The 57,671-nt window shown below is 41.1% G+C and carries 52 protein-coding genes (2 of these 52 only partly in view); 40 read left to right on the top strand and 12 right to left on the bottom strand.

The features are described from left to right. Nucleotides 1–743, bottom strand: partial view of a hypothetical protein gene (locus ACAY00_RS12610; protein ID WP_371374291.1) — the 5' portion only. 427 nt of this gene lie to the left of the window's left edge; the window shows 743 of its 1,170 coding nt (coding positions 1–743); the start codon lies at nucleotides 741–743; its stop codon lies off the left edge, out of view. A gap of 199 nt (nucleotides 744–942) precedes the next feature. On the opposite strand from ACAY00_RS12610, the gene ACAY00_RS12605 reads away from it, so the two are divergent. The 21 genes from ACAY00_RS12605 to ACAY00_RS12505 all read left to right on the top strand — a co-directional run bounded on the left by ACAY00_RS12605 (nucleotide 943) and on the right by ACAY00_RS12505 (nucleotide 24,437). Then, a complete protein-coding gene (locus ACAY00_RS12605) occupies nucleotides 943–2,205 on the top strand; it encodes a cytochrome c (RefSeq protein ID WP_371374289.1) in 1,263 nt (420 codons plus the stop codon). A 2-nt stretch (nucleotides 2,206–2,207) separates the two neighbouring features. Beyond that, the gene (locus ACAY00_RS12600) at nucleotides 2,208–3,242 is read left to right on the top strand and encodes a c-type cytochrome (protein ID WP_371374286.1); all 1,035 of its coding nucleotides are present in this window, start codon (nucleotides 2,208–2,210) and stop codon (nucleotides 3,240–3,242) included. A gap of 18 nt (nucleotides 3,243–3,260) precedes the next feature. Then, nucleotides 3,261–3,833 (top strand): TlpA family protein disulfide reductase, encoded by a 573-nt coding sequence (locus ACAY00_RS12595; protein WP_371374283.1) that lies wholly within the window; start codon nucleotides 3,261–3,263, stop codon nucleotides 3,831–3,833. Continuing rightward, nucleotides 3,820–5,322, top strand: coding sequence for a sensor histidine kinase (locus ACAY00_RS12590; protein WP_371374281.1), 1,503 nt, complete (start codon nucleotides 3,820–3,822; stop codon nucleotides 5,320–5,322). Before ACAY00_RS12595 ends, ACAY00_RS12590 begins: the two co-directional genes overlap by 14 nt. Beyond that, complete coding sequence (locus tag ACAY00_RS12585; protein ID WP_371374278.1) at nucleotides 5,315–6,547, top strand: nitrogen regulation protein NR(II); 1,233 nt, start codon at nucleotides 5,315–5,317, stop codon at nucleotides 6,545–6,547. The genes ACAY00_RS12590 and ACAY00_RS12585 overlap by 8 nt, the downstream gene beginning before the upstream one ends. Then, nucleotides 6,544–7,902: a sigma-54-dependent transcriptional regulator gene (locus ACAY00_RS12580; protein ID WP_371374275.1), complete on the top strand. Its 1,359-nt coding sequence runs from the start codon at nucleotides 6,544–6,546 to the stop codon at nucleotides 7,900–7,902. The genes ACAY00_RS12585 and ACAY00_RS12580 overlap by 4 nt, the downstream gene beginning before the upstream one ends. Before the next feature lie 73 nt (nucleotides 7,903–7,975). Next, nucleotides 7,976–8,674, top strand: coding sequence for a tetratricopeptide repeat protein (locus tag ACAY00_RS12575; RefSeq protein WP_371374272.1), 699 nt, complete (start codon nucleotides 7,976–7,978; stop codon nucleotides 8,672–8,674). A 33-nt stretch (nucleotides 8,675–8,707) separates the two neighbouring features. After that, nucleotides 8,708–9,004: a c-type cytochrome gene (locus ACAY00_RS12570; protein ID WP_371374269.1), complete on the top strand. Its 297-nt coding sequence runs from the start codon at nucleotides 8,708–8,710 to the stop codon at nucleotides 9,002–9,004. A gap of 3 nt (nucleotides 9,005–9,007) precedes the next feature. Continuing rightward, nucleotides 9,008–10,087: a two-component regulator propeller domain-containing protein gene (locus ACAY00_RS12565; RefSeq protein ID WP_371374266.1), complete on the top strand. Its 1,080-nt coding sequence runs from the start codon at nucleotides 9,008–9,010 to the stop codon at nucleotides 10,085–10,087. 62 nt (nucleotides 10,088–10,149) lie between these two features. Beyond that, a complete protein-coding gene (locus ACAY00_RS12560) occupies nucleotides 10,150–11,352 on the top strand; it encodes a two-component regulator propeller domain-containing protein (RefSeq protein WP_371374263.1) in 1,203 nt (400 codons plus the stop codon). 607 nt (nucleotides 11,353–11,959) lie between these two features. Next, nucleotides 11,960–12,805, top strand: coding sequence for a cytochrome c3 family protein (locus ACAY00_RS12555; RefSeq protein ID WP_371374260.1), 846 nt, complete (start codon nucleotides 11,960–11,962; stop codon nucleotides 12,803–12,805). A 234-nt stretch (nucleotides 12,806–13,039) separates the two neighbouring features. After that, on the top strand, nucleotides 13,040–14,053 hold the full coding sequence (locus tag ACAY00_RS12550; RefSeq protein WP_371374256.1) for a peptidylprolyl isomerase: 1,014 nt from the start codon (nucleotides 13,040–13,042) through the stop codon (nucleotides 14,051–14,053). 36 nt (nucleotides 14,054–14,089) lie between these two features. Continuing rightward, nucleotides 14,090–15,898, top strand: a complete 1,809-nt coding sequence (locus ACAY00_RS12545; protein WP_371374253.1) for a hypothetical protein — start codon at nucleotides 14,090–14,092, stop codon at nucleotides 15,896–15,898. Between the two features lie 186 nt (nucleotides 15,899–16,084). Continuing rightward, nucleotides 16,085–16,510 (top strand): c(7)-type cytochrome triheme domain-containing protein, encoded by a 426-nt coding sequence (locus ACAY00_RS12540; RefSeq protein WP_371374249.1) that lies wholly within the window; start codon nucleotides 16,085–16,087, stop codon nucleotides 16,508–16,510. Nucleotides 16,511–16,520: 10 nt separating this feature from the next. Further along, nucleotides 16,521–17,453, top strand: a complete 933-nt coding sequence (locus ACAY00_RS12535) for a c(7)-type cytochrome triheme domain-containing protein (protein ID WP_371374246.1) — start codon at nucleotides 16,521–16,523, stop codon at nucleotides 17,451–17,453. Further along, entirely contained in the window at nucleotides 17,453–18,340 is an 888-nt protein-coding gene (locus tag ACAY00_RS12530) for a hypothetical protein (protein WP_371374243.1), read from the top strand. Before ACAY00_RS12535 ends, ACAY00_RS12530 begins: the two co-directional genes overlap by 1 nt. Nucleotides 18,341–18,350: 10 nt before the next feature. Next, nucleotides 18,351–19,271, top strand: coding sequence for a hypothetical protein (locus tag ACAY00_RS12525; protein WP_371374241.1), 921 nt, complete (start codon nucleotides 18,351–18,353; stop codon nucleotides 19,269–19,271). A 90-nt stretch (nucleotides 19,272–19,361) separates the two neighbouring features. Then, nucleotides 19,362–21,197 carry a PAS domain S-box protein gene (locus ACAY00_RS12520; protein ID WP_371374239.1) on the top strand — a complete coding sequence of 612 codons (1,836 nt, stop codon included), beginning with the start codon at nucleotides 19,362–19,364 and terminating at the stop codon, nucleotides 21,195–21,197. 226 nt (nucleotides 21,198–21,423) lie between these two features. Next, nucleotides 21,424–23,412 carry a heme lyase CcmF/NrfE family subunit gene (locus ACAY00_RS12515; RefSeq protein ID WP_371374236.1) on the top strand — a complete coding sequence of 663 codons (1,989 nt, stop codon included), beginning with the start codon at nucleotides 21,424–21,426 and terminating at the stop codon, nucleotides 23,410–23,412. 2 nt (nucleotides 23,413–23,414) lie between these two features. Continuing rightward, on the top strand, nucleotides 23,415–23,966 hold the full coding sequence (locus tag ACAY00_RS12510) for a DsbE family thiol:disulfide interchange protein (protein ID WP_371374233.1): 552 nt from the start codon (nucleotides 23,415–23,417) through the stop codon (nucleotides 23,964–23,966). A gap of 3 nt (nucleotides 23,967–23,969) precedes the next feature. Then, nucleotides 23,970–24,437, top strand: coding sequence for a cytochrome c-type biogenesis protein CcmH (locus ACAY00_RS12505; RefSeq protein ID WP_371374230.1), 468 nt, complete (start codon nucleotides 23,970–23,972; stop codon nucleotides 24,435–24,437). 49 nt (nucleotides 24,438–24,486) lie between these two features. Here ACAY00_RS12505 and ACAY00_RS12500 read toward each other — a convergent pair whose 3' ends face one another. Then, entirely contained in the window at nucleotides 24,487–25,014 is a 528-nt protein-coding gene (locus ACAY00_RS12500) for a tetratricopeptide repeat protein (RefSeq protein WP_371374227.1), read from the bottom strand. A gap of 204 nt (nucleotides 25,015–25,218) precedes the next feature. On the opposite strand from ACAY00_RS12500, the gene ACAY00_RS12495 reads away from it, so the two are divergent. Further along, nucleotides 25,219–26,319 carry a c-type cytochrome gene (locus tag ACAY00_RS12495; RefSeq protein ID WP_371374224.1) on the top strand — a complete coding sequence of 367 codons (1,101 nt, stop codon included), beginning with the start codon at nucleotides 25,219–25,221 and terminating at the stop codon, nucleotides 26,317–26,319. Nucleotides 26,320–26,367: 48 nt separating this feature from the next. Here ACAY00_RS12495 and ACAY00_RS12490 read toward each other — a convergent pair whose 3' ends face one another. Next, the gene (locus ACAY00_RS12490) at nucleotides 26,368–28,695 is read right to left on the bottom strand and encodes a diguanylate cyclase (RefSeq protein ID WP_371374222.1); all 2,328 of its coding nucleotides are present in this window, start codon (nucleotides 28,693–28,695) and stop codon (nucleotides 26,368–26,370) included. A gap of 324 nt (nucleotides 28,696–29,019) precedes the next feature. After that, the gene (locus tag ACAY00_RS12485; RefSeq protein WP_371374219.1) at nucleotides 29,020–29,259 is read right to left on the bottom strand and encodes a hypothetical protein; all 240 of its coding nucleotides are present in this window, start codon (nucleotides 29,257–29,259) and stop codon (nucleotides 29,020–29,022) included. A gap of 546 nt (nucleotides 29,260–29,805) precedes the next feature. Here ACAY00_RS12485 and ACAY00_RS12480 point away from each other — a divergent pair. The 5 genes from ACAY00_RS12480 to ACAY00_RS12460 are packed head-to-tail and all read left to right on the top strand — an operon-like array spanning nucleotide 29,806 to nucleotide 35,323. Continuing rightward, on the top strand, nucleotides 29,806–30,387 hold the full coding sequence (locus ACAY00_RS12480) for a c(7)-type cytochrome triheme domain-containing protein (RefSeq protein WP_371374217.1): 582 nt from the start codon (nucleotides 29,806–29,808) through the stop codon (nucleotides 30,385–30,387). Nucleotides 30,388–30,389: 2 nt separating this feature from the next. Beyond that, nucleotides 30,390–30,770 carry a c(7)-type cytochrome triheme domain-containing protein gene (locus tag ACAY00_RS12475; protein ID WP_371374213.1) on the top strand — a complete coding sequence of 127 codons (381 nt, stop codon included), beginning with the start codon at nucleotides 30,390–30,392 and terminating at the stop codon, nucleotides 30,768–30,770. A 17-nt stretch (nucleotides 30,771–30,787) separates the two neighbouring features. After that, a complete protein-coding gene (locus ACAY00_RS12470) occupies nucleotides 30,788–31,864 on the top strand; it encodes a 6-bladed beta-propeller (protein ID WP_371374210.1) in 1,077 nt (358 codons plus the stop codon). A 34-nt stretch (nucleotides 31,865–31,898) separates the two neighbouring features. Further along, the gene (locus ACAY00_RS12465) at nucleotides 31,899–34,304 is read left to right on the top strand and encodes a hypothetical protein (protein ID WP_371374207.1); all 2,406 of its coding nucleotides are present in this window, start codon (nucleotides 31,899–31,901) and stop codon (nucleotides 34,302–34,304) included. 38 nt (nucleotides 34,305–34,342) lie between these two features. Continuing rightward, nucleotides 34,343–35,323, top strand: coding sequence for a cytochrome c biogenesis protein ResB (locus ACAY00_RS12460; protein ID WP_371374203.1), 981 nt, complete (start codon nucleotides 34,343–34,345; stop codon nucleotides 35,321–35,323). 50 nt (nucleotides 35,324–35,373) lie between these two features. Here the strand turns inward: ACAY00_RS12460 and ccsA are convergent, their stop codons facing one another. After that, complete coding sequence (gene ccsA / locus ACAY00_RS12455) at nucleotides 35,374–36,216, bottom strand: cytochrome c biogenesis protein CcsA (protein ID WP_371374200.1); 843 nt, start codon at nucleotides 36,214–36,216, stop codon at nucleotides 35,374–35,376. Between the two features lie 102 nt (nucleotides 36,217–36,318). Between ccsA and ACAY00_RS12450 the strand changes: the two genes are divergently transcribed. The 7 genes from ACAY00_RS12450 (at nucleotide 36,319) to ACAY00_RS12420 (ending at nucleotide 43,774) form a co-directional block, all read left to right on the top strand. After that, nucleotides 36,319–36,966 carry a tetratricopeptide repeat protein gene (locus ACAY00_RS12450; protein ID WP_371374197.1) on the top strand — a complete coding sequence of 216 codons (648 nt, stop codon included), beginning with the start codon at nucleotides 36,319–36,321 and terminating at the stop codon, nucleotides 36,964–36,966. 223 nt (nucleotides 36,967–37,189) lie between these two features. Further along, the gene (locus tag ACAY00_RS12445) at nucleotides 37,190–37,543 is read left to right on the top strand and encodes a hypothetical protein (RefSeq protein WP_371374194.1); all 354 of its coding nucleotides are present in this window, start codon (nucleotides 37,190–37,192) and stop codon (nucleotides 37,541–37,543) included. 220 nt (nucleotides 37,544–37,763) lie between these two features. Continuing rightward, a complete protein-coding gene (gene hemL / locus ACAY00_RS12440; RefSeq protein WP_371374190.1) occupies nucleotides 37,764–39,062 on the top strand; it encodes a glutamate-1-semialdehyde 2,1-aminomutase in 1,299 nt (432 codons plus the stop codon). 34 nt (nucleotides 39,063–39,096) lie between these two features. Next, a complete protein-coding gene (gene hemH, locus ACAY00_RS12435) occupies nucleotides 39,097–40,110 on the top strand; it encodes a ferrochelatase (protein WP_371374188.1) in 1,014 nt (337 codons plus the stop codon). A 76-nt stretch (nucleotides 40,111–40,186) separates the two neighbouring features. Beyond that, nucleotides 40,187–41,557, top strand: a complete 1,371-nt coding sequence (gene hemN / locus ACAY00_RS12430; protein ID WP_371374185.1) for an oxygen-independent coproporphyrinogen III oxidase — start codon at nucleotides 40,187–40,189, stop codon at nucleotides 41,555–41,557. An 81-nt stretch (nucleotides 41,558–41,638) separates the two neighbouring features. Further along, the gene (gene hemA / locus ACAY00_RS12425) at nucleotides 41,639–42,907 is read left to right on the top strand and encodes a glutamyl-tRNA reductase (RefSeq protein ID WP_371374182.1); all 1,269 of its coding nucleotides are present in this window, start codon (nucleotides 41,639–41,641) and stop codon (nucleotides 42,905–42,907) included. A gap of 69 nt (nucleotides 42,908–42,976) precedes the next feature. After that, the gene (locus ACAY00_RS12420; protein WP_371374180.1) at nucleotides 42,977–43,774 is read left to right on the top strand and encodes an inner membrane protein YpjD; all 798 of its coding nucleotides are present in this window, start codon (nucleotides 42,977–42,979) and stop codon (nucleotides 43,772–43,774) included. Between the two features lie 284 nt (nucleotides 43,775–44,058). On the opposite strand, the gene ACAY00_RS12415 is transcribed toward ACAY00_RS12420, so the two are convergent. The 3 genes from ACAY00_RS12415 to ACAY00_RS12405 form a co-directional block, all read right to left on the bottom strand. Beyond that, a complete protein-coding gene (locus ACAY00_RS12415; protein ID WP_371374178.1) occupies nucleotides 44,059–44,670 on the bottom strand; it encodes a TlpA disulfide reductase family protein in 612 nt (203 codons plus the stop codon). Nucleotides 44,671–44,732: 62 nt separating this feature from the next. After that, on the bottom strand, nucleotides 44,733–45,305 hold the full coding sequence (locus ACAY00_RS12410; RefSeq protein WP_371374175.1) for an iron transporter: 573 nt from the start codon (nucleotides 45,303–45,305) through the stop codon (nucleotides 44,733–44,735). 16 nt (nucleotides 45,306–45,321) lie between these two features. Further along, nucleotides 45,322–46,806 carry a 4Fe-4S binding protein gene (locus tag ACAY00_RS12405; RefSeq protein ID WP_371374173.1) on the bottom strand — a complete coding sequence of 495 codons (1,485 nt, stop codon included), beginning with the start codon at nucleotides 46,804–46,806 and terminating at the stop codon, nucleotides 45,322–45,324. Nucleotides 46,807–47,015: 209 nt separating this feature from the next. Here ACAY00_RS12405 and ACAY00_RS12400 point away from each other — a divergent pair, with 209 nt between their 5' ends. Together ACAY00_RS12400 and ccmI are read left to right on the top strand one after the other, a co-directional pair. Next, entirely contained in the window at nucleotides 47,016–49,670 is a 2,655-nt protein-coding gene (locus ACAY00_RS12400) for a putative bifunctional diguanylate cyclase/phosphodiesterase (protein ID WP_371374171.1), read from the top strand. Nucleotides 49,671–49,682: 12 nt separating this feature from the next. Then, nucleotides 49,683–50,945 (top strand): c-type cytochrome biogenesis protein CcmI, encoded by a 1,263-nt coding sequence (ccmI, locus tag ACAY00_RS12395; protein ID WP_371374169.1) that lies wholly within the window; start codon nucleotides 49,683–49,685, stop codon nucleotides 50,943–50,945. Nucleotides 50,946–51,129: 184 nt separating this feature from the next. Here ccmI and ACAY00_RS12390 read toward each other — a convergent pair whose 3' ends face one another. Continuing rightward, a complete protein-coding gene (locus ACAY00_RS12390) occupies nucleotides 51,130–51,900 on the bottom strand; it encodes a DUF4350 domain-containing protein (protein WP_371374166.1) in 771 nt (256 codons plus the stop codon). Nucleotides 51,901–52,117: 217 nt separating this feature from the next. On the opposite strand from ACAY00_RS12390, the gene ACAY00_RS12385 reads away from it, so the two are divergent. Beyond that, complete coding sequence (locus ACAY00_RS12385) at nucleotides 52,118–52,621, top strand: DUF3016 domain-containing protein (protein ID WP_371374163.1); 504 nt, start codon at nucleotides 52,118–52,120, stop codon at nucleotides 52,619–52,621. A 78-nt stretch (nucleotides 52,622–52,699) separates the two neighbouring features. On the opposite strand, the gene ACAY00_RS12380 is transcribed toward ACAY00_RS12385, so the two are convergent. After that, complete coding sequence (locus ACAY00_RS12380) at nucleotides 52,700–53,008, bottom strand: hypothetical protein (protein ID WP_371374160.1); 309 nt, start codon at nucleotides 53,006–53,008, stop codon at nucleotides 52,700–52,702. 96 nt (nucleotides 53,009–53,104) lie between these two features. Next, a complete protein-coding gene (gene epmB / locus ACAY00_RS12375) occupies nucleotides 53,105–54,133 on the bottom strand; it encodes an EF-P beta-lysylation protein EpmB (protein ID WP_371374157.1) in 1,029 nt (342 codons plus the stop codon). A gap of 77 nt (nucleotides 54,134–54,210) precedes the next feature. Between epmB and efp the strand changes: the two genes are divergently transcribed. From efp to ACAY00_RS12360, 3 genes are all read left to right on the top strand, one after another. Continuing rightward, on the top strand, nucleotides 54,211–54,780 hold the full coding sequence (gene efp, locus ACAY00_RS12370; protein ID WP_371374154.1) for an elongation factor P: 570 nt from the start codon (nucleotides 54,211–54,213) through the stop codon (nucleotides 54,778–54,780). 64 nt (nucleotides 54,781–54,844) lie between these two features. Beyond that, nucleotides 54,845–55,828, top strand: coding sequence for an elongation factor P--(R)-beta-lysine ligase (gene epmA / locus ACAY00_RS12365; protein ID WP_371374151.1), 984 nt, complete (start codon nucleotides 54,845–54,847; stop codon nucleotides 55,826–55,828). 194 nt (nucleotides 55,829–56,022) lie between these two features. Beyond that, entirely contained in the window at nucleotides 56,023–56,415 is a 393-nt protein-coding gene (locus ACAY00_RS12360; RefSeq protein ID WP_371374149.1) for a MerC domain-containing protein, read from the top strand. A 100-nt stretch (nucleotides 56,416–56,515) separates the two neighbouring features. Here ACAY00_RS12360 and glnG read toward each other — a convergent pair whose 3' ends face one another. Further along, on the bottom strand, nucleotides 56,516–57,671 hold the 3' portion of the coding sequence (glnG, locus tag ACAY00_RS12355; RefSeq protein ID WP_371374146.1) for a nitrogen regulation protein NR(I). Its footprint extends 248 nt past the window's final position; the window shows 1,156 of its 1,404 coding nt (coding positions 249–1,404); its start codon lies off the right edge, out of view; its stop codon occupies nucleotides 56,516–56,518.

The raw sequence follows: 57,671 nt of genomic DNA, 5'->3' as shown, positions 1-57,671 counted from the left end.
CGAAAATTGGCACTGTCAACAACGTATAAATGACCCAGTTCATCATCCCACTCAATATCTTTAGGTAAGTTGAACTGCAAATCGTCTTTACCTCGGGTGCCAATCGTTTGGGTTAGTTCACCCGTTTGCACGTCGACTTCAATCACATCATGTTTTTGACTGCTTACACCGCCGGTATTTGATACGTAAACTTTACGACCATCAGCGGTAACAGCTAAACCGGTAGGGCGCTCAAAAAAACTGTCTTCACCAAGTTGGTTGATATAATTGCCATCTCGATCGTAAAGGTAAATTTTTTCAACTCCAGCATCCATAATATAAAGATTACCTTGAGCATCAACATCAATGCCCATAGGTTGACTTAATGCACCTTCAAGTGGCTCTTTTATGGTGTCGTAAAAAAACTCTGCGACATCAAAAATATGAACTTTTCGCGCTGGCGGATCGCTAACAAAAATTCGGCTACCATGCACCGCAATATCAAAGGGTTTTAACATTCCTTGAGCTTTACGACTAGCACCGGTTAAGTAGCGTTTTATTTGTTCATCTTCTGTTTCAAACTCAACACTCAGATTGGTTCTTAGCATTCTGTCGAAATAGAACCGAGCTTCATCAGGAGCCGCCGGATAACGGTATTCTTTGATGTCTTGTTTGGTTATCTGATTGGATGAACAGCCCGTGATTAACGTTACTGCGGTCAAAGCAGATAACAATAAATATTTTGATTTAGACAGAATTAGCATTTATTTCCCTTTTATAAGAATATTATTTAAAGGCTTAATTGTTTAGTATTCGGCCTTGCCATATAAAATGAACCTTGCACTTGTTAATTTATCTTAATGGCATTGCTTTAAAGTATGTTGACTTAGTTCAAAAAATATAAAGATAGTTAACGCTATAATGTTCACAATTAGCGAATAGAAAATTTAAAATCGGATGCTTATGAATTCTTTCTACCAGTTAGGGAAACTGGGTTTGTTGTTTTCTCTGATCATACAAACCGGCGTTGTATTCGCCGATGACTCGGTTAATGGTGCCCAAATTTGGCGCGCAAACTGTGCCTCATGTCATGGTGCAGATGGGCGTGGTGCGCCACAAATCAAACAGCAATTACAAGGGAATATTGTTGATTTTTCTAGCCTAGCTTTTGCCGAAACCGTTGACCGAAAAAGTATGCTGTTAAGTGTGCGAGATGGTGTTGCAGATACCATTATGCCAGCATTTCGCGATAAACTGAGTTACGCTGAAATCATTGCGGTTACCGATTACCTTAGAGAAAATTTCACCCTAAAAATAGCACTAGGTGAAGATTATGAATTGGGTAAAGGCGTCTTTGCTGATAATTGCTCTGTTTGTCACGGTGACCAAGGGCAAGGTGCAATGTGGACTGCAACCGGTCTTGATCCGAAACCCGCCAACTTTACCGATCCAGTAAAAATAGCCGAATTAGATAGAACACGCATGTTGTTTTCAGTCACTAATGGTCGTCCTGAAACAGCGATGGTGTCATGGAAAAATCGCTTAAGTTCAGAAGAAATCACCGCGGTAGTCAATTATATCCGAGCTGCGATTATGAAAGTTCGTGACAAAGAGACCGAATACGGTGATTCCATGGGAGAAACCATGGATAAATCGGACCCATTTTTAAGTGGTGAAACCTTTGATGAATCCCTTGTGGCAGAAGTCGCACCAACGAGAGAAGAAACGGTTAATGACAAACCTAAAGCTGTCGATCCCTTCCTTGATAGCAGTGCTTATGATGTCGAAGAAGATCCTAACCTTGTTGAAGAGTCAGATATTTACGCCGGTGAAGCGCATGACCATGCAGCGCATATGGGGAAAAAGTTAAATATTAACGATCCTTTGCCAAATGATCTCAGTGGCGAATACTTTGCAGGTAAGACATTGTACGAAAATACCTGTATTCATTGCCATGGCGAAAACGGCGATGGTAAAGGTCCTAGAGCGTATTTTATTTTTCCAAAACCACGTAACTTTACCCATCCAGCGGCAAGAGAAAGTTTTAGTCGCGCGCATATATTTGAACAGGTTCGCACCGGCGTTGAGCGCACTGAAATGCCGGCTTGGGGTAAAGTATTAACAGAGCAACAAATGGCTGATGTGGCTGAATATGTATTCTCAACCTTTATTCGCCCGCAAGCGGAGCAAAATGAATCACCAGTGCAGGTGAAAACGAGTAAGTAGTTATGGGTAAAATCCTTGGTTTATTGTTCTTAAGTACACTGCCTTTCAACTTTGCATGGGGCAGTACAAATAACGTTGATTTAATGACATCCGAAAAATCAGAATCAGGGATAAAAGCCGTGGTTGTGGATGAAGCCAAGGACGCAAACAGCCGTCATGAGATCGGGCGCAAGCTCTACAATTATCGCTGTTATTATTGCCATGGCTATTCTGGTGATGCCAAAACGCTAGCCGCACGAAATATGGTGCCTCCGCCTCGAAACTTTGCTGCCACAGATTTAGCGGCTTTATCTAAAGAGCAAATGCTTGAAGCCGTTATTAATGGTCGTGAAAATACCGCAATGACCGGATTTACCAAATTTATGAACGCAGAAGAAATCGCCACTGTAGTGGACTTTATTCGCACCGAGTTTATGGAACAAAAGCAAGAAAATACTCGCTATCATACGGTTGAAAATGGCTGGCCAGAGCATCAAAAGTACAGCGCAGCCTATCCTTTTGCGACCGGAGAAATTGCTTTAGATACAGAACAAGACTCACTGACCGAACAACAGCGAGCAGGGTTGCAGTTGTATTTAGAGTCTTGCATTACCTGTCATGACAACTCTCGCACCAAAGAGCAAGGACCAATTTGGTCGACCCAAGCTATCTCTTATCCGAGAAATAATTTCTCTTTCACCGAGTTTGACGGCTTTACCGGCGCCAGTACCTATCAAAAACACGATACCTTTGCGCTGTTAGAAAACGCGACTACGCAAGAAAGGTTAGGAGAGACCTTATATCGTGACAATTGTGCCTTTTGTCATGCTATGGATGGTACGGGGTTAAATTGGATTGGTAGCTTTTTAGAGAGAAAACCGCAAAATTTGCAAGACCCTGCATTTATGGGAAATATTAACAAAGCCGTATTAAAAGAAATGATAAAAAAAGGCAAAGCCAATACCTCGATGCCTGCCTGGGAGTCGGTACTTACCGAACAACAAATAGAAGCCATAGTTGTCTATATAGATAAGGCCTTTCACCCCTTAAATGATTAATGTCCCATCGTTTACTTTATGAGTCATAGGTATTTTTTTAGCGTTATTTTTGTCATCCTTGTTGCCTTTATTACGATTGCCATAAGCTCAGTAACCAAGGCGCCTAATGCCGTCATTGGGAAAAACTGGCCACAATGGTCTTTGCCTATTGTCACTCCTTTTTTGGAACATCAAGCAGGTGTAAGTAAAGGCGTAAAGCTTGAACGTGGCGGCCAAATTGATCAAGACAATGCTTGGCAATTGATAAATGTATGGGCGACTTGGTGTGCCCCTTGTCGTGAAGAAATGCCTTGGTTGCAACAGGCATCAGATAAGCTAGAACAAATTGGGGTTGAAATTAAGTTGTATTCTATTGATACAGATCGGAATTTAATCAAAGAGTTTATGTTATCTTCTGGTGTAAATTTGCCCACTTATGTTGTCAAACGAGAACAATTAGAGTTGAAATTGAACACGGATTCCTATCCCAGTACATATTTAGTTTCAGCCAATGGAAAAATTGTTGCCTTTTATCAAGGTGCAAGAGAGTGGCAATCAGAGCAAGTGTTGAAAGAGATACAGCAACTGAAAGAAGAATATGAACAAAAATAATAAATTTGATCAAACAGCCTTTCATAACACCATACGCGGAAAAGTTTTACTGTTTATTGCCTTGATGAGCTTCTGTATCGGTGCGGTTTTTATTTACAGTTTTGAACAAAAATCAATTTTAGAACAAAAACTAAGTGGTATTTATGAACTGCAACAGGCACAAAGCCTGTTGCTTGAAGCTGATTTAGCGGTATTTGATGCTATAACCCAACTTGTGGTGTTATTTGAGCCGGCTGCTCGCAAAGAAGTCTTAATTGAAGTTCACCAGCAGTTTATTGGTTTAACCAAGCATTATGAAAATATTGCCGCCTTATACCCTGAGCGAGCTCCATCGTTTTACAGTTTGTTAAGTAGCTTGGCTAAAGTGGTTATGTCACCCAATAGCGAAGATTTAAGGCAAGTGAGATTAAACTTAGAAACTCATAAATCGCAGCTTAATACTTTGATTCTTGAGAACAAACAAGCACAAACCGACCTGATTTTCGAGTATGAAAAAACCAGTGACCGAGTGGCTTTTCGAATGGTCATGCTGGCTTTAACTGGGATGTTGTTTTTGGTTATAACGGCAAGTTTATTTTTCTCGCGAGTAAACAAAGACGTGGGAAAAATCCTTAAGCAAATTAGAGACATTGTTGCGCGCAAACCATCGACGTTACTTAAAAACACCCGTGATGATGAAATTGGTCAACTGATGTTTGGTATTAATGAGATGTCTCTGGCGCTTGATGAAAGAGACCGTCAACTGCAAATAGAAAAGCTTGATAAGTCGCATGCTGAAAGTTTGGGCGCAATAGAGCATTTAACCGCAGGTTTGGTGCATGAAATAGGCAACCCTGTTGCAGCCATCAGTGGGATGTTAAGTTTAATTGACTACTATGGTGCTCAATTGCCCGATGATGTAAAAAATAACTTAGCCACCATTGGCGAGTACAATCAAAAACTGCAAATTATAAAAGACGATTTAGCTAAAATTGCGACCCCAACCAGCAGTCAGCAGACCTTGATTGATGTCAATGAGTTGATTGAACAAATAGCCAATGTGCTGAACTATGATGAGCGTTGGTATGGTATAGAAATTGAACTCGAATTAGCCTCTCATTTGCCCGCTTTATTTGGCTCTAGCGGCCAATTAAAGTTGTTATTAAGTAATTTGTTGAATAATTCACTGGAAGCTAAATCTCAACATAAACACACTATTTTAATTCGTACCTTACTGATCAATAACGAAATCGTATTATCGATTAAAGACAATGGTAAGGGGATGGACGATGCCACCTTAGCCCAGGCTTTTAATGCTTTTTTTACCCAAAAAGATCCGTTGCAACACAGTGGGCTTGGTTTGTATAGCAGCTTAAGCATTATTGAAGCCCATAATGGACGAATTAATATCACCTCTGAACAGCATAAAGGCACCGAAGTTAGAGTGTATTTTGAGCAGCAAGCCACTACTGCTCAGCATGTTACCAACGAGGTGGCTACCGATGTTTAAATTATTGTTCATTGTCATGGCCGTTGTGTCTTTTAATGCTCTCAGTGCTAGCCTTTATTTGCAGTTACTGCCAATACATATTGCAGCCTTACCGTTGTTCGCTTTGTTTTCTGGGGCCTTTATTTATCGTCAGGTTGTCACGAAAAAGACGACACGTTTTGAGGTCATGGAGTTCGCTAGTCAGCCTGTTTTGCTGACAGATAATGCAGGTAATATTTCGTATCTCAACAATGCCGCACTGACATTGATCGGTGGTCGCGAAAATGATGTTATTGGCAGTAGCATTTATCGACTTATTCCGCAGTTACCTTCTTGTTTGCAAAATAATCAAAAATTTCGAAAAATAAAAAAAAGTGAGCTTTGTAACTGCCAAACCATCAGTCCTGATCAGCAAGATTTTGTATTAATGACCCCAGATCAAAACGAAGTCGCTATTAGCATCAGTGTGTTAAAGTTAAAAAATGGTTCGTTAGCTTTTTATTTATCAGACCAAAGACCGGTTAATCAATTACAACAACAGTTAGAAAAGCAAAATAAAGCGGCCACCACAGGTGAATTTTTGGCGGGCATTTTACATGAAGTTGGTAATCCTATGGCCGCCATCGAAGGGATTGCCTACAACCAGTTATGGCAATTAGAACAGGGCGGTAGTGATGTCGTTTTGCAGACCCTAAAAGATGATTTGCAATTAATTCAGCAACAAGCAAGTAGAATCAACCAAATTAAAAATGAGTTTAGTCAAATATCCATTCACAGCAGTGATGAAAACGATTTAATTGATATTGCTAACTTAACCAAACAACTGATCAAATTAGCACAGTTCGATAAACGTGGTCATAACATTGAGTTTAATTATCAGGCCGTCACTGGCGTGCCGGCAATTAGGGCTCATAAAGGTAAGCTGACACAAATTTTACTGAATATTTACTCCAACTCTATGGACGCATTACAACAGCAGCCTAACGGTGAAATCAACACGAATATTTCGCTTACTGAGCATAATTTAGTTATTGAAATTACGGACACCGGCTGTGGTATTAAAGCCGAAATAATCGAAAAGATTTTTGAGCCATTTTACACCACCAAAGAGCAAGGCACGGGTCTTGGCATGGTTATTTGTAAAAATTTAGCCGAGTCGATGCACGCTTCTTTGGCTATTGACTCGCAAGTTGGAAAGTTTACCAAAGTGACACTTTCGTTGCCATTAACAGATAGAGCACTATGAAAAAGTTAAACATTTTAATTGCCGATGACGAACCCGCTATTCGTCAGATCATGACCAGTATCATTGAGCGAGAGGGACACCATGTCGAAACCGCTGAAGATGCTGGCTCTGCCTTAGCTGAGCTGATGACGAATCAATATGATGTGGTTTTTTCCGATGTAAGAATGCCTGACTTTACCGGTATTGAACTGCTTAAGAAGGCACAAGCAAAAGGCATTGAAAGCCAATTTATTATTATGACTGCGTTTGCCTCAGTTAATACTGCGATAGAAGCGATGCGCAATGGTGCTTTTGATTATTTAACCAAACCATTACGACCGGAAGACGTGATCCATCGGATTCAGCAAATTGCTGATTTCATTGGTCTAAAGTCAGAGAATAAAGTGCTGCGAGGCCTGGTTATGGGCATTGGTGACCGTCAATGCGCGATGCAATCTGATACCATGCTTAAAGTTGAGCGACTGATTAAAAAAGTGGCTAAAACCGACTCGACGGTATTGATCACAGGTGAAAGCGGTACCGGTAAAGGCGTAACGGCTCGGACCATCCATCAAAATAGCTTAAGAGCAAGCGGGCCTTTTATTCCAGTCAATTGTGGTGCCATCCCTGAGCATTTAATTGAAAGTGAATTGTTTGGTCATACCAAAGGCGCCTTTACTGGTGCGGTAAAAGCGAAAAAAGGCTTATTTGCCGAAGCCGATGGTGGCACCATTTTTCTTGATGAAATCGGTGAGTTACCCCTTCACTTACAAGTTAAACTGCTGCATGTATTAGAAGAAAAACAAGTACGTCCGGTAGGCAGTGAGCGCTTTCTGGATATCGATGCTCGTATTGTTGCCGCGACGAACTGTGATTTACAAGACATGGTTAAAGAGCACAAATTTCGCGAAGATTTATACTTTCGCTTAAATATTTTTAATATTCATTTGCCATCGCTCCAGCAACGAAAAGATGATATTGCCGCATTAATCGATTTCTTTATTGCCCGCGAATCTAAAAAACTGGGTTTAGCCCAAGGTTATGAGGTCGAACCCGAAGCCATGGAGTTGCTGATTAATTACCCTTATCCAGGCAATATCCGCGAACTTGAAAACGTTATAGCCCGTTCGTTAATTCTCGCCGAAGACGATATTATTCGTACCGAAGATTTACCAGGGCAAATGTTAAGTCATACAAAAGCAATGGTTTCTGGTGATAAAACATTGCGAGAAATGGTGCGAGATTTTGAGATTGATATGATCAAAAAAACGCTTGATGACTGTGCTCAAGACAGAAGAATGGCAGCGCAAAAACTTGGCTTAGGATTATCGAGTTTATATCGCAAGCTAGAAGAGTCGACCCAAGTTGACGCCTAATGATTTTAAACTGGAAACGATTTTAGCCAAGGAGCTTTAATTTACATTGTAAACGATTATGGTGCGACCCTTTATGAAGACAAAACGACAACAAGCCGTATTACTTTTACCTTTACTGGCAGCGAGTGTATTGGCACAACCACTGCAGGCTGAACCTCGCCTAGTTGATTTGCAAGAACAAAGTTTGCCTACTGTGGTGGCGCAAAGCCCCGCGCAGTTAAGCGAAGCTGAACAAGTTGAGTCATGGTATCAACAAGGTGCTGATGCCCATCGTAGGCATGATTTAATGGCCGCCTTTGATTTATTGACAAAAGCAGCCAATAAAAATCATACCAAAGCACAGAGTTTATTGGGGTACTTATATTTGTATTCTGACTATGTTGAGCAGGCCATTCCTATGTTGACTAGGGCTGCAGATAAGGGTGACCTATTAGCAATCAATGAGCTGGTTTCGCATTACGCAAGAGCTAACCCAGAATTTCAAGACTACCCTAAAGCGGTTGCTTACTTGCAAAAAGGTATGGGATTAAACGATAGCTCTTCTATTTTTGCTTTTGCCGATGCGCTAGAATATGGCAAGTTAGGGCTTGCTGTTGAGCCAGCCAAGGCGCTTAAGTTGTATCAAAAACTCAGTGACCAAGACTTTGATAAGGCGACATTAAAACTCATTGATGTGCACACGCAAGGTCTGCTTGGACAATCACCTAACGCTGAAATTGTTGCAACTTTAAAAGCCCGTTTAGGCTCTAAAACAGCAAAACAAGGCGAGTAGGCAGGGGCTAAAGGGCGTTACTTTCTGGAGACTATGATGAAATATCTTGCTTCAATATGTATATTTACAGCAACACTACTGGTTCCAATGAGTGTGTTGGCTAAATCAGGCGAGCAGACTTACTTGCAACACTGTGCTCGATGCCATGGTAAAGACGGCGACTCGGTGATGCCTAGAGCGTCAAACCTAAAACAAAAAGAAGGTTTGAGAAAGCCCGATGCGGCTTTGCTTGAACGAATAAAAAAAGGAGGGCGGATTTGCCCTTCTTATGATGGAATCCTCCGCGATCCGGAGATTGTTAGGCTTATTTCGCATTTAAGGACACTTTAGTCGATGACATTGATTAGAAAATATCTGCTTTTATTTACCCTCTCAAGCTTTCTTTTCGCTTGTTCAGAGCCCGAACCAGATATCGTAATTTATAACGTTAAAGAGCAGTATAACGTTGGTGACAATGCTTTTGTACGTTCACTTGCAGTTGAAACTGAAAAAAATTCTCTTTGGGTTGGTACCGCCATGGGGGTGCATCAAGTTGACACCGTCAGTGGCGATTTAAAAACCACATTTACCCGTGAACATGGCTTAGCGAATGAATACGTCTTTGCAATTAACGTCGATGAAAAAGGTTATAAATGGTTTGGCACCAATGCGGGGGGGATGTCGCGTTATAAAGATGGTGAATGGAAAACATTTTTTCCCATTCATGGTTTAGCCGATTATTGGGTCTATTCATTTGCCAATCACCCCGATGGTAGTTTGTGGGTTGGTACATGGGCAGGTGTAAATCGCGTTGATGGCGAAACCTTAAAGTTTGACACTTATGTAAAAGAGTTGATTAATGAATGGGTTTATGGGGTAGATATTGAAGAAAATGGTACCGTTTGGTTTGGCACCGAAGGTGGTGTAAGCCGTTTTGATGGTGAAAATTGGACCCACTGGACCCATGAAGATGGTATCGGTATTGGTAACGAAGATGGCTTACCGTTTAGTAAAAATACCGGCCTAGGTACCCGCTCTCGTCACGATTTAGGTATCTTAACCGGCGGTAAAGCGACGTATAACCCCAATTATGTTTTCGCCTTGAAACTAGACGCTCGTGACAACTCGGTATGGGTTGGCACTTGGGGGGCAGGGGTGTCCAACTTCAAAGACGGTAAGTGGTCTAATGTAAGTGCGAAAGATGGTTTGGCCGGTAATATAGTGTATGCCATTATTCAAGCCGAAGACGGTGCTTTATGGTTTGGCACCAATGGTGGGGTATCTCGATTTGATGGGGTTAACTGGCAAAACTTTAATCAAAGTAATGGCCTCCTAGACAATAATGTGTATTCAATAGCGCAAAGCTCTAATGGAGATATTTGGGTTGGAACACGTCGTGGTGTGACCCGATTGCAAGGTACAGTGTTCAAGTAATTGAGCACTCACTAAGTCCTTATACTTTTATTTAATAATTTGTTTTAACAAAGGGGAAGTCGTTGAAATATTTTTTTGCAATCATTGTTATCTTTGCTGGCGCGCTGTATTGGTTTTTCGATACACAGCAAGCTCAGGAAAAGAGCAAAACTGAAGACGTGGTTCAAATCGAACAGCGAGCAGACCAGCCTGTTCAACAAGCACAAAATCCAACGTTGCAAACAACCGAACCAAAAAGTAAGTTTGTTCACTTTAACGTCGGTAATCGTAATGTAAAATCGATTTTTTCAGATGGTGATATCATGTGGGTCGGCACCTCAGGTGGTGCTATTCGTTACGATACTCAAACAGAAGACTACCGCCACTTTAGCGTACGTAATGGCTTGCTGGCAAATGGCGTGTTTCACGTTAGCCGCATTGACAAAAATCGCATGGCCATTGGCACGTATGGTGGTGGCCTTGCCGTATTGAACGAAAGCACAGATGAAATGATTATTTACAATGTGCCAAACGGTTTAGGCGACGCCTTTGTTTATGATGTACTTACCGCGAAAAATGGCGATCTATGGATTGCCACGTGGACCGGGGTTAACCGTATTGTCGGTGGCGATCTTGACGATCCAAACGCATGGGAGCTTTATACCGTTGAGAATACCAATGGAGGTGTGCCTAACGATTGGATTTACGGGTTAGCCGAAGGCATCGATGGGCAAATCTGGCTAGCAACCGAAGGTGGTTTAGCGCGCTATAATCAAGGCCAATGGCAAAATTGGCAACATGAAGATGGATTAGGCGCTGATTATGAGTTGGTTAAAGACTTTAATCCATTTAAGCGCGATCCGGCTAACTTTTCGCGTCATCATGCCCAACAAAAAATTGAGCAAGGGTTAACCGGTGTAAATACGGCTTATAACCCCAATTATATTGTGTCGATGGACGTTGAAGAAGATGGTACCGTTTGGGTTGGCACTTGGGGTGGAGGCCTAAATCGCTTCGATGGCGAAAATTGGAAAGTTTACACCCATATTGATGGTTTACCGTCGAACCATATTTTTATGCTAAACCGAGATCAAGAAGGCACTTTGTGGATTGGTACCAGTAAAGGTATGGCGAAGAAAACCAAAGACAGTGACGAGTTTACTTTGTATACCACAGAAGATGGTTTATTTGCCGATGCGATTTTTTCCATGGATGTTCAAGATGACGGTACCCTGTGGATCGGTAGCTATGGTGGCGTCGCTCGGATCAGTCATTTTGATCACTGATAAAACATTCGCATAACGACTTTTGTTAACCGCTCAGTATCATTACCCAACCGGAGGCACTTGCTTCCGGTTTTTATATTACGCTTATTATCCTTGTTAAACCTTTGGCGTTTGTTCGCTCCGAAATTAACCTCTACCTTTGTGCTTTTGACATTTAAAATGCATTCTTTATCCACTCCTGCTTTCGCTCTGTTCACCTTTAGGGAAGAAAAACTCATCGCAAGCGTGTCATTTTTAGAACCAGTTCAGCAATTATCTCTACTGCCATTTCCACAACTAAGAGAGCAATCTCAATAATGAGAAAGTTCAGCCTCTTAGCCATTAAAAAATGAAATAACAACCTGTTAGAGCATGGTGGTTAAATTAAATTAAATAAATACATGTACAGTAATGTTGGGCTCTACAGCTTGATAGACGTTTTTTTTGTGATTTATTTATTGTTGTTCTGGGTTTTTGGCACAGTGGTTGCTTATTAACGGTATAAGACACTTTTGCTAAAAATTATCATCCAAATATTATTGAAGCGAGAGTTCTAAGACAAACGAATAGTAATGTCATCGTTATCGAACATCAATGAAGATGAAACCCTGAAAATGAGGAACATGCAATGAAACTCTTCACTAAAACCAATGCAATAGCGGCGATTATCGCGTCTACTTTGCTAACGGCTGCAACCGCAAACGCTGGTATTGCAGATACTAAGCACAACTTAGGAACAAGTGGTGCAGCAGGAAACAACAAATTGTCAACGGTTACTGCACAAGCAGGTAAAACACCAGATGCGACAGAAATTTGTGTATTCTGTCATACGCCACACGGTGCCAATTCTGGTATTGATGCGCCACTTTGGAATAAAACGTTTAAGCCCGGCACATACGAAACTTATGCGGATATGAACTCAACCTCTATCGACGGTGAAACGCTAACGGTTGGTTCTGTATCTATCGCTTGTTTATCTTGTCACGATGGCTCTCAAGCAATGGACGTGATGTCAAACGAATCTGGTTCAGGTGAAGACACTATTGCTTCTGTAGTTTGGGAAGGTGGTACTCAAACTAGCGGTAAAATGAATGGTTTCGCAGCGGTTGCTGGCGATTCAGCAACACTTAAAAACGATCACCCAATTGGCATTCAATACGCCGGGGGTGGTTACACTGCAACAGATCCTACAGCAAGCGCTGGTGTTGAACAAAAAGATGCGGACTTCCATGCGCCGGCAACCGCGAATATCAATGGCAACCAAGTATGGTGGGTTGATACAGCTGGTGGTGCAACTGACAAGCGTGAAAAAGAAGATATGGTACTTTATAGCCGCACAGGTACAACAAGTGGTGATATTGAACCATTCGTAGAATGTGCAAGCTGTCATGATCCTCACCAATCTGAAACAAACACCTTCTTACGTATTGATAATACCGGAAGTGCAGTTTGTTTAGCATGTCACGATAAATAAACTTAATTTTATCGAGATCAAAGGCTAACCCTAGGGTTAGCCTTTTTTTATCAAATTTTGCATCAAGATATTCGTAAGACCCTGGCTTTTAATGACTTGTATCAATAATTAACATTTATCTAAACGTTAAAATTTTGATCAAATCTGTATTTTCCTATCTTGTCTGCTGACTGGCAGTTAGGTGTTAGGTAAATACGCGTTGAAAGTCATGTTTTAAGTCAAAGAGAAAGAATAATGAAAAAATGGTTATGCCTGACATTAATTGCATCTTCAATCACTATGAATGTGCCAACTTTCGCTCAATCTGAGTCGACTACGACAAGCAAAAACGCTGAACAAGCGAGTGAATCAAAAGCTGTTAGTGTGTTTGAGCAAGAGTTTGCAACGGTCGATGGTGAGCTTATTTCAGTAGCGATGTTTAGAGAGTTTTATAACTATCAAAATCGCAACACTTATTATCATGGTAAGCCACCAGAAGGTGAAGAAGAAAAGTTTGCTAGAGAGCAAAAGGATGAGTTAATTCATTTATTTGTAGCGGCCAATGCAGCGCGAAAATTAGGACTAACGGCTGATTTTAGCAAGCTTGAAGCGGATCTTGACAGTACCATTGACCGTAACGCCGATAATCCCAAATGGCCTGAGGTTAAAGACGATTATATTGCGATGTATCGCACCCTTTATCGTAATATGGCATTAGCCAAAGTTTATAAAAAACATATTGTTGATTCTGTAAAGTTGAGCGAAGAAGACGTCATTTCTTACTTTGAAAATAACCGAGATAAATTTACCCAACCTCCGCAAAATAAACTGGCCGTCATCCTTATCGGTGTTGCACCTAATGCGACTCGTTTTGTCTGGGAAGCGGTCCGAGAACAAGTGGATGAAATTCATGCAAAATTAGTTGATGGTGCAGATTTTTCGGAGCTCGCTATGTTGCATTCAACTGATATTACAGCAGATCAAGGTGGTAATATGGGGCTAGTGCATAAAGGCATGATTTCAACGGAAGTGGAAGAGCTTATAGCAACCATGGAGGTTGGCGATATTACACCGCCAGTATTTATTTTAGATGGTGTGGCAATCTTTAAATTGACGGGGCGTAATCCTGCCACTAGACACACGTATGATGAAGTCAAAGCCAGAGCGCGTCGTTTGGCCGTGCGTGATACCACAGATAGCTTGTGGCAAGATACGCGATTAGCCTTAGTAGAATCGGCTAACGTGCACATTAACGACGAATTTAAGTAGTCATTGGCCAAACTTACATCTTAACAGAATAATTTGATGTTCCGACGGGTTGCTGTAGTGAGCTTGTGTCTGATACCAACTTGGGTACAAGCAGCGGATTGGATAAATTTATACGATAATAACCAACGTACCGATGGCTACGTTGGTTTTTCGTTTTCCAAAAACGACCAATTTGATAATGACCTTAACAATAGTAGCAGTAAAGGCTCTTGGTTAGGGGAGATCTTTAATGAGAATGTTTGGTCTGGCTATATCGACAAACCTTGGATTGCGACCACCATAGTAACCTCGCAATTAAAAGCCAATACCAGTAGTTATGATGTAAATAGCAATGAAACCATTTCGACCATTTCTGCTTTTGCGGGTCAGCAAATTAAGCTATATCCAGATTCTGATTACCCGACCATATTTAGACTTGGCCAAACTTTAGGCTCACATAGCGGACGTCGGGGCTATGAATATGCTCACACCGACTTTCATGTTACGAACACCTATACACCGACTGGGGCTAGTTTTTCCACCCGCATAAACTATCGAGCTCTTTTTGATCGTGAATTTGCCAGTAGTACAGAAAGTGATGATGGCAAACGTCTGGATCATGAGTTGGATTTTGAATTTAACGATAGCCACAGCAGGGGCGATTATAAGCTTATCGCACGAGCAGACAAGCTAGATATAGAGTATGAAAGTGACAACCTGCTGAGCCAAGATTTACGCCAAAACCTGTCTTTACAATATCTTCAGGATTGGCAGTTCAATGAGCAAGACAGTGTTTATTTAAATGCCAGTGTGAGCACTGACAAGTACGCTATAGACAGTGTTAACGTGCTCAACAATCAGAGTATTAAAATTGGTTCAGGCTATGATGTTTTTCAAACCAATGTGTCGTCGTTTATTCGCTCAAAAGAAATTGAAAACCTAACCTATAACCTTAATGCTTATATCAATCAGACCCAGCTGGAAAGCGGATTTTCTAATAGTGCCAATACGGCGAAAAATGCCAGTGTGTATTTTGCCACCATATATGATTATGACCAGAACTGGCAGTTTGATGGTTCAATCGATTCTTATTATTCAGAAAGCAATGGTAACGGCAGTCAATTTTATGCTGCATTTGCCAACGCCAGTTATCAACAAAGTGCTGAACTTAGTGAATCCATCCGTTATCAATTTATGGTCAATAATGGCATTGGTTTAGACCGAGGCGATCGCAATGGCGAAAATTACGCATTCAGAATGGGTAATGGCTTTACCAAATTTATAAGCGTTTATGACACCAGTTTGCAAATCAGTTTTGATCAACTGGTTTCTCACCAAGTTAATAATGCTAAAAATGTAGATCCAGAACAATGGCAAATAAGTCACGACTTAGATTTTGAATGGAGCGCTTATCAAGGTGGGGTGAGTTCAACAGCCTTATTAACCTTATCTGATACCCGTCACTTAACCGACGATCTTGACCGCTTTCAACAAATATACCTTACGCTTCGTCGAAGCACTCAACTAGGTGACTATGACAGCTGGGGCGGTGACTTTGTTTACGAGTGGAATAGTACGGTTTTTGACGACGGCAGTAGCGGAACTTATAACCGAGCGTGGGGGAACTTATTTTATCGTAATACCGAGCTCTGGGATATTCAAAATTTACGCTTTACCTCAGAACTTCGGGTACCCCTTAATGATTTATTGCCCGATGAAAACCGTTTTGGCAATAGCCGACAAGTGGCCAATTGGCATAATAAACTGGACTATCGAATTGGTCTTCTCGAGTTAGATTTTAACGCCACTATGACCGAAGACTACTACCACTTAGCGTTGAATATAAAGCGTAATTTCAATTTCTAATTAACCCCATTATGGAAGAATGAAAAATTCTAACGAAGTAAAGTTTTGCTTCCTAAATTTGACATAATTTGATTTAGAACACATTTTGCCCACCTCAATTAATTACAATTATACCGAGATAAAAATAACATGAAATTTAGGATTGAATCTAAACGATCCAGCCCTAGAAAATAAAAAGGATACAATGTGAATTTCTCCAATCGCCTTCGATTAAGGTTGCCAATCTTTGCCTTATTTGTTGGGTTGCTGGTTTCAGTTAACCTATTTACCTCCCAACAAGCACACGCCGAATATGGCGACGTTGTGATCAATAACTATTCTGAAGAAGCGGGTATGCGTCCTGTTGTATTTCCGCACTGGTTCCATCGAGCGCGCTTTCGTTGCAAAGTTTGTCATGCTGATCTGGGCTTTAAATTTGAAGCCGGTGGTAATCAAATTGACATGCTTAAAATTATTGATGGTGAGTACTGTGGCGCTTGTCATAATGGTGAAATTGCTTGGGCAGTTGAAAACTGCAATCTTTGTCACTCAGGCACACCAGGTACCCCAACGCAAGTTCATGGCAGTACAGTACAGCAGTTAGTCGGTCCAGCCGAAAAAGCAAAGAAGTAGGGGCTGAACAATGAAATACGTAAACATATTAGCCGGACTGTTCCTAGCGGGAACAGCATTAAGTGCCTTTTCAGCAGATATTGCGAACGGCAACAAAATCTCTGACGCATTCTGTGCTTCTTGTCATAAGCCAGGCGTCATGGGGGCACCGAAACTTGGCAGTAAAGATGACTGGCAACCTCGCGCTGATAAAGGTCTTGATAGTTTGCATAATAATGCGATTAATGGGGTGCGCAGTATGCCAGCTAAAGGTGGTAACTTTTCGTTAAGTGCGCAAGATATTAAAGATGTTGTCGCTTATATGCTAAAAGAAGCTGGCGTGGTCATTGCAAGCAATAAGGTCGTTGCTAAAGCGACAACTTCTAAGGCAATAACCACTGCACCTAAACCAACGCCAACCGCATCAACTAAGGTCGCCAAACGTAAAAATGCTAAGGTTATGAATTTTAACCGTTTAATGAAACCACCTTCAGAATGGAACCCCGCACCGTTTGAAGATGGCATTCATGATCCCGATGGTGAAGGGGCGTATATGTTACAAGAGCCTAAAGAGCTGTTTGATAATATTGAAAAGTCGCGTTCTGGCAATCGGGTGGACTGGGTTAAATCTTTAGATAAAGGATTGATTATACCGCGCTGGGATAAAGAAGATGCGAATAAACAACCTTTTGTGATGGACTTAAATATTGTTCGAGAAGTAAAAGGTTCTATGCCCAATGTGGTTTACCCACATAAACAACATACAGAGTGGCTGGATTGTTCTAATTGCCACCCAGATATTTTCATCCCAAAGAAAGGCGCCAATCAAATATCAATGGCATCCATTTTAATGGGGGAAAAATGTGGCGTGTGTCATGGTAAAGTCGCTTTTCCGGTGTCGGATTGTCGTAAATGCCATTCCCAAAATAAGAAAAAGCCTCTTGTTGCGAGTAATAAAAAATAATGAATAGCCGTGGTAAAAAATGTATTCAAGCCATGGCGATATTATGTGCGCTAGGTGGGTCATATGTTTTGGCTACCTCAGCGCCACCTTCAAACGATAGCAAGTTAAAGTTTCAGCTGACGAAGAAGTTGCAACTGGTGGAACAGGTTGTGAGCGATATCGAGCAAAAATCAGCGGCCAGATTAAAACAACCAGGCCTTTTTGCTGACAGTGTTAATTACACCAAGAAACAGTGGTCATTAGCACAACAGGCGATTGACGATAACCAGTTACAAAAAGCCAAGCAGCATGCCGATCAAGCGGTAATTAATATGACCTACGCACGCAGTTTTGTGCAAAAGCCCTTACCTGATGCGCGCGTGACGAAACAAGAATACAACACCTTAAAACAGTCAGTGGATGATTTTCAGCAATCGTTAAACCAAACGCTTACAGAACAAGCGGATGAGTGGGGCGAGCAACAAAGGCAACAAGTCAGTCAATTACAAACGCAAGCACAGCGCAATTATTCTCAAGGTAATCTGGTCGAGGCAAAGAAACGATTAGATGATGCCTATCGAATTTTGGTCATGACCTTATCGAAATTAAAAGACAAGCAAACGACCTTAATTCGCCTTGATTTTAGTGAGCCTAAAAATGAATTTGATTATAAAGTAAAGCGCTTTGCCAGCTTTTCTATTTTAATCGAGCGACAACGTGAGCAGAACGTTTTTGGCGAGAAAAAAGAACGTCGTTTAAAAGATTGGCAGCAACAAGCCCAGACGTTACACACAAGCGCGCGAATCGCCGCAAACAAGGAAGATTTTGCCTTAGCCATTGAGCTGATGGAAAAGGCAAATGAGCAATTAAAGAAAGCCTTGCGGGCAACAGGGCTAAATATTTTTTAGGAATAGACGAATGAGATTTTTATATTGGGTTTTTGCAGTGCCCTTTGCGGTATCATTAGCAATGGCGAGCCCTAGCGTTAAAAGCGCTGATATACAAATAAATCCGCAACTGTCATCAATGCTGGAAAATGTGCCATTGCCTGAAGATGTCGATGGCAAGCCATCAAGATTTGTTTATTTGCGAAAATTATTGGCAACCTCTTCAGGCGCAAAGCAAGTGATGCAAAGTTCCAATTCAGAGGCCCATCAAGCGTACGTAGAAGCGCGTAAAGTGTATTTGCAAGCCGCTTCAGAGACGGATAACGATAAAGTCGATTTATTATTAGATAAGACCGTTAAAAAAATGTATGCGGCCATTCGACTGGCATCGCCAAAAGCTATGACGGACAGAAAGAAAAAACGTGATTACGAACGCCGCTTATTAAGTGTTAATGCCTTACTTGAAGCACTAGGGCGAATAGGGATAGAAAAGCAAAATCAACAAGAAACCAATAAAATCAAAGACTATGTCAGTCAGTTAAAAAGCAACGCGGCTAAACTGGCAGCCAAAACAGCGTTTGAAAAAGCCAGAGCTGAATTAGATGAAGCCTACTTATTAATCAAAACAGGCATTGAAAATATGCGTCGTGGCGAGTCTTTAGTTCGAGAGTTATCTTTTGAAACTCTAGAAGAAGAATATGCATATGAGCTTGATCGAAATGAAACACATAAAATGTTGGTAAAACTTTTGGTTGAGAAAAAGCTGGCCAGCAAACCCGAGTCCTTTAAGAAGCGCATTGACGATCGCGTTGCAAAAGCACAAGAGTATCGGTTAGAGTCCGAACAATTTGCCGATGATGGCGACTTTGAACAGGCTATTGAAATAATCGATAAATCAACTAAAGAATTGGTTAAAGCCATTCGTATGGGTGGTGTGTTTATTCCTGGCTAACAGTGGTAGCGAATTGTAGATACAAAAATGGCGAAACGGGAAGGACCCGGTAAGCGGATAAAAAATTATAATAACGTATTAGGTGGTATTGTGAGCGGTCAGAACAGAGGCTCAATTGAGCAAGTTATTTCCAGTAAGGAATTGACAAAGATAAAACGAAAAAATTACAAAAGAGCTGGTATAGCGATTATTGTAGTAAGTATTGCTTTGTTTTTTTCCGCAATGTTTGGTTACAGCTATATTACTCAAAACGAGCTGAGTAAAGCGGCAACCAAGGCATCCTACAATTTAAATACCGTAAAATCGCTGCAACAAAGTCATATGGACTTTTTGAAAAACATTGTTTTTCAACTGAAAACGGAATCAGAATTGCATCGATTTATCATGGATAAAAACGAATTATCTAAAGCCTTTATCGAAGCTAATTGGGTTACCGTCAGTGAACAATTAAAATGGATTCATCAAATTCGTTTTATCAATAAATCAGGTTATGAGTTATTGAAGGTTCAATATGATAGAAATTCCGATACAGCGTATCCTATCGGCGATGTGCAAAATAAGAAACACACCGAATATTTTAATAAGTTAAAACACTTACAACCGACAGAAGTGTTTGTCTCACAAATTAATCTTAATCGTGAATACAACGAGCTCAGTTACCCTTTAACCCCAGTGATTCGAATTGCGATGCCGGTTTATCAGTCGGTCGGTCAACTCGATGGCTATGTTGTGGTGAATTTTTTAGCCGATAAACTGTTAGCCATTATAAACGATGTCACCTACAACTTTCCCGGCCAATCTTTATTGCTAGACAGTCAGGGCTATTATCTGCAAGGTTACAAAAATAATCAAAACTGGTCTTATTTTATTAACGAAGAACAAGGGGAGAGCTTTGCGCAAACGCACCCTCAAGCATGGCAAGCCATTAAGGCTGGAAAGCGCAATCTAGAGCTAACTGACGGGGTTATGGTGGTCAAAGATATGATCTTCACCGAAAATGTCGAAAGTAATCAACGTTATTATTTACTACAGCACATTTCTCAAACTGATGTGGCTAAAGCCTCGAGAGACAGGCTACGCAACTTTTATTTAGTCTTTGTTTTATTGGTTATGTTAGCGGTTCTAGCCATTATTGTATTTTTTAAAAGCCGAGTGAAAAAGCAAATTGAACATAATTCATTGCAATTAATTTCGGCCTTATTCTTTTCTAAAGAACCCACCATTATCACCGATCATAATTGGCAGATAGAAGCGGTGAATAAAGCGTTTAGTGAAACCAGCGGTTTAACAATCGATCATGTTATCGATACGGCATTTGCCGAGTTGCCCTTGTTTGCCAACAACGACGTATTCTCTGAGGTATCTGCCAAGGTGGAAAGCTCTGGTAGCTGGATGGGAGAAGTTGAATACCTTAACGATAACAAGGATAAAGTTATCCATTTAATGTGCGTAAGTGCGGTTAAGTCTTTAAAAGGCAAAGTGGCGCATTATGTTGTGCAAATGGTCGACATAACGGAACGCAAGCGGATGGAAAATGAGCTCAAAATAGCGGCTGCCGCCTTTGATACCCGCAGCGCTATCACCATTACCGATAAAAGTGGCAATATTGTTCGTGCCAACAAAGCCTTTACCGATATAACCGGTTATGAACTTGCCGATGTTATTGGTAAGAACCCTAGTATTTTGTCCTCAGGTAAACATGATCAGGCATTTTATCAACAATTGTGGCAAGCGATTATTGATAAAGGCTTTTGGCAGGGGGAAATCTACAATAAACACAAAAATGGCCGTATTTATCCTGAATGGATCACTATTTCGAGTATTAAAAACGAAGAAGGCGAGGTCAGTTATTATGTCGCAACTTTTGAAGATATTACCGAACGAAAACGCTTAGAAAGCGAAATCGAGCGCTTATCTTCTCGGTGATCGCCACAATAGAGTAAAACCCAATCAATATTCGGTTTAATGAAGGAGCGCCTTGCGCTCCTTTTTTGTCTAAATAGCTGTAAATATATGATTAATTAAAAGCCAATAGCGAACTGAGGTTTGATGGTAATCAATTGAGAGAAAGATTACTTTGTTAAAATAATGCTTAAATTTTAATGCCAAATGTTTGGTGACAACACGTTTGCAATCATTTTTAGGAATTCTGATGCTCCCTGAACTAGGTCATATCTCATTAATCATTGCCTTTGCTTTGGCTATCTGTCTTAGCATCGTGCCTTTAATCGGTGCTTGGCAACATAATCTTCGCTTAATGAATTTTGCTAAGCCATTAAGTTTTGGTATGTTTTTATTTACCACCTTAAGTATTGTGATCCTTGCTTACGGGTTTGCTACTGATGACTTCTCGGTGAAATACATCGCCGGGCATTCAAACAGTATGTTACCTGTGTATTTTAAAATCAGCGCCGTATGGGGCGGGCATGAAGGTTCGATGCTGTTTTGGGTGTTTGCATTAACCGGCTGGACATTTGCGGTAGCGAAATTCTCTAAAGCCATGGAGCAAGAGTTTATTGCTCGAGTGTTGGCGGTCATGGGCATCATAGCGGTCGGCTTTATTGCCTTCACGTTATTTACCTCCAATCCTTTTGAGCGTTTATTACCTAATTTTCCGATGGAAGGGCGCGATCTAAACCCCTTATTACAAGATATTGGTTTGATTATTCATCCCCCAATGCTTTACATGGGGTATGTTGGTTTTGCTGTTGCTTTTGCATTTGCTATTGCCGCGCTCATGGGAGGCAAAATGGATGCCGCTTGGGCACGTTGGTCTCGACCTTGGACCGTTGCTGCTTGGGCTTTCTTAACTCTTGGTATCGCGTTAGGAAGCTGGTGGGCATACTATGAACTCGGCTGGGGTGGTTGGTGGTTCTGGGATCCGGTTGAAAATGTTTCCTTTATGCCATGGCTCGTTGGCACGGCCTTAATTCATGCCTTAGCGGTAAGTGAAAAGCGAGACACCTTTAAAAATTGGACCTTATTATTGGCCATCTTCACTTTTTCTCTTAACTTATTAGGAGCGTTTTTAGTTCGTTCGGGGGTTTTGACATCCGTGCATTCATTTGCTGTCGATCCGAAACGTGGTGCCTTTTTGCTGATTTTGTTGGCGATAACCGTAGGTGCAACCCTGCTTTTGTATGCGATCAGAGCGCCAAAGGTAAGCAGTAAAAACCGCTTTACCTTATTCTCTCGTGAAACCTCTATTTTAATTGCCTCAAGTATTTTATTAGTTACCGTTATTACCATTTTGCTTGGTACCTTATACCCATTGATTATTGATGCAATGGGCTTAGGTAAAATTTCGGTAGGGGCACCTTACTTTAATGCGGTCTTTGTTCCGATGATGGCTGTACTGTTTATTTTAATGGGGGTAGGTCCTTTAATTCGCTGGAAAAAAGCCCGCAAGGGGGAACTTAGCAAACAACTTAAAGGCCCTGCTTTGTGCAGCTTGGGCTTTGGTCTGTTATGGCCATTTATTTTTGCCGGTGAAATGAATCTTCTCGTTAGCCTAGGCATGGGGATCGCTTGTTGGGTGGTATTAACCGCGATAAAAGACATTGTGATTAACGGCAAAGGCCGTCATGAAAAATGGCAAGCACGTCGTATTCAATTAAATCACTGGGGCATGGTGATTGCCCACATTGGGGTCGCTATTAGTATTGTTGGGGTCACAATGGTGTCAAATTATGAGCAAGAAATAAATGTTCGTATGGCGCACAATGAACGGGTTGATTTGTCTGGTTATGTGGTTGAGTTTAAAGGGACTAGTAACATCAAAGGACCTAATTACACGGCCATTCAAGGACAACTTAAGGTGTATAAAAACGACCAGTTGGTGGCTTTACTGCAGCCTGAGCAACGTACCTATTTAGTTCAAACGATGGGTATGACCGAAGCGGGTATTGATAGTGGATTGTTCCGTGATTTATATGCGGCCTTAGGCGATCCGCTACCAGGTAATGCGTGGTCGGTACGGTTGTATTACAAACCCTTTATTGTGTGGATTTGGCTTGGTGGGTTCTTTATGGCCATCGGTGGGGTTCTGGCGATTTTAAGTAAGCGTTATCGTCAAAAGATAAAAGCCAGAACCGAACAACCAGTGCCCGTGGTACCAACACCTGCGTATCAAGGGAGCTAATTATGACTCGTTTTATTCGATTTTTACCATTACTGTTGTTTTTCTCTTTAGGGTTTTTATTGTACCGAGGGTTGTTTTTAAACCCGCAGGCAATGCCGTCTGCGCTCATTGGTAAACCTGTGCCGGAGTTTACCTTGAGTGTGGTTGATGACGCCACAAAATCGGTTAGTAAAGCAGACTTACAGGGTGATATTGTTTTATTAAATGTATGGGCAACCTGGTGTCCGGCCTGTAAGAATGAGCATCCTTATTTGCTCGACTTAGCGCGTAACCCACGAGTGAAGCTCTATGGGGTAAATTACAAAGATTCCCGCCAGCAAGCAAACCTTTGGCTTAAAGACTTTAAAGATCCCTATCAGTTTTCTATTTTTGATGTGGATGGCAGTCTAGGTCTTGATTTAGGCGTGTTTGGTGCACCAGAAACTTTTGTGATTGACCATACTGGAACGATTCGTATGCGTTTTGCAGGGCCTATTGATGGCAATGTATGGAATCGCAAATTTTTGCCTCTTATCGAACAAATAGAAGCTGAACGAGCGGCTTTAAAGGGATAATTTATGTATAAACAGATTTTACTTTTAATCGCGTCAGCGTCTTTGTTTTATGCTTTTGCCGCGTTTGCCAGTCCCGTCGATACCTATGTATTTAAGGACGAGCAAACGCGTCAACAATTTCAGTTACTGACCAAGGAATTACGTTGTCCTAAATGTCAAAATCAGAATTTGGCCGATTCAAACTCGCCTATTGCAGCCGATCTGCGCGAGATTATTTATCAGCAATTACAACAAGGTAAAAGTAACGATGAAATCATCGACTATATGGTGTATCGCTACGGTGATTTTGTTTTATACAAACCAAAGGTTAATAAAATGACCTATGTACTCTGGTTTGGCCCGGTATTGTTATTTATCGCAGTGCTCGGTGCTATATTTATGTCATTGCGACGACGTACTCAAGGTGATGAGCAAGAGCAAGATCGGCTTTCCGCCGATGAGCAAGCCAAACTAGAGCAATTAATTAAATAGTTTTTGCCGAAACCATTAAGCAGGGAAACCTGCTTAATGTGGGCTTAGCTTAACAGTTGATTGCTTCCATTTGGCAGATAAAGTCTAAGTTCTTTTGTGCGCCTTCGACTTGGTTTTCTACCGCGAGCTGAAACCAATGAATCGCTTGTTGAAAGTCTTCAATTTGCTGAAACATGACCCCCAACATTAACTGTGCTTGTCCATGGTTTTGCTCCGCAGCCTGTAAATAAAGCTCACCAGCGATGTTAAGATCTTGTTCTACTCCAAAACCGTGATGATACATATTGGCTAAATTGAACATGGCATCGGTTTGTTTATTTTCAACCGCAAGCTCATACCAGTATCTTGCTTTATCGAGATCGACCTTAACGCCCCAACCATTTTCATACAAAACGCCTAAGTTGCTTTGCGCTAATGGGTTTCCTTGTTCGGCTAACGGCAGCCAAATTTTAATGGCATTGCCATAGTCTTGCTTTTGAGCATACTCATACCCTTGTTCAAAAGTTTGGCTAGCAAAAGCCACACAAGAGAAGATCAACGTAGTGGTGGCTAATAGCGAAGAAAGTGAGCGCTTCATTACAGTATCGCCTTTATAAAAACTGATAATTAATTAGCATACCAAACCACAAGATGCGGTCAAAAAAAATCATTAAATTCTTTAGCTTTCATCAATTTAACTGATATAAATCAACTGTTAAAACTTCATTTCTAAGTTTTATCTACTTTTAAAATTGCATTAATCAGATACGCAATTTTTTATTTTCTCTTCTATAGTCATTACATGATAAAGAGAAATAAAGGTTTAATCTGTTTCGTTTTATTATGCGTATTAAGCCGTTACAGTAATAGCACCGATGTGGACTGGCTGCGCCAATTAGACGAACCTTGGTTAGAGCAAACAACGTTCGATAGAGCATTGATAGAGGCTCATAAAGGTGATGAAGCCACACAGAATTTAATTGGCTATATGCTGTTTTTTGGTGAAACCGTCGAACAAGATTTAGAACTAGCACATTTTTGGTTTCATAAGGCAGCAGAAGCAGGGAATAAACTTGCGCAACGCAATTTAGGCTTGTTTCATGCTGGCCTTCATGTTGCCACCCCAGCTCACTTTATTGATAACATTGAAGCGAATTATTGGCTTCAACGAGCAAATAATCTTAACCCTTACCAACCAAGGTCAGATTTCACTCCCGCCATTACTTTTTATAATAGCGAATATCCTAGTGAAGTCGATAAAGGCGAGGCGCTGTTTCAAACCTACTGCAGTGGCTGTCATGGTATTGATGGGCATGGCAGTTATTCCTTAGTACCAAGCTTTAAAACTACAAATGTCATGTCTAAAACAGATGAACAGCTTGCGTTAAGCATTAAAGGCGGCCTTGATGGTATGCAAGGCTGGCAAGGTGTTTTGTCTGATCAGATGATCTTGGCGACGATCGCTTATCTTAGGCAACAATTTAATGCAAACTCGCTAGTAGCCGTTGACGATAATGACTTAGATGCCTCCCTTAGCAAAAGCAACTTGAAAAACCAATTTGACTCTACGCTTTCATTAGGAGCTCAAATATATTCAAAATTTTGTGCCGGTTGTCATGGCTTTAATGGTATTGCCTACTTTCTCGACTCTCCTTCTTTTGCTTTAGGGCAACGGCTTGAAAAAAACGATGTTGAATTAAAGTTGAGTATTGAGCAGGGAATAAATATGATGCCAGATTGGGGCAATAAAATTAGCCCAGAACAGATCAGTGCAGCCCTTGCTTACATCCGCACCTTTGAAAGCCAATTTAATGCGGGCATAGAACGTCCTTTAAACAGCCCTTTGAGTCATTTCTATCGCTTTCGGCCAAAGCAAACCTGGATCAGACCAACCGAGCCTTAGGTTGTCCTATGTAAGCAAAAGGCAGAATTCTTTAGCTAAACTGGATTTTTAACACTCCGTTTGCAGTAACGAGGTGGCGGCAATCACTTTGTTTCTGCCCTTTTCTTTTGCTTCATATAACGCTAAGTCGGCTTGTTTTATGAGCTCATTTAGATTTTCATCACCGTGCAATGCCGAAACCCCAAAGCTGCAAGTCACGGCTGGGTTTTCGGTGCAATTTTCAATAGCAACGCGCAATCGTTCAGCCGTTAATACCCCACTGTCTTCATCACTGTTTGGTAGTAATACCAAAAATTCTTCGCCCCCCCAGCGGGCAAAAATGTCAGACTCTCGCAGTGTTTTGCTGGCTGTATTAGCCACCGCGATTAAGATCTCATCACCACGGTCATGACCAAACGTGTCATTCACCGCTTTGAAGTGGTCGATATCAAATAACACCACACTCAGGGCTTGTTGATGACGTTTCGCAATACTGATTTGTTTTGTCGCTTGCGCTTCAAAACTACGACGGTTTATGCACCCTGTTAGTGGGTCGGTGCTAGCCAGAGATTTTAGTTTTTCTTCCAGCTCTTTGCGCAGAGTAATATCTTCAAAGGTGGCAACCAAGTATTGGCTATTATCTGAATTAATAATTCGATTAATATTGGTCCATTGTGGGTAAATATCGCCATTTTTATGTTGATTCCAGATCTCGCCTTGCCAATTGCCTTTGGATAAAATGGATTGCCACATCTTTTGATAAAATTTATCGTTATGATGATTAGACGATAAAATCCTAGGGTTTTTTCCTATGACTTCATCCGCTTCATAGCCGGTGATACGAGTAAAAGCGGAGTTAACTCTGACAATTTGCGCCGATTCGTTGGTGATTAAAATGCCCGAGTTACTTTCCAGAGCAATCGCCGCAATTTTTAATTCATTTTCAATATCTTTACGTTTGCTAATATCTAAAATATGAAGTACAAATCGAGAACCATCACTTGTTTGTTGATCTATCTCGGCCATCGTATAAGAACAGGGTATGTGCTGTTGATGTTTATTGCACAAGTAAATTTCTTCACTGGTGAAGTGGGTAAATGTTGCTTGAGATTTTAGTTTTTCAATTGAAATTTCGTTGTTACGACCGACAAATAAGTCGCTGATGGTTTTTTCAAGTAACTCTTCTTTGCCATAACCAGATAACGTACAAAAAATTTGGTTACAACCCGTAATTCTAAAATCTTTATCGGCAATCAGTAAGGCATCATCAGAATCAAATAAAACATTAATTAAACTCTGAGAGTATGACTGAATCTTACCATTGAGTTTGCTTTTGTAGCTAAAGTACAAAGCGGCCATAGAAAAAATGGTAATGAACAAAGAAAATACGGCCAATTGTAAATTATGTTTAGCCATAATTTGACTCACTTGCTGATGACTTATGTGGTTAACCAGTAAGTAGGTGTATGGTGTTGAATTATCTTGATTAAAAGACAGTTTTTTAAAGTTGAAAGAGCCGTTCTCTGTAACCAGTTCACCATGTTCTAATTGATTGATTTGTTGCCATTCTTGAGGGAAAGTTTGAGCAAAATTAAACTGCTTACGCTCCTTGATTGCTTGTCCCCATTCTTGTTTGTCATTTTCTGCATTGATGTAAAAACCTTGCATATTTAACAAAAAAGTATGGCCGGCTAACTGCTCCCTCGCTCGATTGATGGGGTGGGTTAAGCGGTCGACTAAAATATCTACTTTGAGCATTCCAGAAGAGCTTAAAGTACCAAAATCAAGGTGTGTTGAAATCGACAGTACCGGTGTTAACGGGTAGATGACTTCGTTAAATCGTGTTTGTAAATGAATTTCAGACAGTTCTAATATATTGGTGTTATGGTCGGAACTTTTCTGTTGATTGTACAACGAAGAGTTTTCACTGTTGCTGTCTTCAATGAACGCCATATTGAGCATGGGGTCAAAGTTAATAGCGAGTGAGTTTTTACCGAAATACGGTTGATATTCAATACGTGAAAACCAATGAATACGCTCAGCGATGGTCTGCCAGTTATTTAAAATAAATTGTTTAGAAATATTATTTTTGGTGTTTATGAAGCGATATAGCTCAGAATCATTGGCAAATATTTGGACTTGGTTTTCAAGAAAATTGATATTGTTATGGATGATCGTATCGATTGATTTTATGCTGTTTTGGGCAGACGTGTTGAGCGTATTGAGGGTTTGCTGCTTAAAGTACAGGTGGGCAAAAGTCACTAATAAAAAAGCAACAGATAAGATGACCAACAAGCCAGCAATATGACTGGCGATTGTTGATTTTCTCAACTTTTGTAATTCATCGGATGAAATTAACTCATCCTGCAACTGAGATTTATTATTGTTAGTAAGCAAAATTACAGCCTAATGTTGGCCCCCTTATGTATTTACCCGAACTTAAATCTGATGGATAAATTTGAACATAATGTTATGGCCAGAGTTAAATATTGCTACCGTGTAAGATTCATTTTTAGCAAAGTCGGCTTAGACTCTTAAGATATTCTCAACACGATGGTTACATTAATCGTTAGGGTAAGGTTGTCTATGCTACCCCTGAGTAGACACGCCCACCTTATGACCTTTAATATCCCAGTATGTAAACCTTTAAGCAAGCGATTTACTCGCTAAGTCGCGCATTTATTTCGCCGATTGTTCAGCGTATAGAAAACTATTTTATCTCTATATTAACGCGCTTTCTTTTTGTGGAACTTCTAAAAATTCCACCTCACCAAAAGAATTTACCGTGCCAATTTGACCTTCTTCATGGACAATGATGACTAAGTCGGTGTTTTGACAAAGACCGTAGTCAAGTCGCCAACCTTTTAGGCCAAGTTTAAATAACATGTTTTTTTGGCTCTGGGTTAATTTATTCCAAACTTCTATAAAGTTATTCTTTTTGGTGTTTTTGTGCGTTGCCATAATAATCCTGAAACTTACTCACTTATGTATTTTCAAATATGGAATCTTACGAGTTTGTATTATGCAGATTGTATGCCATATGAACTTACTTGTTTTTATGTCAGAAATTCTTTCGACCAAAACACCATTAAAAACGTCAACCCCAAAGACCTAAAAATTAGTGGATAAGCCCATTTGGCTTTGACTCATTTTACCAAGGACGTTGAGTAAATTCTTATTTCCTTGCGAAAGTTTATTGCGCAAAGCAAAGTCGTTATCAAGGCCTTTTCCGTCGTAAAATGTGCGTAACAATTCTCATTCTTGATATTTCACTCTTAATTGCGAGAATTTATGCTTACTTATTATTCAAGTTTAGGGTTACGATTTTCTCTTCATTGTAACGTATGCCCCCCCCTAGGTTGATTTGATCCTTATCAATATAGATGGAATAAAAGTTGCTTTTAGCGCTTGTCTTAAGCTGTATCATTGCTTCTTATAAATATTTTGAGGACAATGCTAATCCTCAGTAAGAGGCGTTTTTTTCGTCGTTTTTTCTGCGAGGTTCTCTTGAAAGCATTGATTTTTATTTTATTTATTTCCCTTAGTCATTTGGTTATGGCCAGTGATCGTGATTGGCAAAAGCTCAATAAGGATGACTTACATGCCATTGATAACCCTGCTTTAGCAGAGCTTCAAAATCCTGAAGATGGTTTCAAAGGCATGCCTGGCGACTATAAAGGGATTGGCAATCAAGTTGACTGGGTAAGAGCATTAGAGCAACAGGTGATTGTACCTCGCACCCAATTATTTGAAAGCACTGAAATCAAGGTACTTGATTTAGATATTATTATGGATGCAACGGCTGGCATGCCGATGGTACGGTTTCCGCATAAAGCGCATACCGAGTGGCTTGATTGCAGTAATTGTCACCCGAAAATATTTGTTGAAAAATCTGGCGCAAATCCGGTGAACATGTTCGCTATTTTAGCCGGCGAGTATTGTGGCCGATGTCATGGTGCCGTTGCTTTTCCTTTAACTGAATGTCGACGTTGTCACAGTGAAAGCCGAAAAACGTTTACCGGCAAACCTGGTCCACAACCCACCCCTGGGAAAAATTACCCTCCCATAATAGAAACAGAGGTTAAGTAGTTATGGCTGGTATTAGAACAAAACTATTGGCACTTTGTGCTTTGTCTATCGGTACAATATTTAGTGTCAATGCTGAATACGGTGATGTCGTTTTAAACCGCTATGCTGAAGCGAATGATATGCGTCCAGTGATTTTTCCTCATTGGTTTCATCGGATTAGATTCCGCTGCAAAGTTTGTCACTCAGAACTTGGTTTTGAAATGCGCGCGGGTAGTAATGATATATCGATGGTCAAACTGATGGACGGTGACTATTGTGGGATGTGCCATAACGAAGAAATAGCTTGGGGTTTAGATCATTGCGATCGTTGTCATTCGGGTAAACCAGGGCTAAAAAGTGGTATTTATGGTGGTCATGAAACTATGGGCCCCTCTATTTGGTAAAGGTCAAAGTTAATTGCATGCGTAATGCGCTCAAACGGTTGTTGTTCTTGATAGTGTCTACTTCATTATTAGGCTGTACGGCACTTGATGAACACCACAAATTTGCATTTGTGCTGGAACAGGAAGATGTCAACGCATCATGGCCTTACGGTCATGAAATTGCCCATTACATTTACCTTGGCGATATCATTGGTGAACAAAATTTACTGCAAGAACAACAAAAACAACAAAGCGCACTGCAAAAATTTTGGCGCTTTGTCATTGGGGAAAGTGAGCAAGCCCCAGTCGAACTTAAACGGCCACAAAGTATCGCGGTTAATACCGATGGGCGCATCTATATTACCGATGTTGCCAACCAAAGTGTGTTTGTTTTTGACCAAAAACAAGGCTCATTAGCGCAATGGCCCAGTGCGAAAGAACATGTGAAGTTTGTCAGTCCTATAGGTATTAGCTTAGGCAAGGACAACGAAATATTAGTCAGTGACTCTGAACTAGGAAAAGTCTTTAGGTTGGATGCCAGCACGGGCATGCCTAACGGTGTACTTGCCGCAGAGTCATTAAAAAGGCCGACAGGCGTGACTTTTGACCAAGCAAGCAACAACATTTATGTGGTTGATACGCAAACCCACGATATAAAAGTCTTTAGCTTAGATGGCGCGCTTTTGTACACCCTAGGTAAACGGGGAAATGGGGAAGGCGACTTTAATGGCCCAACATTTATCGCTAAGCATCCAGATGGTTTGTTAATTGCTGACACTTTAGCGGCCAGAGTGCAGCTAATTGAAGACCAGCAAGGCCAGCTAAAGTTTCTAAAAAGTTTCGCCCAGCGCGGTATGCGCTTAGGCGATGTGATGCGACCCAAAGGTGTTGCTTCAGATTCAGATGGAAATGTGTACATTATTGAATCGTATTTTGACCATATGTTGGTATACAATAGGCAAGGCCAGTTTTTAATGCCATTAGGAGGCACTGGGCAAGGACCAGGTCAGTTTTATTTGCCTAGCGGTATTTGGGTTGACCAGCAAGATAGAATTTATGTGGTCGATATGATGAATGGTCGGGTTTCAGTTTTTCAATTTTTAGGTGGTAAGTAAACCGCTGCAGTACTCAGGACGATGTAAAGATAAAATGAATGCAGTCAATATTTGGTGCCCGAGAGCGTTTTTTGAGGTGGTAAATAACAAGCTTGGCCTTTGTATTGCCTTGCTGATTGCGCTTGCTGTTCATAACTGGGCGATGGCCGCTGACTCGAATGTTAGTATGACAAAACATAACTTGTCGGTAGCAGGACCTGGTTCTGTGCAAGCAACCAGTGAATCGCAAGTGTGTGTATTTTGTCATACGCCTCATGGTGCGAATACGGCTAATGATGCAGGACCCTTGTGGAATCGAGAGCTTAGTCCAGCGGCAACCTATACCATGTATGACTCATTATCGTTGGATGCCAATGATATGGCCGCAGCCCCGGGAGGTGCTTCTAAACTTTGCTTATCTTGTCATGATGGTACCTTAGCCATTGGTTCGGTCAATGTCGCTAATGGCCAACAAAATGTCGATATAAGCATGCAAGGCACCGCTGCCGATGGCTCGATGCCCGATGTTGGCAGTGATACCGGCTTTACTCGAAACTTAGGTACTGACTTAAGCAACGACCATCCTATTTCATTTACTTTTAATACCAGTTTAGCTACCGCAGATGGCGAGCTTCGCGATCCCAATAGCAGTAGCCATTTAGGCGATAGATTACCCGGAAGTCACCCTACCATTCCGCTTGAAAATGGCAAAGTACAATGCATCAGTTGTCATGATCCGCATATTTGGGATGAAACCGATCCTAATCGCAAGTTTTTACGCGCCAACAGGATGCAAAAAGTCACCCCTTCAGGCGGTAATTTTAGCGAAGCCAATGATCAAATTTGTATCGCTTGTCACGATAAAATGGGACAAGCTTGGGCAATGTCGGTACATGCGAACTCTGTTGATGCCAACGAAACATACACTGATGGTGCCGCCGACTTACGCGAATTTCCAAGGGGCACCAAGGTTTGGCAAGCAGGCTGTTTAAATTGCCATGATACCCACACGGTACAAGGTTCGCGTCGACTATTACGCGAAGGGGTTGATTCAGCAGGTGGAATTACCACCGCAAAAACCTCGGGCAATCCAGCCATTGAAGAGACCTGTTATCAGTGTCACCGCCCGCAAAGTCAAAGTGTATTGACCTCAACTAATAACAATGTACCTGATATTTATAGTGATTTTACCTCATTGCGGCACATGCCTATAACCAATAACGATCAACAAAAAGTCGCAGTGCATAATATCAGTGATGCTGATTTTTCGGAAACCCGCGCCAATATTGGCCGCACCAACAAGGCCAATAGACATGTGGAGTGCAGCGATTGCCATAATCCGCATCGGGTCATGAAAGATGAAAAGTTTAATGGCAATGGCTCTCAAAGCAGTGGTACCCATGCGCATAGAGCAGGCGTAGTCCACTCCAATATTGCTTCAGGTGCTTTAAAAGGATCATTAGGGGTGGAGCCAATTTACAGTAATGATAGATTTGAAACTAATCCAAGCCTAGCTGACTCAATGATTAGTTTTCAAGTGAAAAAGGGCAATCCAAGTTCTGGCGCCAGCGATTCGGTCAATGCATCTTATGTTACTCGTGAATATCAAGTGTGCCTAAGATGTCATTCCAATTATGGTTTTGGTGCGACGCCACCAGCGCTCGGTGAATCTGGTGGTGGCACGCCAAATGGCACCAATGGGGTTAGCCAATACACTAATCAGGCAATGGAGTTTCAGGCGCCACAGGCGCATAAAGGCGAAGGCACTGCCGGAGGCTTAGCCACCAACAACCATCGCTCATGGCACCCTGTGATGGCTGAAACAGGTCGAACATCCGGCGTTCGGGGGGCTAACGCCAATAGTTGGCGAGCGCCTTGGAATGAGGGGGTCGGTAGCCAAACCATGTACTGTAGCGATTGTCATGGCAACAATACCGCGACCACAACATCAGAGCCAACAGGTGACAACGCATGGGGACCTCACGGCTCGAATAATAACTTTGTTTTAAAGGGGCCTTGGGCTGCGGGTAGCGAGAGTGGGAGTGCCAACCCTGGCAATAATTTATTGTGCTTTCGTTGTCATGACGGCAATGTGTATGCAGGGGATGGTGGAGGCTCAGGTGGCGATACTGGCTTTTGTTGTGGCGGTAAAGGCAACTTGCATCGATATCATCGAGAACGCTCAGCCAATTATCGTTGTTCATCTTGTCATGTCGCGCTTCCGCATGGATGGAAAAATAAAGCGCTATTGGTTAATTTAAACGATGTAGGGCCTGAAGGCGGGCAACCTGAAGGAACCAATGTCGGAGGTAACAGTTATTCGAACGGCCCTTATTATCAGAATGCCCGTTTACGTATATTAAACTGGCGACAAAGCGGGACTTGGAGAGAACAAGATTGCGGTAAAAGTAGCAGAAATAGTGGTAAAGAGTGGATGGAAAACACCTGTGGAAGGCGATAAACTAGCAATCAATTTCCACTTATATACTAGAGGGATTAGTGCTTTTTATTAGAGCGTTAGCGTCATTAAAATTCTCTTTTACGCTATTGTTGGCTTTATTGTTAGCGTTATTAATTGCGTATAACTTTGAACAATCATTTCTGTACTGGTTGATATTGCCATTTGTTTTGTTGGTGCTAAATCTGGCAGCAGCCATTGTCTGTAATAAAAAATTTCAAGCGAATATCCCGTTATTATTTTTCCATTTAAGTTTACTTGCTACCGTTGTGCTGGCGGGATTGAGCCGTTTAACCTACCTAGATGGCCGTGTTAGTTTGCATGAAGGTGGGCTTTTTGATGGTAAACTGCATGATGTGAAACAAGGACTTTGGCATCAATATAATCTCTCGCCAGGCATGTTTTCTTTAGAAGCGGTTGAACTTGCGTTTACTAATTTTATTGCGATTACAGATATCAAAACTCGGATAAGATTATATGCTGAAGAAAAACCTGTACGAGAGTTGGTGATAGGTGAGCATAAACCTCTCGTCATTAATAACTATCGTTTTTATTCAACAAGTAATATTGGCTATTCAGCGGTATTGAGTTGGCAAAATATTGACCAACTAGATCGTTTTGATATTGCAACGGGTAGCATTAACTTTCCTCCCTATTTAATCAATGAGTTTAGTCAAACAAATACTTGGCAAGTACCCAATAGTGAACGTCAACTTTGGTTCATGCTGTCACCAGATAATGATTTATTGACGGAACAAAAAGCGATGAAACTTACCCCGCCTAAGTATCATAGTTTGGTTATTCGAGATGGTGAACAGCGCTATAGTTTGCGTGTGGGTGAGCAACTAAAACTAGCTGAAGGAGTGTTAACCTATCAAGGGTTAAGGACATGGGCGGGCTTTTCGGTGCACTATGAACCATTTAAAGCCTACCTACTCGCATCATCATTGCTATCTGTATTTTGTTTAAGCTGGTTTTATTGGCAACGATTTAATCGCCGTAGTTGGCTAGACAAGCTTTAAATGTTTCTTTCAAGGCTCATTTAAAGCTTGTAATTAGCGGTTCTAACTTTTTAGATAACCCCACGGTGTGGCGCAGTGGCCATAAAAGGAACGCCAAAAAAGGTAACAAAGGCAACGATAAACACAATTATCACCAGCACTGAGCTCACTTGTGGTGATATTTTCCATGTTACTCTAGCGTGCAATAACATCGCCACTAATAACCAAGTGATAAAGGACCAGGTTTCTAATGGATCCCAAGCCCAGTAGCGCCCCCAGGCATCTTGTGCCCAAATTGCCCCAGCAATTAACATTAAAGTGTCAAAAATCATCCCTACCGCGATAAAGCGAAAGGCCAATAGAGCCATGTTCTCATTGGCTGGTAAGCGTTTAAACCAGCGCCGACAACTTTTAAATTTGCGTAGCAAAATAAAACAAGAAAGTGCAAAGGCGATATAAAATAACCCCAAGAAGACTTTACCAAACAGCACATGAATATAGAGCCAAATAGTTTGATAAGTACTGGGGAACATGGGATCTTGGGTTTCGCTAATGAGCATCCAGCCCATCATCATAAAAAGAACCGGTTGAGCAATCACTAAGGCAAAACGAATGTGCGGTATTTTAATATAAGTTATTAACCAGATAAGGGTTAAGCTCCAGATATTACTAGATAATATCTCAAACATGGTGATGAAAGGGCCATGCTCTAACCGATACCAGCGCAATCCTATGGCAATGGTATGAATGACAAACCCTAGAGACGTTAAGAACAAAATAATTTGCGGCAATTTTCGCCATACGACGGTGGTAATGATTGCCACACTGCCTGAAATTATGTACAACAACAACGCTGCCCATAAAAAGAGCATCTCGTTATATTGGTTACTTAGGGTAGCGATAATGGTTTGCATAGATTTTTAGAAAACGGTTGCTTTGAATTTATACTCGATTAGCTTGTATGTTAATATACTCGCACTGCCGTTTAAATGGTTATTATCTAGGAAATTAATATCGTGCCTTTTTTGTCAATTATTAACGATATCAGAGTGAAAGCTTTTTTGGTGTTAGTTGCGGCGATTGCCTCGATTGGCTTTCTCTTACAACAAAGTCCAGATAGTTGGGTCGTTGGCGATCAAAAAAACTATGATGAGTTTGCCACCACACCAACGTATTTACTTGACCCTATAGATAAAAAAGATCCTGTCAAAGAGCCAATTATCTTGGCCAACATTGATCCCAATGGCCATGTTGAACAACAACAAGGACTGCAAACCCAGCAACACTTTAAAGATGCCGCTGAATTACTGCGCATAGGGCATCATCAACAAGCCATAACATTATTGCATAAAGTGTTACAACGTTACCCCAACTTACCTGAAGCTCACGTGAATATGGGGTTTGCTATGTTGGGGTTGAATGACTTGCAAAAAGCCGCTAACTCATTTGCTTACGCTATTGAACTGCAACCTGAATTTGCCAACAGCTATTATGGTCTGGCAATGGTCGCTGAACAGGAACAAGACTGGGAAATAGCCCTTTCGGCAATGCGAACTTACATTCATCTTCGCCAAGACGATAGCTATTTGGCAAAAGCTCGTGCCGCACTCGATCTATGGCAATCCAAACTCAATGAAAGCCGTCAGAATTTAACCACTAGATAACTGCTTTAGTGGTTAAAAAGTTACCATCTGGTTGTTCCTTAGTGCTCTAAGAAGAATGCTGATCTTAATCAAAATTGGGCTTATCGCTTTCGATATAATTTTGTGCATGTCGTAACGAAATAATCTTGGTTATTTCAAAAAAGGTTGTAAACACATGCGCATGCCATCCGTTGTATATGAAAACTTACCTTATGGGTATTTTATATTGAGTGGGCTTTGTTTTGTGAAGTCTGAAAATGTGTTGATGTTTTTACCTGCAGCACTGTTTTACTTTGCCGGAGCTTTTGTTTGGTGTATGCGCTCACAAGCACGCCGAAAAGATACACCAAGTAAATTTGCTAAGAGCATTTTAAATACCCGCATTCCAGATACCCTTTACGAATTGCTGCCTTTTATACAATTTGGGGTAGGGGTGTCGGTTACGCAATTTTTAAGCCATGATTTGGCGTTATTCGGCGGCTGTGTATTAATCTTTCTTGGCGCAAAAAATTTGATCATGCGTATCATCAATCGGCGAAAATATTCTGCTGATTTATCATTTGGTCGTCGTTTAGCCAAACAGAAGCTTAACCAATAGGAGCTATTTTTAGATTGTCTCGCGTTGCTTAGGCCATTGATGCCTCATTGCCTTTATCTTGGCGATTTTGAGCATCTGGCTTTACGACTGGTTACAAAATTTTAGCAATATTCTCGATATCTGATTTCAATCAAAACAAACCCCAAAATAGATCATTAGAATCAACAATGAATTCGCTGACGTAAATCGTCGGTTAGCGCTTTGATAACATGAGGTTCTAATGCAAACATCCACACAATTATTTGAACAAGCCAGATCTATTATTCCTGGTGGGGTTAACTCTCCTGTTAGGGCGTTTAACGGTGTTGGTGGTTCCCCATGTTTTATCAAACGCGCTCAAGGTGCATACATTTACGACGTTGCCGATAAAGCCTATATTGACTACGTTGGCTCTTGGGGACCGATGATTTTAGGTCACAATCATCCCGCTATTTTACAAGCCGTGGTCAGCAGTGCGCAAAACGGTTTAAGTTTTGGCGCCCCGACCGCCATTGAAATTGACATGGCCGAACAAGTTCGTCACTTAGTACCTTCGATGGAACGCGTACGTATGGTCAGTTCGGGCACCGAAGCGACCATGAGTGCGATCCGTCTTGCTCGTGGCTTCACTGGACGCGATAAAATTTTAAAGTTTGAAGGCTGTTATCACGGTCATGCCGATTCTTTATTAGTAAAAGCGGGCTCTGGGGCATTAACCTTAGGAGTACCAAACTCTCCTGGTATTCCGGCCGATTTTGCCAAGCATACCTTAACGGTAACCTATAACAATTTAGCCGAAGTTGAGCAGGTATTTGCTCAGTACCCCGATCAAATAGCGTGTATTATTGTTGAGCCTGTCGCCGGCAATATGAACTGCATTCCACCGGTAGAAGGCTTTTTACAAGGTTTGCGTAACATCTGCGACAAGTACAACAGTGTGTTGATTTTTGACGAGGTGATGACCGGTTTTCGTGTCGCTCTAGGCGGTGCCCAGGCGCATTATCAGGTAAAACCAGACTTAACCACTTTAGGTAAAGTCATTGGTGGTGGCATGCCCGTTGGTGCCTTTGGCGGAAAAGCCGAAATAATGGACTTTATTGCCCCTAATGGGCCTGTTTATCAAGCCGGCACGCTATCGGGAAATCCGATTGCAATGGCTGCGGGGTTAGCCGCCCTTAACGAGTTGTCTAGCGGCGATAAACACCAAGCGCTGGCAAAGGCAACAGAAAAATTAGCCCTAGGTTTCAAAGCAGCTGCCGCCAACCATGGTATTCCATTAAGTGTTAATTATGTTGGCGCGATGTTTGGTATTTTCTTTGTCGCCCCAGGAGATGAAGATAAACCCGTAACCACATATGCTCAAGCAATGAATGTGGATGCAAAGGTGTTTAAGCAGTTTTATCACCTGATGTTAGAAGAAGGCGTCTACTTAGCGCCATCAGCGTTTGAAGCAGGTTTTTTGTCAACCAGCCATAGTGATGAGATCATCGAGCAAACCCTGGCTATAGCCGACAAGTGTTTCGCTCGTTTACGCCGCTAAAGGTGAAGCACTAGATACGCAAAAAGGAATACCAATGTCTCGGTTTTATGGTGTGTTAGAACAAGCAAATTATCAAGCGGTTAAAACGGGTGTGTTATTAACCAATTTGGGCACACCTGAGGCACCAACCAAAAAGGCATTACGTGAATATTTATCTGAGTTTCTCTCAGATCCTAGAGTTATTGAAGTGCCACGAGTGCTTTGGTTGGTGATCCTACATATTTTTATCTTGCCATTGCGCTCAAAAAAATCGGCCCAAGTGTATCAAAGTATTTGGACCCATCACGGTTCACCGATGAAGGTTATTAGTGAAAGGCAAAAGCATAAATTAGCACAGCGTCTAGCGCAATCTTATGGTGACGATGTGGTGGTTGAATTGGCTATGCGTTATGGCCAGTCGTCTATTGGTAGTGGCTTAAAAAAATTACACCAGCATGGTGTTCATAAAATTGTGGTGCTACCCCTGTACCCACAGTATTCCGGCCCTACGACTGGCTCTACTTTTGACGCGGTTGCCGCCGAAGTCAGTCAGTGGCGATGGGTACCAAGTATCGACTTTATTAGCGGTTATCATCAAAGTGAGGCCTATATTAGGGCATTGGAAAACAGTGTAAAACAACATATTGCCAGTTATGGACTGCCTGATGTGCTGGTGATGTCATATCATGGAATGCCACAAACTTATTTTGCACAAGGTGACCCGTATTATTATTTTTGTCAGCAAACAACAGAGGCTTTAGCCACGCGATTAGAGCTAAACAAAGAGCAGTACGTAATGACGTTTCAGTCTCGTTTTGGCAAAGCTGAATGGCTTAAACCGTACACCGATCAATCCTTGGTGCAGCTGGCAAAGCAGGGTAAAAAGCACATTGCCATTATCAGCCCAGCGTTTAGTGCTGACTGTTTAGAAACTTTGGAAGAGTTGGCGATAGAAAACAAAGAAATATTCATCGAATCCGGTGGTGAAACATACCACTACATTCCTTGTTTGAATGACAGCGACTTGCATCTTGAGGCGCTTATGCAAGAGCTAACAAAACATATTTAACCTAGAACGACGATGGTTTTAGGTCAGAGCAACATTATACAAAGCATTTTAAATAAAATGCGGTAAAGGAAAACGCATGAATGTCAGTCAGTTTTTTGATCAATCATTACTAAAAAAATACAATACCAGTGGACCAAGATATACCTCTTACCCAACGGCTTTGGAGTTTAAAGACAACTTCTGCACCGACGATTTTGTTCAGGCGGTCAAAAGTTCAGACAATCGAGAATTATCACTGTACGTTCATATCCCATTTTGCCATAGCCTATGTTACTACTGCGGCTGTAATAAGGTGGTAACTCGGCATCGAGAAAAAGCCGATGCATACTTAGATTACCTAGCGACTGAAATCGCTTCAAGATCGCCATTGTTTAGGCAATATACGGTTAAACAGTTGCACTTTGGCGGAGGTACACCAAGCTTTTTAACCAATGAGCAGTTAACCCGGTTAGTCACTTTATTAAAGCAACATTTTCATTTTTCTGAGCATATGGAAATGAGCATTGAAATAGACCCTCGTGAAATAGCACTCGAGTTTGCCGATCATTTATACTCGCTCGGTTTTAACCGGTTGAGTTTGGGCATTCAGGATTTTGATTTAAAAGTGCAAAAGGCGATTAATCGAGTTCAGTCAACCGAATTCATTAGTGATTTTATTGCTCATGCCAAAGATGTGGGTTTTAAATCCATCAACATTGACCTTATTTATGGCTTACCGCATCAAAGTGTTGAGCAATTTTCGACAACGTTAGACAAAGTAAAAGAGCTTGATGTTGATCGTATTTCATTATTTAGTTACGCCCACTTACCCAGTCGTTTTGCCGCGCAACGTAAATTAAGAGATGAATGGTTACCATCGGCCAGTGAAAAGTTTGCCCTAATGAAACTGTCCATTGAAAAGCTATGTTCATTTGGTTACGAGTTTATTGGTATGGATCACTTTGCTAAACCTAACGACGAATTAGCTAAGGCGCAAAATAGCGGCCAATTGCATCGTAATTTTCAAGGTTATACGACCAAAGGCAATTGTGATTTATTAGGTTTAGGGGTTTCGGCTATCAGCAATATTGGCCGCTCGTTTAGCCAAAATAGCAAAGATTTGAAAAGTTATTATCAAGCGATAGAAGCCCACAAAAATGCATTAGAAAAAGGTGTGGTTTTAAACACCGATGATGTCATTCGTGGCGAAGTCATCCGCGAATTAATGTGTAACCTTTACCTTGATAAATCAAAAATAAATCAAAATTTTGGCATCGACTTTGACCAATACTTTGCTAACGACTTACCTTTACTCGATGTGTTTATTGACGATGGGTTGGTTGAAAACACGGCGAACTCAATTAAGGTTTCGCAAAAAGCCCGCTTGTTGATCCGAGTGATTAGCATGAGCTTTGACGCTTACATGAAGCAACATGTCAACAAACAGCGTTTTTCAAGAGTGATTTAATAGCAAGCTTTACGCTTTGGCTACTAAGTTGAATTTAATTAATAGATAGAGAATTTATTCTACAATAAGCACGTTAAATTTATGTCAATATTTACTCTTGGGATCAACCATAAAACCGCCCCTGTCGCTATTCGTGAGCAAATATCATTTCCTCAGGACAGCCTTAACGAGGCGCTGTTATCTGCCCAACAAGCACTTAATTGCCGCGAAGTTGTAATTTTATCGACTTGTAACCGAACCGAATTTTATGTCAGTGGGCAAGATATAAATTACCTTCAAGTTGAAGCCAAATTATTGGCTTGGTTAGGTGCTTACCATCAAATTGCAAGCGACATGATTAAGCCTTACTTGTATGGTTATCAGGGCGAAGAAGCGATCAATCATATGATGCGCGTGGCCTGCGGACTTGATTCCTTGGTGCTGGGTGAACCGCAAATTTTAGGGCAAATGAAACAAGCGTATCGTCATGCCAAAGAGCAAAATACCATTTCATTCATAATTGACAGGCTCTTTCAACGCACCTTTAGTGTCGCCAAACAAGTACGCACAGACACCGATATTGGCGCTAATGCCATTTCGGTCGCCTTTGCCGCCGTGAGTTTGGCAAAAAACATTTATAGTCAACTAAATGATGTCAATGTATTGCTCGTCGGCGCTGGTGAAACAATAGAGTTGGTGTCAAAGCACTTAATTCAAAGTAACGTCAGTCAGATGACAGTCGCTAACCGTTCAATAGAGCGAGCAGAAGCATTAGCGCAGAAGATTTCAGCCAATGTTATTTCGTTATCAGAAATCAGGGAATATTTACCGCAAGCCGATATTGTGTTTAGTTCAACCGGCAGTCCTTTACCGATTATCAGCAAAGATGATGTACAAAACGCCTTAAGAAAACGTAAACATAAACCGATTTTTATGGTCGATTTAGCGGTTCCTCGCGACATAGAACAAAGCGTTGACCAGTTGGAAGATGCATTTTTATATACCGTAGATGATTTACAAGGCATTGTTAATCAAAACCTAGAAAAACGTCGTCAGGCAGCACTTGAAGCAGAACAACTGGTGGCACAGCAAGCGGGTAACTTTCTTGCATGGTTAAATGGCCTTAATGCCAATGACATTGTTCTGGCGTATCGAGAACAAGCGATGGCGCAAAAATCGGCTTTACTTGAAAAAGCAATGAGCCAGCTCAATGCCAATAAAGATCCGGAGCAAGTGATGTTTGAGTTGGCCAATAAACTCGCCAACAAACTTATCCATGCGCCGATGAGTGCGATCCGAACCGCCGCTCAAAATGGCGAGATGGATAAAGTCGAATATTTATCGGAAGCCTTAGGATTCGATAAGAAATAATAATTGCTTAACTCTTTGTCGTTGATTTGTAGACGAGCAAAGTCTCATTAAATTTATTAAGGGGAATGTGTGGCCTATTCAATTGCTTTGCCTGTATTCGCGTTTACCGGATATGCTGTTGCAACCATTTTATTTATGCAGCACTTCTTTAAGCATCAACATTTAAAAACAAACATTGTTTTAGTGTCCGCGCTCATCGGGTTAATTTTTCACGCTACCGTGGCCGTTCAGTCTATTTGGACAGAACATACTCTAGATTTTAGTTTGGCTAATGTGGTTATCTTGGTTAGCTTAATCATCACCTTGATGAGCAGTTTGTTGGCGCTGAGAAATCCTTTAAGTTTAATTTTACCCATCACTTATGCTTTCGCAGCCATTTTGTTAATGGTGATGTTTGTGTTACCCATGGATCAGGCGCTTATCGTTGAATCAGGTCAGTTTGTATTAACCCTGCATATCATCTTGATCTTAGCGGCCTATTGTATCTTAGTGATGGCTACCTTATATGCCTTTCAGGTGGCTTATATAAACGGCAAGCTTAAAAAGAAAGATATTGCCAGTATCGAATCATTGCCACCTATCATGCTGTTTGAAAAGCAGTTATTAGGCATCATTATTATTGGGGTCGTGTTGCTTATGAGCGCTTTGTTAGTCGGATTTATCTTTTTTGATGATCTGTTTTCAAGCGCCCATATTCATAAAACAACGTTATCGTTAATCGCACTTGCAGGCTATTTAGTGATATTGTGGGGGCAATTAACTCGTGGTTGGCGAGGCGCGAAATTATTTATGATGTTGCTGACATCGACCTCAATTCTTTCTTTAGCCTATTTTGGGAGTCGGTTGATTCGAGAGTATATTCTTTAGAAAATTTTCTTTAGTGTGTATTGATGACCCACAGGGGCTGATAATACTTGGTTAAACGGGCAAAACGCCCCCGAAAGTGTAAGCTCCCTAAGAGTAAATTTTGTCGACTTCTTTGTAATAGTCAGCAACTTCAAAAATATCATAAAGAGACATCTTTCAATTGTTTATTGGCGGTTTTAGGACGGCTTAATAGATGCGAAAGGAACATCACTAAGAGCCCTTAGTCATGTTCCCTAGATGAGTATGGGCCCCGAGAGTTATCCCAATCTCACTTGGGATTGGTATTAGTTCAACAGCGCTAACTCGGGTAAGCGATAGGGTGGGGTGGCAATGTTGTCTAACACCATCTTAAACGCAGCTTCATCGTCCCAGTTGGCGTAACTTCTCAGGTAGCTGGTGACTTCGCCTTGGCGGTTAATTATAAAGGTTGCTGGCACCGCATCAACAGGGAATATCTTGCCTAATTGCTTGTCGGTGTCGATATACATGTGTAAGTTTTTAATCCCAAGCTGTTGATAAAATTGCTCCACAATGGGCAAGCCCTCATCGTCAATTGAAATGGCTAAAAGCTCGAACTCTGCACCCTTAAATTTTGCTTGAAGGCGATCAAGCTCTGGCAATTCGCGAAGACATGGTCCGCACCAGGTTGCCCACACATTAACTAGCAATACTTTGCCTAGGTGTTGGCTAAAGTTTACTTGCTCGCCTTTGCTGTCATAAAAATTTACCGGCTGTAAATACTGAGGTGGTTCGACTTTTTTAAAGCTGGCAACCGTGCCATCACTGGGGTTGTCTTTTTCATGATCAGCAAAACTTGGTCTTGTGTTTAGCAGGCTTAGCAGTAATAACGACACTAAGCTGATAGTCTCGATGGTTGTGCGATTAACTGGATTCATTGTGCTTATACTTATGATTGAAAAAAGGTGGCAATAGCCACCTTATTAATGTGTTTAAGGGGTTAGTAACCGCCTTTTTTACCTATTCCAAGGTAGGTTAAATCCCATGAAACAACAAAGGGTTTAAACCAAGCTGTAGGCGCCGTTTCTTTGTCCATGTGCAACATTAAGTTAGGCGCGGTAACGCGGTATTTAATTGAGTATTTACCAACCCCGTTTAGTTTTACGTTGTTACCATAGTGAGGGCCGTCGTTGGCGACCATAGGGTCTAATGAACCTGAGGTAAACCACTTGGTGCCTTCTTTTTCAATGCGATAATCAATTTTTAAATAAGGCATCCAAGCACCCGCTTTAAAGTTATACGGGTTATCTTCGGTTACCACAACGCGTAATTCTAAGTGAATGTCCGCGCCTTCAGGGATAGCATGGTCCATTTCTTCCATATTCATCGGCATTTCGTGACCCATCTTTGCATGATCCATGCCTTCAATTTCAGACATGATCACCGGCTGGATATACATGCCTTTAAATTCCATACCGTATTTTACAATACCTTCTTTTTGGGTTTGACCTGCAGCATTAACGTTTAAAGCGGTTAATAACAGGGCTGCGATCGTAAATAATTTTGTTTTCATAATTTTTCTCTCAACTTTATAAACCAAAGATTGCAGGCCACCAGCACAGACCAACGAATAAGCTTCCTAACGCACCTGTTACAGTAGGTAATATACGGGCTCTTGTTGTGACGTGTTGACGCGCTAAAATATTCCAACCTAACCATAAGCTCCATAGTATACTGAAGCCAAATAGAGTGAGTTTGATTAAGGTCAGTGCTGAGTTATCTAAACCAAAAATAGTTAACCATTCAAACAACTTACCACCTAAACCAATTAACAGAGATACCATTGCAACAGGCATATATTGATAAGCAAGTTCTTTATAGCTTTGAACATAACTATCGATGCTTCCAGCCGCTTTAGCAACGCTTGTTGTTAACGCATTTATGGTCCCTAAAACGAGGGTAAAGATGATTGTGACTAAGCTCATAAAGCCAACAATGGAGAAAAAGTCGAGCCAGTTAAACACTTCTCTGCGTTCAGGGTGAACACTCATTAACCACCAAGGTCCAGACTCACCAATCCAATACATTTCTTTACTAATAAACCACTCGCCGAGCGCTTGGCGCATTACTTCGTACTCGGGCAAGGTTAACCATAAAAAACCACCTAAAGCCGAACCTGTTCCGAGTAAGAAAAACCAAACCTCAGCGGTACCTGGGTTGTGGGTTTTTATTTCTTCAACTTCTTTACCAGGTTTTCTGATATTAACCATCACGCTTGATTTGGCATCTGGTGTGACACAGCGAAAACACTCAATACAATGTCTTGATTCGCGTTTTTGGCGTAAGTCAATCATGGTTGGACAAAAGCTGTGTTGGTCGTATTTATCACCACCCGCTTTGGGTTTTTTAGAGTTAAACTGAACCACCCCAAGGCGAGAAAATAAACCCAGTAATAAGCCAATTGGGCACATGTGGCGACACCATACACGGTTTTTGGTGCCCCAAATAAAGCCAACAATAATGGCCAGTAACATCACCCCACCAAAGACTTCAGCTAAAGCTTCTGGATGGTCACGAACTCCCACGGTTTGGCCTAAAAAGGTAATGATTAAAAAGCTAACAATCGGCATGCCTTCCCAACGAATAAATGCTGGGACCGCCTTTTGTAAACCGCGTTTATTTGCCCACTCGCTCGCTGCGCCCATTGGGCATAATAAACCACACCACGAACGGCCGGTAAAAATGACCGATAAAAAAACCAATGGGAACCATAAGCCCCACATTAAGTAATTGGTGAAAATGGTAAAGTTGTCGAGCGGGGTCGCTTGTTCACTTGGCTCAGGCAAAAAGAGTGGCACAAAAAGCAGCACCAAAAAGACCACGAACATAATTAAATGAATCAGGGGCAGTTTGTCTTTGTGCTGATGAAAGAACCACTCTAGGCCCGTCAATCGATGACACTGAACTGACTCACCCTCACGACCAGTGACCGCACTATCGGCTGTCACATCTTTTATTTCAATGGTCTCAACCGTATGAATTTTTTTTGGGTTGTTTGCATTGTTTTCCATCATTGACCTATCTTTTTTATGCCTATTTTTTTAGACGAGTGAATCAATGACTACATACTAACCATAAAATAAAAGTCGTGTAATAAACTTCCAATCCATTTTTGACGCTAATCAAAATAAGGGCTTTAAATAAATTTTTCCTTTTCAACGCGCATCATTTCCATATTAATATGTTGTTAATTTTAAGAGAGATAATTCGCAAAGTAGTGAACTTGAATAGCCAAACATTAAAAACCCATGTATCACACGATTTCTTTTTGCAAATAAAAGAGCATGCTATTGCGCTTGGAGATTGCGTCTGCGTATATGATTGTATCGCCGATAAGATTGTTGAATATACCTATTGTTTTGAAGACATTCTTGGTATTTCACCCATGGCGCGAGGTATTGGTGCAAAATGGTTGGCAAATATGAAATCTCAAGACCCCAGCCTTAAACAGCAGGTCTTGTCGTTTAACAACAGTTCAATATTACAAAGCTTTGAATATGAGGTTCAAAGCAATGATGGGGTGGTTCATTATATTCGACAAGTCAATTACCCCTATATAGACGTCGCTGACACGCAAACCGAGTTGCTGTTGATTGTGCTTCGAGATTGCTCTCATGAATATAAGGTCAATCCGTTAAAAACAACCAAAGATTGGCGCAAAGAACACAGCTCGCAAATCCGCTATATGCGACCCATCGTAGCCCACATTCATCATCAATGTGAAAGCGATTTTACGATGTTGGCGGTTCCGGATGAAGAAAAAAACAGTGCCTATTCTTTGGTGGCAATACAAGGTGATTGCTTTTTAGATACCATCGATTATGAGCTTAAAGGCACCCCATGTGAAGTCACTTCAGATGGTCATATATGCACACATAAAAAAGACATTACAGAACGTTATCCAGAAGACGAAATGCTGGTGAATATGGGGGCCCAGAGCTATATTGGCGTGCCTTTTTTTGACAATAATGGTCAAGTATCAGCGTACTTGGTGATTATTAAAAAAGTGCCATTACAAAATTTCGATGAGTGTCGTCAGATAATTGATAGTTTTCAGCCACAATTAAATCGCCGAATTCAGCTCTATTTTTCAGATCAGCGCCTTGCATGGTTGGGTAATAATAAGGGCAGTTTTTTAAGTTTTGACCAACAACAATTTGCCCTTGGTACAGCACCATCAACAAAAGAATTAGCAAGTTGGTCGTCGATTTCGGAACAAACCTTTAATAGCATTAAAGAAGCGGTGTTGATATCGGATGCCAATAATAAAATTATCCATTGTAATAAAGCCTTTACTGACATAACGGGATATACCCTTAACGAAGTGCTGGGCAAAGATCCTGGGATTTTATCTTCAGGCTATCATGATGCGACGTTTTATCAGAAAATGGGGCAATCATTGCAAGATAATGGTTTCTGGGAAGGCGAAATAATCAATAAAAATAAAGCAGGAAAAACCTATTCTGAATGGTTATTGATTCGAGTTGTATACGACGAAAATCAACAACGTACCCATTACATTGCGGTTTTTAGTGACATTTCAAAGCACAAAGAAAAAGAAGAACTGTTATATTTTCAGGCCAATTACGACCCATTAACTATGCTGCCTAATAAGAGTTTATTGTTTTTTACTCTGGCTGAAGTGTTAGCTAAGTTACAAGAAAACAGTGAAAACCTTATTTGTTTAATGCACATTGATATTTCGGGCTTAGCTCGAATCAATGAAAACTTTGACTACTATATGGGCGATGCCGTCCTCGTTGAAACCGCAAAACGTATCAAAGAAGTTGTTAATAATGATGATGTTATGCTGGCGAGAATATCTGGCGATAACTTTATTTTGCTTTACCCTGAAATAGATGGCGAAACGGATGTGATACCAATTGCAGATCAAATTTGCCAAAATATTGCCCTTCCAATGCAAATTGACGATGTCGCATTAAGTATCAAATCAAATGTTGGTTTGGCGGTGACCTCAAACTCTGATTTAACGCCAGAAGCGCTTTGCTCAATGACCGAGCTGGCTTTATTTAATGCAAAAATGAGTGGTGCTAATAAAGTCAGTATGTTCGATGAGCAACAGCAAAGTGTGCTTAAAGATAACTGGTGTCTTGAGCAAGATCTTGCGGTTGCAATCAGTGAAGATCAGTTTGAATTACATTATCAGCCGCAAATAGACAGAGTCTCAGGTAAAGTCATTGGTGTTGAGGCACTCGTCAGATGGCAACACCCAGATAAGGGGTTATTGTCACCCCACTATTTTATTCATTTAGCCGAGCAGTCAGAACAAATTATTGAATTAGGTAATTTGGTGCTGAGCAAGGCTTGTCAACAGATAAAACTCTGGAATAGCCAACTCGAAGAGCCCATTACGGTGTCTGTTAATATATCGCCACGACAGTTTGCTCAAGAGTGCAGTACCGATACCATGGCAAACATCATCACAGAATCTGGCGTAGACTATTCTTGTGTCATTCTAGAAATTACCGAAGATATGTTAATGGCCGATCATTCTGATTTGCTCGAAACGCTAAATAACTTAAAAGCTATGGGTCTTCAACTGTCATTAGATGACTTTGGCACGGGCTTTTCGTCCTTGTCTTATTTACAACAATACCCGCTTAGTGAGTTAAAAATAGACCGCTCATTTGTGAAGAATATTAGCAACAACCCTGAAAGCTTATCCATTGTCAAAGCGATTGTTTCTATGGCCAACAGTCTGAGCTTGAAAGTGGTCGCGGAAGGGGTTGAAACCGCCGAGCAGATGAACATACTGGATAATCTTGGCTGTGATATTTTTCAAGGGTATTACTATGCCGAACCGATGAAATCTGAGCGTTTAGTCGAGTTTATTCAACAACGAAACATTAATTTATAAATTTGGAATGTTATGACTTCTCTAATCATTTTTAGCCTAATACTCATTGCAATTGCGGCGGCAATCATATTCTTTGCTTATTTTAGAGGCGCCACTAAGGTTGTGGATGATGGCGACTCTCATCGCAAATCGGCCAATATTTCGTTATATCATGAAAGCCTAAATGAGTTAAAACAAGATCTTGCTAGCGGGGCTATCGATAAAACAAGCTATAAGCAACTCAAAGCCGAGCTTGATAAAAGCCTTTTAACGCATGTTGCCAACAGCCAACCTCAGCGTACGCCAAGTAAAAAACTTTCGTTGTTGTGGCCTACCGGATTAACGGTTTTTGTCATTGCAATAACCTTGTTTGTTTATGACAACTTAGGTGCCGCCAAGTTACTAGAGCAACCTGTTGCGGCCACCCCAGCTGATCCGCATGCTAACTTGGATATGAATCAACGAGCCTTGTTGCGGGTTCAACAACTTAAAAACAAAGTTGAAAATGAGCCGACAAATTCACAAGCTTGGTTCAGTTTGGGACAAGCATTTATTAACATAGGCGAGTTCGATAATGCGGTTCGCTCGTTCGATCGAGTGATTGCTTTAGTCGGTGAACATGCCGAATTAATTGGACCGAAAGCGCAGGCGCTTTATTACAAAAATGATAGCCATATGAACGATGAAATTCAGGCCTTGGTTGATAGGGCGTTAAGTCTAGATCCTGAAGATGCATCGACCAATATATTACTTGGTATGGACAGTTATGCTCACTACGATTATCAAAAAGCAATTGAGCATTGGCAATTAGTGCTAGACAGTGGTCGCCCAGGCATTAATGTGCAAGCACTGCAAGGAGCAGTAACTGAAGCGAAAAACAAACTGGCCGAAAGTGAATCGTTATCGGGCGGGCAAGTGCATCACAATGATGTCGACCCGAATCAACCACGTTTATCTTTAGCCGTGTCGTTATCGGATCAGGTGCTCAGCGATTTAATGTTTGGTGAAGATAAAACCGTGTTTATATATGCAACCGCTGCTAATGGACCGCGGATGCCTCTTGCCGCGGTTAAGGTGTCTGCCAGTGACTTACCACTAACCGTTAATCTGGACAATTCATTAGCCATGAATGAGCAAATGAATTTAAGCAGCTTCGATAAGGTCAACGTTTATGCCGTTGTTTCTATGCAAGGTGATGTGGGTATTAAGCAAGGTGATTACATGACTGAAATAAGAGATGTCGATGTGATGAACAAAGAAATAATGACCTTAACCATTGATACCAAAGTTCGGTAACCGAAATAATAGCCAGACCTGAGGTTACTCTACATTTTGTCCTTTTGCCCTTAGCGGCAGTGCTAAACCAATAAGACCTCACATTGTCAATGTGAGGTCTTTTTTCATTAAATTAGCTTGAAACTTATAAACTGTGGTCTTGGTGTATACGGGCAGGCGATATCAACAACCTCTTAGTGCAGAACTATTGAGCGAGCCAAGCGGCAATGTTTTGCGCCATTTGTTTATTATTAGCGGTTAAAAAGCGATTTTGAAAAATCGCATCATCAGCAAAGACCAAAATATCACCTTGGTGCAATTTTTTATGTACTATGACGGCAAACGAAGAGCTCATATCAGCGCTATCTTTTAGTCTGTTGTTATTAATATCAAGCCATGCATGCGCACTGGTTTTTGCTAGACTTGCTTGCGGATTACCTTGTGCTCTTAATGCCCAACCGCCATACAGGTTAAAGCTTGATATATTGTCGAATAACCAGTGTTCACTGAGGTCTTTGACGCGAAAATTTTTATCTTCTTGGGCAATGGTGTGTTCTATTTCGTGAAGGGGGAAATTTGACACATCGATATTCAAACTGGCCAATAGAGCCCCGACAGTATGAGGAATATGAATCATCACCAGCAGCTTACCACCAGAACCAACAAAGTCTGCGATAATATTTTGTTCTGTTTGGCTAAATGGTTTAAATGGGCCTGAAATAATAAGCGCGTCCACTTGTTGCAACAGTTCTGTTGTCAGCGGTGTATGACTGGCACTTACCTTATGCCCCTTACGGGCTAAAATATCGCTAAATTGAGAAAGCCCTAAAGCTTTATCATCATTGTATAAAAAGGCCTGGCGATGACCCTGATCAAATAAAATGTTGGCGGCCAATACGGGCATTGACGTTGTGACTGTTGCGATCATCACTAATGTGGTCAACAAGGCTAGGTAAGGTGATATTGTCTTGTGCATAAGAGTTAAAAGATAATGGCTTATTATTACGGTTTATCATATCAGATATCATTTTTAAAATGAGCAAGGCTGTCAAGGTTAGAACAACTGATTGCGTTTTTATTAATCTAGATTAAGTTGCATCTCATATCACTTTGTTAAATGCTGAGAAAACTTAAAGAAACTTTTTTAGTGAAAGTTCGTCTACGTTATACATATGACAATAAAGGGGTCGATAATGAACACAATATGGTTGAAGTTGTTCAGTTGCTTTGCGCTTTTTGGGGTGATCTTCGCAGGGCATTCCGCTGAGGTTGAAGTGAACTGGGAAAACGCAAGTAAATATACCGATATACGTGCATCTAATGGCACTCAAAAGCAATTTAAAAAACGGGTTTTTAATCAATTAGAAGCGCATTTTGCCCAGTTAGCGCAAAGTTTACCAGAACAACAAGTATTGAAAATTAAGGTGACCAATGTGGATCTTGCTGGAGACGTTAAGTATATGGTCGGGCCTAATAATGCAACCATTCGGGTTTTAGATGATCTCCATTTTCCGCGTATATCGTTTCAATACCAATTGCTTGATAGCCAAGATGCGGTCATTAAATCGGGCGAAGAGCACTTAAAAGATATGAATTACTTAAATAATAACTTTCGCGCTAAAACAAGGGCGTCGTTTGTTGATGAAAAGCGTATGTTAGATGAGTGGTTTAAAAAAACATTTATACAATCCCATTAAGTTTTTTAGCATGTAAGCCCAAAAAGAACCATAAAAAAAGCCCTAATGGGCTTTTTTACTGAAAATGGCTATGAGAGTTTATTTTTTTTCATAATGACTTTCAAACTCACCAATAACTTTAAAGAGTTGCTCAATCTTTTTTACCATGGCAATTAGCAAGCCTTGCTCTTTGCTTTGCTGCCAAACCAGTAATTCATCAGCAAGTTCCTGGATGTATGGCTGAAAGGTATTTGCCTGACAACGAAACCCAGCATCTTGGGTAAAAATGGCGGCAAAGTTGGCGCTTTTACCTTCTCTTAGTTGCGCTAAAGCGCTGTCAGCTACGATAGAACGCTTTAGAAGCTGAGAAATATTGTCTATCAGTTGTTGTTCAATTTTATCTGTCATGATGTCAATGTAAAGTCAAAAATGGCGAAGTATTATGGCAAAAATTATACCCAATTGTTAGCCCTGAAGCTATCTAGGGACTATTTGTGGTCAATGTTAGGGTTTAGTAGAATTAAGATTGATTGGCGTTTTATTGCTTTCACCAGGAATTTCTCTAACCAGTTTTGGCATTAAATAACCCGGTAAAATAGCCATCATTTCATTCGCAATAGCAATCGCTTCAGACTCTGGTATATCAAAATGTGCAGCCCCTTCAACGGGGTCAAGTACGTGTAAGTAATAAGGCAGTATACCGGCATCGAATAATGCTTCTGACAGCGCGACCAAGGTATTACTGTTATTGTTTATTCCCCTAAGTAAAACCGACTGATTGAACATGGCAATACGCTTTGCTCGCAGTGGTTCAATGGCATCAATAAAGTCTTGATCAATTTCATTGGCATGGTTGATGTGAAAGACGATAACCGGCTTTAATCGACTCTGCGCTAATGTATCGACTAAGTCTTGGGTAATGCGATTCGGAATAACCACCGGCAAGCGGGTATGAATACGCAAACGTTTGACGTGTTCAATAGCCTCAATTTGCTTTATTAACCAACCAAGGTGTTGGTCATTGGCCATTAAGGGATCACCACCACTAAAAATAACTTCATTAATTTCAGAGTGTTGCGAAATATAATCTAGCGCTTGTTGCCAGCGTTGCTTATTAGGGCTGTTATCTTGGTAAGGGAAATGACGACGAAAACAGTAACGACAATTTATTGCACAGCCTGCTTTTACAATCATCAAAACCCGATGTGTGTATTTGTGTAACAAACCTTCGGCTACCGTATTGTGCTCTTCTAGCGGATCGCTAACATAGCCTGGTAGTTTTAGAAATTCTTGCTTTTGGGGCAAAACTTGCAATAACAAAGGGTCGTTAATATCGCCTTTTTTCATTTTTTTTAGAAATGGTCGAGGTACTCTAACGGGGAATAATTTACGCGCAGCAAAATGTTGCTCTTGCTCGGGTATTGAGATCTCAAGCATGGATAATAACTTTGTTGGATCTGTAACAACATTTGCCAATTCTTTTTGCCAAGACTGGTACAATTTGATGTCATTCTGGGTTATTATTTCCCGCATTATTTTAAAATCTCTGCTCAACAATTAATTTAGTGCATACTAATACAAATGGGCACACGAATACATAAGAGAAAATTATGGCAAACTTCAGTACTAATGAATTTAAGGCTGGCCTTAAATTGATGATCGACGGCGAACCTTGCAACATTTTAGAAAATGAAATTGTAAAACCTGGTAAAGGTCAAGCATTTAACCGTATAAAAATCCGTAAGCTTATCTCTGGTAAAGTGTTGGAAAAAACGTATAAGTCAGGTGAGTCAGTTGAAGGTGCCGATATCATGGAAACCGACTTAGCCTATTTATATAATGACGGCGAGTTCTTTCACTTTATGAACAACGATACGTTTGAACAAATCGCGGCCGATGCTAAAGCGGTTGGTGAAAACGAAAAGTGGTTAAAAGAAGGTGACGTGTGTATTTTAACCTTGTGGAATGGTACCCCGATTGTTGTTACTCCACCGAACTTTGTTGAGTTGGAAGTAACTGAAACCGATCCTGGTTTAAAAGGTGATACGGCTGGTACCGGTGGCAAGCCTGCGACATTAAGCACGGGTGCCGTTGTGCGTGTACCATTGTTTATTCAAATTGGTGAAGTGGTTAAAGTAGACACCCGAAGTGGTGAATATGTATCGCGTGCGAACAAGTAATCAAACGACCGAATTACACACCAATCAAGGGAGCTTCGGCTCCCTTTTTTCTTAAGGAAATATCATGTCAAAGCAAGTAAATTGGCAACCAACGGCCGATATTCAGGCATTAAAAAAACGGGCTGAGATACTAAGACAAATCCGTGACTTTTTTTATCATCGTCAAGTGATGGAAGTCGAAACGCCGATGTTATCTTCTGGCACCGTGACCGATTTGCACCTAGAAGGGTTTGCGACTAAATTGGCTTACCCGTGCACAGACATGAAAGGTGATACCTTATATCTGCAAACATCGCCCGAGTTTGCGATGAAACGATTACTTGCTGCAGGCAGTGGCTGTATTTTTCAACTCGCAAAAGCATTTCGTAACGAACAGGCTGGGCGATTTCATAACCCAGAATTTACCATGCTTGAATGGTATCGAATTGGCTTCGATCATTTTGCGTTAATGGCAGAGATTGATCAATTAATGCAGTACCTGCTTGACTGTGAACCCGCCGATAAAATGTCGTATCAACAGGCCTTTAAGCATTATGTTGGGCTTGATCCGCTAACGGCCAATATCGAACAATTACAGCAAGCGGTGTTAGATCATCAATTGCATGCTGATTGGGTAGCTAGCGAAAGCAATATCGATACATTGTTACAGTTTTTATTTGGTGAATTAGTCGAACGAAACATTGGTAAATCACGCCCATGTTTTATTTATCATTTTCCATCAAGTCAGGCATCGTTGGCAAAAATTCACGCAGAGGATCAACGAGTTGCCGAACGATTTGAATTATATTATCAAGGTGTAGAGCTTGCTAATGGCTTTCATGAACTGACGGATGCTAATGAGCAATATCAACGTTTTCAAGCAGATAACAAGCTCAGGACAGAGTATAACTTAGCCGAAAAACCAATAGATCAACATTTTATTAAAGCCTTGCAGTCTGGTCTTCCTGACTGCTCTGGTGTTGCATTGGGTATAGACCGAGTGGTGATGATAGCACTCAATGCAGAGCACATTAAAGACGTTATTGCGTTCCCTGTTAACATAGCATAACAATATTTCAATGTGATAATATCCATTTTGTGATATTATCACGTATACTAATGGTTAAGGCCTGCTTATTTTATTCGTTTAGTAGGGCTTAACATATGACATTGTATGGCACATGCTTGGGCTTGATGCCTAAGCCTTTAATCCTTGTTCAAAAAATCGCTTATTACGCGATTTAACCACTGAAAGAGACACTCATGCTTGATAGACTAGGAATTGCAGCCACATCCGTCTGCGCTCTCCACTGCATTTTATTGCCGGTGTTATTGCCGACTCTTTCGTTATTGGGGATGGATTACTTGGGCTCGCATGAAAATGAGAACATCTTTTTGTTTGCTACCCTTATTTTAGGCTCGATTGCCTTATTTTCAGGGTTTCGCAAATACCATCGTAAAATTTACCCTTTCTATTTGCTGTTTTTAGGTGGCTTTATTTATTGGCACAAACACTCGGTGTCCGAAACCTTAGAGCCCGTTATGATCATCGTTGGCGCTGCATTATTAGTGGCGGCCCATTTAGTGAACTTAAAACTCTGCAATAATTGTCGAAGCTGTGAAGATCAAGGGTGCTCGACCTCAACAGAAAGTTAAAGAATTTGGTATGAAAAAAGGGTAAGTCGTCACTTACCCTTTTTTTATGACTATGGCTAAAGGAAAATTCATCCGTTAAAGCACAACCTGAATGGCCTAATTAATGCGGATTAAGCTCTTTTAGTTTTCTGGTTAAGGTATTACGACCCCAACCCAACTTTTTGGCTGCTTCTTGTTTATGGCCATGGGTATAATTTAACGCCCGTTCCAAGCAAATTTGTTCAAATTCTCTTTGAGCATTACTTAAAATGTCGGAATTACCTTTCGCCAGCTGTTCATCAACCCAACTGGCCAGTGACAATTTCCAGTCACTGTGTTCAACATTAGACGTGACCGTAATATCAGATAATTCATCGGGTAAATCGCTTTGCAAAATTTCTTTACCACTGGCCATGACGGTTAAATAGCGACAAATATTTTCAAGTTGACGGACATTACCTGGCCAATCACAACGTTGCATAAATTTCAGTGCATCTTTGGATATAGACTTGGTTTCAACCCCGAGTTCTTTAGCCGCTTGTTGCAAAAAGTGTTTGGTCAGTTGAGGGATGTCCTCTTTACGATTTTTTAAGCTTGGTAACTGAATCCTAATGACATTTAAACGGTGGAATAAATCTTCCCTAAATTCGCCTTTGTGTACACGTTCTTCAAGGTTTTGATGCGTTGCTGCAATGATCCTAACATCGACTTTAATGGGATCATGACCGCCAACACGATAAAACTGACCATCGGCTAATACGCGCAATAATCGAGTTTGCACGTCCAATGGCATATCACCAATTTCGTCCAAAAATAGGGTACCACCATGGGCTTGTTCAAATCGGCCTTGACGAATAGAATTGGCGCCAGTAAATGCGCCTTTTTCATGTCCAAAGAGCTCTGATTCAATCAAATCTTTAGGGATCGCAGCCATGTTCAATGGAATAAAGGCGGCATCTTTTCTTGGGCTATGAGAGTGCAGGGCGTTAGCCACTAATTCTTTACCTGTGCCCGATTCACCGTTAATTAAGACGCTGATACTAGAGCGTGAAAGGCGTCCTATGGCGCGAAAGACTTCTTGCATTGCCGGCGCTTCACCAATAATCCCGACATTACTAATATGCGCACTAGATTGGGTTTTTTGGGCACTTTGTTCTTGGACATGGGTCAATGCACGTTGGGTTAATTTTACCGCTTCGTCAATATCAAAAGGCTTGGGTAAGTATTCAAAAGCCCCACCTTGATAAGCATTCACCGCACTGTCTAAGTCGCTATGG

The organism is Thalassotalea sp. 273M-4 (assembly GCF_041410465.1).
Classification (GTDB): Bacteria; Pseudomonadota; Gammaproteobacteria; order Enterobacterales; family Alteromonadaceae; genus Thalassotalea_A; species Thalassotalea_A aquiviva.
This window is presented reverse-complemented; position numbering and strand designations above follow the sequence as displayed.

Bases quoted from the DNA above. Each gene is read 5' to 3' on its own strand.
- ACAY00_RS12605 (WP_371374289.1), top strand. From the start codon at position 943: ATGAATTCTTTCTACCAGTTAGGGAAACTGGGTTTGTTGTTTTCTCTG.
- ACAY00_RS12600 (WP_371374286.1), top strand. From the start codon at position 2,208: ATGGGTAAAATCCTTGGTTTATTGTTCTTAAGTACACTGCCTTTCAAC.
- ACAY00_RS12595 (WP_371374283.1), top strand. From the start codon at position 3,261: ATGAGTCATAGGTATTTTTTTAGCGTTATTTTTGTCATCCTTGTTGCC.
- ACAY00_RS12590 (WP_371374281.1), top strand. From the start codon at position 3,820: ATGAACAAAAATAATAAATTTGATCAAACAGCCTTTCATAACACCATA.
- ACAY00_RS12585 (WP_371374278.1), top strand. From the start codon at position 5,315: ATGTTTAAATTATTGTTCATTGTCATGGCCGTTGTGTCTTTTAATGCT.
- ACAY00_RS12580 (WP_371374275.1), top strand. From the start codon at position 6,544: ATGAAAAAGTTAAACATTTTAATTGCCGATGACGAACCCGCTATTCGT.
- ACAY00_RS12575 (WP_371374272.1), top strand. From the start codon at position 7,976: ATGAAGACAAAACGACAACAAGCCGTATTACTTTTACCTTTACTGGCA.
- ACAY00_RS12570 (WP_371374269.1), top strand. From the start codon at position 8,708: ATGATGAAATATCTTGCTTCAATATGTATATTTACAGCAACACTACTG.
- ACAY00_RS12565 (WP_371374266.1), top strand. From the start codon at position 9,008: ATGACATTGATTAGAAAATATCTGCTTTTATTTACCCTCTCAAGCTTT.
- ACAY00_RS12555 (WP_371374260.1), top strand. From the start codon at position 11,960: ATGAAACTCTTCACTAAAACCAATGCAATAGCGGCGATTATCGCGTCT.
- ACAY00_RS12550 (WP_371374256.1), top strand. From the start codon at position 13,040: ATGAAAAAATGGTTATGCCTGACATTAATTGCATCTTCAATCACTATG.
- ACAY00_RS12545 (WP_371374253.1), top strand. From the start codon at position 14,090: ATGTTCCGACGGGTTGCTGTAGTGAGCTTGTGTCTGATACCAACTTGG.
- ACAY00_RS12535 (WP_371374246.1), top strand. From the start codon at position 16,521: ATGAAATACGTAAACATATTAGCCGGACTGTTCCTAGCGGGAACAGCA.
- ACAY00_RS12530 (WP_371374243.1), top strand. From the start codon at position 17,453: ATGAATAGCCGTGGTAAAAAATGTATTCAAGCCATGGCGATATTATGT.
- ACAY00_RS12525 (WP_371374241.1), top strand. From the start codon at position 18,351: ATGAGATTTTTATATTGGGTTTTTGCAGTGCCCTTTGCGGTATCATTA.
- ACAY00_RS12515 (WP_371374236.1), top strand. From the start codon at position 21,424: ATGCTCCCTGAACTAGGTCATATCTCATTAATCATTGCCTTTGCTTTG.
- ACAY00_RS12510 (WP_371374233.1), top strand. From the start codon at position 23,415: ATGACTCGTTTTATTCGATTTTTACCATTACTGTTGTTTTTCTCTTTA.
- ACAY00_RS12505 (WP_371374230.1), top strand. From the start codon at position 23,970: ATGTATAAACAGATTTTACTTTTAATCGCGTCAGCGTCTTTGTTTTAT.
- ACAY00_RS12500 (WP_371374227.1), bottom strand. From the start codon at position 25,014: ATGAAGCGCTCACTTTCTTCGCTATTAGCCACCACTACGTTGATCTTC.
- ACAY00_RS12495 (WP_371374224.1), top strand. From the start codon at position 25,219: ATGATAAAGAGAAATAAAGGTTTAATCTGTTTCGTTTTATTATGCGTA.
- ACAY00_RS12485 (WP_371374219.1), bottom strand. From the start codon at position 29,259: ATGGCAACGCACAAAAACACCAAAAAGAATAACTTTATAGAAGTTTGG.
- ACAY00_RS12475 (WP_371374213.1), top strand. From the start codon at position 30,390: ATGGCTGGTATTAGAACAAAACTATTGGCACTTTGTGCTTTGTCTATC.
- ACAY00_RS12470 (WP_371374210.1), top strand. From the start codon at position 30,788: ATGCGTAATGCGCTCAAACGGTTGTTGTTCTTGATAGTGTCTACTTCA.
- ACAY00_RS12465 (WP_371374207.1), top strand. From the start codon at position 31,899: ATGAATGCAGTCAATATTTGGTGCCCGAGAGCGTTTTTTGAGGTGGTA.
- ccsA (WP_371374200.1), bottom strand. From the start codon at position 36,216: ATGCAAACCATTATCGCTACCCTAAGTAACCAATATAACGAGATGCTC.
- hemL (WP_371374190.1), top strand. From the start codon at position 37,764: ATGCAAACATCCACACAATTATTTGAACAAGCCAGATCTATTATTCCT.
- hemH (WP_371374188.1), top strand. From the start codon at position 39,097: ATGTCTCGGTTTTATGGTGTGTTAGAACAAGCAAATTATCAAGCGGTT.
- hemN (WP_371374185.1), top strand. From the start codon at position 40,187: ATGAATGTCAGTCAGTTTTTTGATCAATCATTACTAAAAAAATACAAT.
- hemA (WP_371374182.1), top strand. From the start codon at position 41,639: ATGTCAATATTTACTCTTGGGATCAACCATAAAACCGCCCCTGTCGCT.
- ACAY00_RS12415 (WP_371374178.1), bottom strand. From the start codon at position 44,670: ATGAATCCAGTTAATCGCACAACCATCGAGACTATCAGCTTAGTGTCG.
- ACAY00_RS12410 (WP_371374175.1), bottom strand. From the start codon at position 45,305: ATGAAAACAAAATTATTTACGATCGCAGCCCTGTTATTAACCGCTTTA.
- ACAY00_RS12405 (WP_371374173.1), bottom strand. From the start codon at position 46,806: ATGATGGAAAACAATGCAAACAACCCAAAAAAAATTCATACGGTTGAG.
- ccmI (WP_371374169.1), top strand. From the start codon at position 49,683: ATGACTTCTCTAATCATTTTTAGCCTAATACTCATTGCAATTGCGGCG.
- ACAY00_RS12390 (WP_371374166.1), bottom strand. From the start codon at position 51,900: ATGCACAAGACAATATCACCTTACCTAGCCTTGTTGACCACATTAGTG.
- ACAY00_RS12385 (WP_371374163.1), top strand. From the start codon at position 52,118: ATGAACACAATATGGTTGAAGTTGTTCAGTTGCTTTGCGCTTTTTGGG.
- ACAY00_RS12380 (WP_371374160.1), bottom strand. From the start codon at position 53,008: ATGACAGATAAAATTGAACAACAACTGATAGACAATATTTCTCAGCTT.
- epmB (WP_371374157.1), bottom strand. From the start codon at position 54,133: ATGCGGGAAATAATAACCCAGAATGACATCAAATTGTACCAGTCTTGG.
- efp (WP_371374154.1), top strand. From the start codon at position 54,211: ATGGCAAACTTCAGTACTAATGAATTTAAGGCTGGCCTTAAATTGATG.
- epmA (WP_371374151.1), top strand. From the start codon at position 54,845: ATGTCAAAGCAAGTAAATTGGCAACCAACGGCCGATATTCAGGCATTA.
- ACAY00_RS12360 (WP_371374149.1), top strand. From the start codon at position 56,023: ATGCTTGATAGACTAGGAATTGCAGCCACATCCGTCTGCGCTCTCCAC.